Source organism: Rhodococcus sp. NPDC060090, assembly GCF_042729855.1.
GTDB lineage: Bacteria > Actinomycetota > Actinomycetes > Mycobacteriales > Mycobacteriaceae > Rhodococcus.
Window position 1 is genome coordinate 69,832 of record NZ_JBHWXB010000017.1, and the last position, 50,406, is coordinate 120,237.

Consider the following 50,406-nt stretch of genomic DNA (forward strand, 5'->3'; position numbering starts at 1 on the left):
GGGGCGTTTAAATTTGGTATGTTGTGGTCTGTTTGGGCGGGGGCCGCCCCACCCCCCCTGGGGGGTTTCCCACCTGCGGGGGGGGCCTGGGGTGGTGATCGCGCGCCCCGCCGTCGGGATGGACCGGGAGTCTCTGCAGCCCTCAGGACTCCGGCGCGGTCCGGTGTTGCACGTCTTCCACTATAGGGAAGGCTGACCTAATCCCACAAGACCTCGGACCGGATGTCCTGCCGCCACGAAGGCGTCGAGCAACTGTTGGCCACGCCGCGCCGCGGTGCGACGGGAGGCGCCGCCGAGTACGGGTAGCTGCGATGCGCCGGTGACGACCGCGCGCCCGACCATCGCCCAGAACCGGGCGCCGTCGAGCGGAGCGCATCGCTGCACCGCCTCGTGCACCGCGGCCAGGGCGGTCACGGCGCGGTGTGCGGTCCACACCGCCATAGCCTCCTCGCACGGCAGCACCACGACCTCACGACCGGCGGCGGCGCGGTCGCCGGGAAGCACGCGCAGGGTGTCGTCGGCGACGCCGGCCCAGTCGATGCATCCGTCGCTGTCCTGATGCAGCCAGAGGTTGTCGAGGCCGGGATCCCACACGCGCCCCTCGAGGGCGAGGGGGGCGAGCACCCGGCCGACGACGGCATGGATGAGCGCGGCGGCGACCTGCTCGGCGGCGATACGTGGTTCGTCGACGTCTTCGAGGGAGCGTCGATAGAGCAGTTCGATGCGCTCGGTACGTTCGGGACTGCCGAGGCTCCACCAGCGGCGCTTGGGTTCTTCGTCGATACAGGCCACGGCGTAGACGCGGGGCGATCCCGCGGCGAGTGCCCGCAGTCGAGTGCGGGTGTCTTCGAATGCGCGGACGCTCCGGTCGTCGAACATGGGGACCGGAGCGGTGGTGGTCGGTGGCAGCAGCAGAGTCGTCATCCGACACCTCTCTTGTCGACGGGCACCCAGCGGGTTGCTTAGGTAAGGCTAACCATTACATCTGGGGTGGAGGTCGCGCAACCCGCCACACCGAAACAGCGACCGCCGACCCTCGCCGACAAGCACCACCCGGTGACAGACCGAAATAGGATTCCGTAACCTAACTCCAGACCCACCCGAGAACGCCGTCACGAGGAGCGCCCCACGCACGTGGCCACCATTCGACCCACTTCCACCGAACTCTCGGCCACCGAACCCACGGCCACCGAGTTCACCGGCCCGCCCACCACGGCCCGCCGCCTCCTCGCGGAGCTACTGGACCTCGCCCTCCTCGCCATCCCCCTCGCCATCGGCGCGCTACTCGTCGACACCCTCGCCGACGCCAACGGAGGCGGACAAACCGACCGCGTCGTCTTCGGTGCCGCCGCCCTGGTCGCCACCATCGGGGTGCTGCTGTGGAACCGCGGCCACCGCGAAGGCCGCACCGGCGCGAGCCTCGGCAAGACCTGGACCGACCTGATCACCCGCGACCCGGACACCGGCGCTCCCATCGGCACCCGCCGCGCCCTGCTGCGCCGCCGCACCGAGGTCGTCATGGCCCGCACTGCCGCCGACGACGGCTTCACGCCGCTGCCCGCGGACACCAGCGTCGCCGGAATCCGCCGCAAACGACTCCTCGGGCTCCTCACACTCGCCGTGATACTCGTCCTGGTCCTCCTCGCCAGCGTCGCCATCGGTGCCCGTCCGATGACCTTCCCCGAGGTGTTTCACGCGCTGTTCGTCAACGACGGCTCCGAAACCGATGTGATCATCCACTCCCTGCGCATCCCCCGCACCCTGCTCGGCCTGCTCGTCGGCATCGCCCTCGGTGTCGCCGGTGCCCTCATCCAAGGCCACACCCGCAACCCCCTCGCCGACGCCGGGCTCCTCGGCATCAACGCCGGCGCGGCGCTGTTCGTGGTCCTCTCGATCTACCTGCTGGGCACCAGCAGCCCCGCCGAATACCTGTGGTTCGCGTTCGCGGGATCCCTGTTCGCCAGCGTCGTCGTGTTCGGATTCTCTTCGATCGGCAACGGCAGCTCGAGCCCCCTGAGCCTGGCCCTCGCCGGCGCCGCCGTCGCCTTCTTCCTCCAGGCCATGATCCAAACCGTCGTCCTGCTCGACCAGACCAGCCTCGACGGCTACCGCTTCTGGGTCGTCGGCTCCGTCGCCGGCCGCGGCATGGACGTGCTCTGGCAGGTCCTCCCCTTCATCGTCGTCGGCCTCGTGATCGCCCTCGCCGGCACACCCGGACTCAACGTGCTCAGCCTCGGCGAGGACGTCGCCCGCTCCCTCGGCACCAACGTCGTACTCACCCGCGTCATCGGCATTGCCGTGATCACCATCCTCACCGGCGCCGCCACCGCCGCGTGCGGCCCCATCGCGTTCGTCGGCCTCATCGTCCCGCACATCGCCCGCGCCATCACCGGCCCCGACTATCGCTGGCTCGTTCCCTACGCGGGCCTACTCGGCGGTGTGCTGCTCGTCCTCGCCGACGTCATCGGCCGCATCGTGGTGCGCCCCGGCGAACTGCAGGTCGGCATCGTGCTCGCCCTGGTCGGCGCCCCATTCTTCATTGCCCTCGTCCGCCGCCGGAAGCTGGTGTCGCTGTGACCGACCTGACGAAAATCGACCCGGCGACGACCCCACCCGCCCCGGACGGGGCACCACACCGCCGGCGTATCCCCATCCAAGCCTCCACCGCCGTGCCCGCCCGACCCGCCTTCCGCATCGGCCGCTGCTCGGTCGTGTGGCGCGGCCGCCAAGTACTCGTATGCGTCCTGCTCGCCGTCGCCGCGTTCCTGCTCCTGTGCATCGGACTCGGCCGCGGCGACTACCCGATGTCCGTCCCCCAGGTCATCGAGGTGCTCATCGGCGGCGGCGAACGCCTCGACCGGTTCATCGTGTTCGACCTACGGCTCCCCCGCGGCATCGGCGCGCTCGTGGTCGGCGCCTCCCTCGCCGTCTCCGGCGCCATCACCCAATCCCTCTCCCGCAACGCCCTGGCCAGCCCCGACATCCTCGGCATCACCGCAGGCGCCAGTGCCGCCGCCGTCGCCCTGATCGTCGTCACCAGCGGCGGCACCATCGTCGGGCTCCTCGCCGCACTAGGCCTACCCCTGGCAGCACTCGTCGGTGGCCTGCTCACCGCCTCCGTCCTCTACCTCCTCGCCTGGAAGAACGGCGTCGACGGATTCCGGCTCGTCCTGATCGGCATCGGCGCGAACGCCATGCTGATCGCCCTGACCAACTGGATGCTCGTCACCGCCGACATCAACGACGTCTCCCGCGCCCAGGTCTGGCTCACCGGCTCCCTCAACGGCATCAGCTGGAACCAGGTCATCCCCGCCGGAATCGCCCTCGCCGTCATCGGCACCTGGACGATCATCGCCGCGTTCACCATCGGCGCCCTGCGACTCGGCGACGACACCGCCCGCTCCCTCGGCATTCGACTGCAGTCCCAACAGGGCATGCTGCTCATCGCCGCATGCGCCCTCGCCGCCATCGCCACCGCCGCCGCAGGCCCGATCGGCTTCGTCGCGCTCGCCGCACCCCAAGTCGCGATGAGACTCGTGCGCTCGGCAGGCCCACCGATCATCGCCTCCGCGTTGACCGGCGCCGCACTCGTCGTCGGCGCCGACATCATCGCCCGCACCATCCTGCCGGTCGCCCTCCCGGTCGGTCTGGTGACCTCCGCACTCGGCGGCCCGTTCCTGCTGTATCTGCTCGTGCGATCCAACCGGAAGGTTTCAGTGTGACCGACATCCAGCCCCTCGACACGCACTCAGCCGATGCGGACACCACCACAGCCTCCCGACTCGTCGCCGAACACCTCCGACTCGGCTACGGAGACCGCCTCATCGTCGACGACCTCGACCTCGAAATCCCCACCGGCGTGATCACCACCATCATCGGACCCAACGGCTGCGGAAAATCCACGCTGCTGCGCTCACTGAGCCGGTTGCTCAAACCCCGCGCCGGGCACGTCCTGCTCGATGGCCACCAGATCACCAAAATGCGCACCCGCGACGTCGCCCGCGTCCTCGGCATGCTCCCCCAGGCACCCGTCGCCCCCGAAGGCCTCACCGTCGCCGACCTCGTCGCTCGCGGCCGCCACCCCCACCAGACCTGGATGCGGCAATGGTCCGGCGACGACGAAGACGTCGTCTCCACCGCACTGGCCCGCACCGGCATCGCCGACCTCGCCGACCGCCCCGTCGACGAACTCTCCGGCGGCCAACGTCAACGCGCCTGGATCTCCATGGCCCTCGCGCAGGGCACCGACATCCTGCTGCTCGACGAACCCACCACCTACCTCGACCTCGCACACTCCATCGAAGTACTCGACCTCGTCGACCAACTCCACAGCGAACTCGGCCGCACCGTGGTGATGGTCCTGCACGACCTCAACCTCGCCGTCCGCTACAGCGACCACCTCGTCGTCATGCGCGACGGCAAGGTCATCGCCTCCGGCCCCCCGACCCAGGTCATCTCCGTCGAACTGCTCCGCGACGTCTTCGGACTCGACGCCTCCGTCATCGGCGACCCGGTCTCCGGCCGCCCCCTGATCGTGCCCATCGGCACCCGACACGTCTACGGCACCGTCGGCGGCGACACCCCACCCCAAAACCTACGACCCTAGGTAGTACGCACAAATGTCGGAGACTACGTAGAATCACCCTATGGCAGCACTAGGCGAACTCGAGCGAGCAGTGATGGACCACCTGTGGTCGTCCACCGAACCCCAGACCGTGCGACAGGTCCACGAAGGCCTCTCCACCCGACGCTCCCTCGCATACACCACCGTCATGACCGTCCTTCAACGCCTCGCGAAGAAGAACCTCGTCATCCAGCAACGCGACGACCGCGCCCACCGCTACCTCCCCGTACACGGCCACGACGAGCTCGTCGCCGGCCTCATGGTCGACGCCCTCGACCAGGCCGACGAAACCGCCGGACGCACCGCCGCACTCGTCCACTTCGTCGGCCGCGTCGGCGCCGACGAAGCCGCCGCGCTGCGCGCCGCACTGGCCGAACTCGAAGCCCAACACAGCACCGACCGACCCACCGGAAAAGTGAGCTGACAGACTCGACTCCATGAATGCGACCACAGCGCTCGTATTCGGCACACTTGCGCTTCTCCTCGCCGGCCCCGTGCCCGGGCTCCTCGCCCGCGCCACCTGGCCGCACCGCAACCCACGCGCGGCGCTCGTACTGTGGCAGGCCATCGCACTGGCCGCCGTCCTGTCCGCGTTCAGCTCCGGCCTGGCCATCGCCAGCCGACTGCTGGTCCCCGGCGACGACGGCCGACCCACCACCGGCCCCCTCGAGGAGATCGACGCACTCGGACTGCCCCTGTGGCTGACCTACATCACCGTCTTCATGCTCACCCTGCTCATCGGCGGACGCCTGATCTACTCGATCCTGCACGTCGCTGTCCGCACCCGCCGCCGCCGCTCCCGGCACCGCATGCTCGTCGACCTCCTCGACCGCCGCGACAACATCTCCGCCGTCCGCACCCTCCCCCACGTACGGATCCTCGACAGCACCGACCCCATCGCCTACTGCCTGCCCGGAATCCGGCACCGCGTCGTCCTGTCCGAAGGCACCCTCGACAACCTCACCGACGACGAACTGCGCGCCGTCCTGCGCCACGAACACTCCCACCTGCGCGCCCGCCACGACCTCATCCTCGAAGCATTCACCGCCGTGTACGAAGCCTTCCCCCGCTGGGTCCGCTCCGGGTCGGCACTCGGCTCCGTGCAACTGCTCGTCGAAATGCTCGCCGACGACTCCGCCGCCCGCGTCACCGGCCCCACCCCCCTGGCCCGAGCCCTCATCACCTGCGCCGGCGCCCACGCCCCCACCGGCGCGCTCGCCGTCGGCGGACCCTCCACCCTGCTACGAGTACAGCGCCTCGCAGATCCCGGCCCCGACCTCACCATCTCCGCATGCGCCTACATCGCTGCCGCCGCGATCCTCGTCGTCCCCACCGTCGCCGTCGCCGTCCCCTGGCTGACCGAGCTCACCCGACTCTTCACCCACTGACACGCCCCGTACTTCCATTCGATTTCGATCACGCCCCCTTTCGGGGGAAGCTGTACCCCATGACCGACGAACACACCGAGACCCCCCTCGCCCAGATCGGCGTGACCGGCCTGGCCGTCATGGGGTCCAACATCGCCCGGAACTTCGCCCGCCACGGCTACACCGTCGCCCTGCACAACCGCAGCATCGCCAAAACCGACGCCCTGCTCGCCGAACACAGCAGCGACGGCACCTTCGTGCGCACCGAAACCATCGACGAGTTCGTCGGCGCACTCGAAAAGCCCCGCCGCGTCCTGATCATGGTCAAAGCCGGCGACGCCACCGACGCCGTCATCGACGAACTCGCCGACGCCATGGAACCCGGCGACATCATCATCGACGGCGGCAACGCCCTCTACACCGACACCATCCGCCGCGAAGCCGCCCTGCGCGAACGCGGACTGCACTTCGTCGGCGCCGGCATCTCCGGCGGCGAAGAAGGCGCCCTCAACGGACCTTCCATCATGCCCGGCGGTCCCGCCGAGTCCTACACCGCACTCGGCCCCCTCCTCGAAGCCGTCTCCGCCAAAGTCGACGGCACCCCCTGCTGCACCCACGTCGGCCCCGACGGCGCCGGACACTTCGTCAAGATGGTGCACAACGGCATCGAATACGCCGACATGCAACTCATCGGCGAGGCATACCACCTGCTGCGCGACGCGCTCGGCTACGGCGCCGCCGAAATCGCCGACGTATTCGCCGACTGGAACACCGGCACCCTCGAGTCGTACCTCATCGAAATCACCGCCGAGGTACTGCGCCAAACCGACGCCACCACCGGACAACCCCTCGTCGACGTCATCGTCGACGCCGCCGAACAGAAAGGCACCGGCCGCTGGACCGTCAAGGCCGCCCTCGACCTCGGCATCCCCGTCACCGGCATCGCCGAAGCCGTGTTCGCCCGCGCCCTGTCCGGCTCACGCACCCAACGCGCCGCAGCCCGCGACCTGACCTCCGGTGCCCTCGGTACCACCCCCACCGACGCCGCACAATTCACCGAGGACATCCGCGCCGCCCTCTACGCCTCGAAGATCGTCGCCTACGCCCAGGGCTTCGACCAGATCGCCGCAGGCAGCTCCGAATACGGCTGGAACATCGACCGCGCCGCCATGGCCACCATCTGGCGTGGCGGCTGCATCATCCGCGCCCAGTTCCTCAACCGCATCAAAGAGGCCTACGACGCGGACCCCGAACTGCCCAGCCTGATCCTCGCCCCGTACTTCCGCGACGCCATCGAAGCCGGCATCGACAGCTGGCGGCGCGTCGTGGTCACCGCCACCACCCTCGGCATCCCCATCCCCGCTTTCGGCTCATCCCTGTCGTACTACGACGGGCTGCGCGCCGAACGCCTGCCCGCTGCACTGACACAGGGCCAACGCGACTACTTCGGCGCACACACCTACGAGCGCACCGACAAGCCCGGCAAGTTCCACACCCTGTGGAGCGGCGACCACAGCGAAGTCCAGGCCTGAACGACCCGCCGACCACATGACCGGCACCACGGCAGCATCCGTGGCGTGCGCGCTCGCCGCCGCGGTGCTGGTCGCCGTCAGCATGGTCGCCCAGCAACGCTCCGCCGCCGCCGTCCCCACCACCGGCCCACTCGTGGGCAACCTCGTCCGCAACCCCCGCTGGTGGGCGGCACTGGCCGTGGACGGCGGCGGCTACACCCTGCAGGTCCTCGCGCTCGCGCTCGGCACCGTCCTGATCGTGCAACCCCTGCTCGTCTCGTCTCTAGCTCTTCGCGATCCCCATCTCCGCCTACCTCACCGGACAACGCCCCGACCGACGCACCCTGCTACTCGCCGGGGCACTGTGTATCGCACTGGCGGTGTTCCTGGTCGCCGGCAACCCCACAGCAGGCACCATCGACGCCACCGCCACCCGATGGGCACTGCCACTGTGCATCGTCGGTGCACTCGCCGCTGCCGCAACCGCACTCGGTCTCGCTCCCGGCCCGCCGGTGCGCCGTGCCATGCTGCTCGGCACCGCCGCCGGCATCCTCTACGGAGTCGCCGCCGCATTCACCAAACACGTCACCGACCTGGCCGAACACGGCCTGCCCACCCTGCTCGGCTCGTGGCAGACCTGGGCCGTGATTGCCGCCGGGCTCACCGGCATGTATCTGCAGCAACGCGCCTTCCAGGCCGGCCCACTGACCGCCTCCCTGCCCACCCTGACCATCGCCGAACCCCTCGCCGCCGTCTTCCTCGGCATGACAGTGCTCGGCGAACACCTCGACACCGACGGCATCGGCCTCACCGTCACCATCACCGCAGTCGCGGTGATAGCCGTGACCACCCTCGCGCTCGCCCACACCGTCACTACACCGCCGCCACCCACGGAGACGGCGCAGCCCACGGAGACGGCCCAGCCCTGATCAGGCTCCCGACCGTGACAACACCGCAACCAGGAAATCCGAATCGTCGGTGAACGGACGCACATCCCACGTCGACAACAACAACTCCGGCGTGAGCCCACCGGCGGCAGCATCCGCAAGGAACTCGGCGAAGTCGTAATCGCGACCCGCACCGAACCCGACCACCGCACGCCCCGCAGGCGCCAGATGCCGCGCGAACCCGGCCAACGTCGCCCGCCGCGTCGCCGGCGCCAAAAACGTCATCACATTGCCCGCACACACGATCGCGTCGAACTCCGCCGCCACACCACGACTCGGCAGATCCAACTCGGCGAGATCTCCGACCAGCCAGGTCGGCCCCGGATGATCCTCCTCCGCCGCCGCCACCAGCACCGGATCGACATCGACCCCCACCACCACGTGCCCCACCCCGTGCAGATAGCCACCCAACCGGCCCGGCCCACAGCCCGCATCGAGCACCCGCGCACCCCGCCCCAGCATCGCGTCGATCAACCGGGCTTCACCGACGATGTCCTGCCCCTGCGCCGCCATCGTCCGGAAACGCTCGACATACCAACTCGAATGCGACGGATCCGCCTCGGCGATGTCCTCCCACTGACTTCGGATGCGCTCGGACAAAGTCCCACCTCCTCGATCGGGCCCACCGATGTGCGCCGCGTACAGCCCACCCTAAGCACCTCGAGGCACCACAATCGACAACCCGCCCCACCACACCAGACGACAACCTGCGACCCGCCGAATTAGAATGGACACTTTCACCACCGTCCGGGAGGACTCACGCCCGCCCCGGATTCGACGAGAGGAACTCGGTGCCCGCGGCACCCACCAGCATGCACCCGGCCGACGACGGCGCAACCACCACACAGGAGCGACCCTGATGTCCGTCGCTCTGTCCGTCCTCAGCCTCCTCGGCTTCGTCGCACTCACCGCAGGCACCGCCCTGTTCGTCGCCGCCGAATTCTCCCTGACCGCCCTCGAACGCAGCACCGTCGACGCACACGCCCGTACCGGTGACCGCCGCGCCCGCCAGGTACAGCACGCCCACAGCACCCTGTCGTTCCAACTCTCCGGCGCCCAACTCGGCATCACCATCACCACCCTGATCACCGGCTACCTCGCCGAACCGGTCCTCGCCCGCTTCATCCACCCCCTGCTCGACAGGCTCGGACTGTCCGAGACCACCGCGAGCACCGTGTCCCTGATCGTCGCGCTCGTCATCGCCACCTCGTTCTCCATGATCTTCGGTGAACTCGTCCCGAAGAACATCGCCATCTCCCGGCCTCTGGCCACCGCCCGCGCTACCGCCGGACTCCAAGCCGGCTTCTCCCTGGTCTTCCGCTGGGCCATCCACGGCCTCAACAACGCCGCCAACCACATTGTGCGGCGCGTCGGCATCGAACCCGCCGAGGAACTCCGCTCGGCGCGCTCTCCACAAGAACTCGGCTCCCTCGTGCGCGCCTCCGCCCAAAGCGGAGTTCTCGACGAATCCACCGCCCGACTCGTCGACCGTTCCCTCCGCTTCGGTGCACGCACCGCCGAAGACCTCATGACCCCGCGCATGACCATCGAATCCCTCGACCGCCGGGACACGGTCCTCGACCTGATCGAACTGTCCTCCCGCACCGGATACTCCCGGTTCCCGGTCATCGACTCCGACCTCGACTCCACCCTCGGCGTCGTCCACGTCAAACACGCGTTCACCGTCGCCGCCGACCGGCGCGGCACCACCGCGGTCCAGAACCTCGTCCGGAAAGTGCCGGTCGTGCCGTCGACCCTCGACGGTGACACCGTCATGGAGCGGGTCCGCGCCGACGGAATGCAGGTCGCCCTCGTCGCCGACGAATACGGCGGTACCGCCGGGATCGTCACGATGGAAGACCTCATCGAGGAAATCATCGGCGACGTCCACGACGAACACGACCAACCACAACCCGAGGCACACCCACTCGACAACGGCTGGTCGTGCTCCGGGCTCCTGCGCATCGACGAGGTCGAACGCCTCACCGGCTACCACGCGCCCGACGGCGACTACGAGACGATCGGCGGGCTCATCCTCACCGAACTCGGTCGCATCCCCGAGATCCACGACGAGATCCCGCTCCCGGCCCGCGACACCGCCCCGTGGCGCGCCCGGGTCCTCGAGATGGACGGTCACCGCATCGATCGGCTCCTGTTGACGCCCACCGAGCCCGAACGAAACAGTCCCGACCACGATCATGAGCACACCGAACAGGAGCAGCCGTGAACGACCTGTTCGGGGCCGCTCTGACCGTATTGCTCCTCGCCGGCAACGCTTTCTTCGTCGGCGCCGAATTCTCACTCATCACCGCCCGCCGCGACCGACTCGAAGCGCTCGACACCCAAGGCAAGAAACGGGCCCGCACCGTCATCGCCGCCGGTGAACACCTCTCGCTGATGCTCGCCGGCTCCCAACTCGGCATCACGATCTGCTCGATCCTGCTCGGCCGGGTCGGCGAACCTGCCATCGCGCATCTCATCGAGGCGCCGCTCCACCTCATCGGCCTACCCGACCAGCTGCTGCACCCCATCGCGTTCACCATCTCGATCGCGCTCGTGGTGACCCTGCACATCCTGCTCGGCGAGATGGTGCCCAAGAACATCGCCATCGCCGGTCCCGAACGCACCGCTATGCTCCTCGTCCCCGTCCACCTGCTGTTCATGCGACCGGCCCGCCCCCTGATCGCCTTCTACAACTGGTGCGCCAACATCACATTGCGCGTGATGCGCGTCGAACCCAAGGACGAACTCGACGTCACCGTCACCGCCGTCGAACTGACCGAGATGATCGGCGAATCCCGCTCCGAAGGCCTGATCGACGAAGAAGAACACCGCCGTCTCACCCAGGCACTGAACACCGGTGGACGCACCATCACCGACGTCCTGATCGCGATCAGCGACGTGCGCACCGTGCCCGTCACCGCAACCGGCGTCACGCTCGGTGCCATCGAACACGCCGTCACCTCGACCGGGTTCTCGCGCTACCCCACCCGCACCTCCACCGGCGACTACACCGGATACCTCCATGTCAAGGACGTCCTCGACCTCGTCCACGACCAGGCCGCGGGCCCCGGCACGGTGATCCCACCCGACACCATCCGCCCCCTTCCCTCACTCTCCGTCGACACCCCGCTCGACGACGCCCTGTCCCGATTGCGACGCACCCGCTCCCATCTCGGTGGCATCGTCGACAACACCGGAGCGACGCTGGGCATCGTCGCGCTCGAAGACCTCGTCGAAGAATTCGTCGGCACTGTCCGCGATGCCACCCACCGCATCACCGACCCCACCCCCGGACACCGCACAGGAGAACCACCCCAGTGACCGAGGCCCCGACCGCGCGCCGCGACGTGATCCTCACCGCACACGAATGGACCGCGCGCCGCGACCACCACCGCCACCAGGCCGACGAACTGCTCGCCGGCCACCTGCGACGGCGCGCGGCGCAGCAGAAGCACCCGGTCCACGACTTCCTGTTCACCTACTACAGCCACCGGCCGGCACAGCTGCGCCGGTGGCACCCCGGATTCGGCACCGTTCTGCTGGGCGCCGGTCGCGAGTATCGCGACAATCCCGCGTACGAGCGGGTCGTCGTCGACGGCACGCCCGGGGTTCGCGTGAGCTCCGACACCCTCGACCGCCGGATCGCGATGGTCGAGTTCGTGGCCGAACTCCTGACGCGCACCCGAGCGCGACCTGCCCAGCTCGGCTGTTTCGGACTGCACGAATGGGCCATGGTGTACCGCACGAGCAGCGACGATGTCCGGCATTCGGCGGTGCCGCTGCGGCTCGGCCATGCCGGAACCGATGCAGTGGTGGAATCAATGCAGTTGCGCTGCAGCCATTACGACGCCTATCGGTTCTTCACGCCGGCGGCAGCACCTCGCAATATCGAACCGCTGACCCGCGACGACCAACTCGACCGCGAGCAGCCCGGATGCCTGCACGCAGGCATGGACCTCTACAAGTGGTGCTACAAGCTCTCACCCCTGGTCGATTCGGAACTGCTGCTGCGCTGCTTCCAGCACGCGGCCGCGACGCGCGAACTCGACATGCGAGCGAGCCCGTATGATCTGATCGACTACGGCTACTCGCCCATCACGATCGAGACTGCCGCCGGACGCGCACAGTACGTCCGCGAGCAGTCGGCGCTCACCTCTCGCGCCGCGGACCTGAGACAGGACCTGCTCGAACGATGCTCCGCCCTGCGCGCGCGCCCAACCGAGGTACGCCCCTAGCTACCGGCGGGTAACATAATTGGTGAATTTTCGTGCGGCTCCCGGAACGCAACACCACCGGGCGCACAGCAACCGGAAAGAGTGAGGGTAATGACTGAACGCGTGACCGTCGGCGGACTGCAGATCGCCAAGGTGCTCTACGACTTCGTCAACAATGAGGCGCTTCCCGGCACCGGACTGGACGCGGCCGCGTTCTGGGCCGGCGCCGACAAGATCGTCGAAGAGCTCGCACCCAAAAACCGTGCGCTGCTCGCCAAGCGCGACGGCCTCCAGACCCAGATCGACACCTGGCACCGCGACCGCGCCGGAGCGCCGCACGACGCGGCCTCCTACAAGGCGTTCCTCGAGGAAATCGGCTACCTCGTCCCCGTCCCCGCCCCCTTCCAGGTCACCACCTCCGGTGTCGACACCGAGATCACCTCCACCCCGGGCCCGCAGCTCGTCGTGCCGATCCTCAACGCCCGCTTCGCGCTCAACGCTTCCAACGCCCGCTGGGGCTCGCTCTACGACGCCCTGTACGGCACCGACGCCATCTCCGAAGACGGCGGCGCCGAGAAGACCGGCGACTACAACAAGGTCCGCGGCGACAAGGTCATCGCCTGGGCCCGCGACTTCCTCGACAAAGCCGCGCCCCTGCAGTCCGGCAGCCACGCCGACTCGACGAACTACGCCATCGACGGCACCGAACTGAAGGTCACGCTCGCCGACGGCACCGTCACCGGTCTCGCCGACGCCGACGAGCTCGTCGGCTACCTCGGCGACAAGAACGCCCCCACCTCCGTGCTGCTGCGCAACAACGGCCTGCATATCGAGATCCAGATCGACGCCGCCTCCCCCATCGGTAGCACCGACGCCGCCGGAGTCAAGGACGTCGTCCTCGAATCCGCCGTCACCACGATCATGGACTTCGAGGACTCCGTCGCCGCAGTCGACGCCGACGACAAGACCCTCGGATACCGCAACTGGCTCGGCCTCAACCGCGGCGACCTGACCGAGTCGTTCGACAAGGGCGGTAAGACCCTGACCCGTACGCTCAACGACAACCGGGTCTACACCGCACTCGACGGCAGCGAACTCGAACTGCACGGCCGGTCCCTGTTGTTCGTCCGCAACGTCGGTCACCTCATGACCACCCCCGCCATCCTCGACGCCGACGGCAACGAGATCCCCGAGGGCATCCTCGACGCGCTGATCACCAGCCTGTGTGCCGTCCACGGTCTGCACACCGACGACGCACACGGCGCCCTCGCCAACAGCCGCACCGGCTCGATCTACATCGTCAAGCCCAAGCAGCACGGCCCCGAGGAATCCGCCTTCACCACCGAGCTGTTCGGCCGCGTCGAAGAGATCCTCGACCTGCCTGCCAACACCATCAAGGTCGGCATCATGGACGAGGAACGACGCACCACCGTCAACCTCGCCGCCTGCATCGAAGCCGCCTCCGAACGTGTGGTGTTCATCAACACCGGCTTCCTCGACCGCACCGGCGACGAAATCCACACCTCCATGGAAGCCGGCGCCGTTGTGCGCAAGGCAGCCATGAAGCAGCAGAAATGGATCAGCGCCTACGAAGACTGGAACGTCGACACCGGGCTCGCCACCGGCTTGCAGGGCAAGGCCCAGATCGGCAAGGGCATGTGGGCAATGACCGACCTCATGGCGGACATGCTCGTGCAGAAGATCGGCCAGCCCAAGGCAGGCGCCAACACCGCGTGGGTGCCGTCCCCCACCGGCGCGACGCTGCACGCCACCCACTATCACGAGGTCGACGTCGTCGCGGTCCAGGAAGAACTGAAGGGTAAGACCCGCGCCACCGTCGACGACATCCTCACCATCCCGCTTGCCGAGAACACCGACTGGTCCGACGCCGAGAAGCGTGAAGAACTCGACAACAACTGCCAGTCCATCCTCGGTTACGTTGTCCGCTGGATCGATGCGGGTGTCGGCTGCTCCAAGGTGCCCGACATCCACGACATCGCGCTCATGGAAGACCGCGCCACCCTGCGGATCTCGAGCCAGCTCCTCGCGAACTGGATCCGCCACGGCATCGTCACGGCCGACGACGTCGTCGCGTCCCTCGAACGCATGGCCCCGGTCGTCGACCGCCAGAACGAAGGCGACGCCACCTACCGGAACATGGCACCGGACTTCGACACCAATATCGCCTTCCAGGCCGCCAAGGAACTGATCCTCGAAGGCACCACGCAGCCCAGCGGCTACACCGAGCCGATCCTGCACCGCCGCCGCCGCGAGTACAAGGCCGCCAACGCCTGACCTCCGACAACAAGCTGCACCTGAGACGATGGGCCCCGATCCACTGGATCGGGGCCCATCGCCGCACCACCCGAGACCGCACCGCACCGCCATACATCGCGCAGTCACTAGACTGCTGAGGCCCGACCACAACGAAACGAGGCGAAAAACAAAGTGGCTCGACATCGCGGATCCGGCGGAACACGTGGCGTCAGCACAACCCTCATCGTTGCCCTGGTCGTCGTCGTCCTGTTGGTCCTCGGCGTCCTCGGCTGGCTTCAACTCCGCGACCGAATCGACGACCAGGCCACCGAAGCCGCAGGCACCTGCGTCGAAGGCGACGCCGAACTCCACATCGCCGCCGACCCACTCATCGCCCCCACCCTCACCGACCTCGCCGCCACATGGAACACCGACGTAACGCCCGTGATCCGCGACTACTGCATCACAGCGCACGTCACCGCCACCGAATCCACACCCACAGCGACCGCTCTCGGCGCCGAGAGCACCTGGAACCCCGAACTCGGCCCCGAACCCGCCCTCTGGGTGCCCGTCGACACCCGCGCCGCCGACCGCGCGGGAACGAGCGCGAGCGGACAACGTCGATCCCTCGCCACTTCCCCGATCGTTCTCGCCGCACCGACCGCTCTCCGCAACGGACTCAGCGCTGCCGGGGTCGAATGGCGCGACCTACCGTCCCTGCAAGCCACTCCCGGATCCCTCAGCACCCTCGGCCTCATGCCCTGGGAATCTCTGCGTATGGCCCTACCCACCGGAGCGCGCAGCGACGCCACCGTGCCCGCACTCGAAGCACTCGCCGCCGTCTCGACCACCGGCACAGGACCACTGACCCTGGACGAAGCCCACTCCCCCGACGCCGTGACCGCCACGACCGAACTAGCGCTCGGCGCCGACTCACTCGATATCGCCGCCGGCCCTGCCACAGCCGACGCACTCACGGCCCTGGCCGCGAACTCCACCCCCGAGTCCCCGATCCACGCGGTCCCCGTGACAGAGAAGCAACTGTACGACGCCGTCACCGACGGAACCGCCGACGGCATCGCCGGGTTCCTTCCCGCAGGAGCCACACCGATTGCAGATTTTCCCGCGGTGGTCCTCAGCACGCCCTGGGTGGACGAAACCTTGTCTCGAGCAGCCGGCCAGTTCATCGACTACGTGCGCAACCCCGACCAGGCGCAGAATTTCCTCGACGACGGATTCCGCAGCGAAGACGGCGATTCCCCCGATACCTCGGACTCCGATACCTCGGACTCCGATGCCGCCACCTTCACATACCCCCCGGTCACGAGCGTCCTCGCCGCTGCCGAACCCTCGGTCGGCGACACGCTCCTCGACATCCGGCTCAACCCCCGGTCGCCCACCAAGACCACCGTGCTCGTGGACACCACCGCCTCCATGGCCGCAGTAGACGGAGACAGCACCCGACTCGACGACACCGCATCCGCCATCGACAGTGTCCTCCGCCGCGCCCCGAACTCGTCGATCGTCGGGATGTACGTCTTCGACGACACCTCGTCCTACCGAACCGCCGTCGCCCGCGACGCGCTCACCCTCGCACAGCGCGCGGCACTGACCTCCGCACTCGACACGGTCACCCCCACCGAAACCGCACCGGTATACGAATCGATCCTCGCCGCATACGCCGACGCCGTCGACAACTACGATCCGTCCAGACCGAACTCGATGCTCGTGATCCTCGACAGTGACGACACGAGCCTGGACGACGACAGCACCAGCACCAGCACCAGCACAGCCGACGAGTTCCTCGACCGACTCGATGAACTCACCGACAATTCTGCGCCGGTCCGGATAGACATCGTCGCCCTCGGCGACGACGTCACCGATTCCGGGACATTGCAAGACCTCACCGACCGCACCGGTGGGTCGTACTCCACGCTCGCCTCCACGGCGAACGACGACCTGACCGGCCTGATCCGAAAGCTCATCTCCTGATCGTGATCCGACTGCTCGTCGCGGGGACGTTCCTCGCCCTCATCACCTTCTGGCTTCACCGCCGCCTCGTGCGAGCCCCGGGCCTCACCGGAAGAAGCGCCTTCGTCGCTGATCTCGTGCTCGTGCTGTTACTCGTCGTCGCCTTGGCCGCGTCGGTCACCGGCACCGTCCTCGACCCCGCATGGGCGCGCCCACTCGGCTTCGTCGGCTACAGCTGGTTTGCTGCCGGGCTCTACCTGATCCTCGGAATCCTCGTCATCGGAGTGTTCTGCCTCGGGGCAAGGCTCGTGCGCAGGTTCCGAACCGGCGATGCCCCCGAACTCGACACCCCCGAACTCGACACCCCCGAACTCGACACCTCCGAACGACCACCACGGCGTGCCCTGCGCATCGCGACGGGCACGCTGGTCACCGCCACCCTCGTCACGATCTGCTACGGAAGCCTGATCGAAGCCGCCAATCCCAGACTCGTCCACTCCACCATCGCACTACCCGGGCTTCCGGACGGGTTCGACGGACTTCGCGTCGCTCTGATCACGGATCTGCACGTCGGGCCTGCAAGGGGCGCCGGGTTCGTGCAGGGAGTCGTCGATCAGGTCAACGAACAGCAACCCGACCTCATCGTTCTCGGCGGAGATCTCGCCGACGGCACCATCGAGTTCGTCGGCGACGACCTCGCTCCTCTCGCGGAGCTTCGTGCTCCGCTCGGCGTCTACGGAGTCAGCGGTAACCACGAGTACTACTCCGACGACGTGCTGTCCTGGCTCGACCACTGGGAAGCCCTCGGTGTACAGACCTTGCGAAACGAACACCTCATCGTGGCGCGTAACGGCGACGAGATCGCCGTTGCAGGTGTGCACGACTACACCGCGCCGGCACCGGATGCGGCGGATCTCCCCCAAGCAATTGACGGACTGTCACCCGAGACCTTCGTCCTCCTCGCCGCACATCAGCCGAAACACGTCCTCGAAGCACAGGACCTCGGGGTGGATCTTCAACTGTCCGGGCATACTCACGGCGGCCAGATGTGGCCCCTCGGATACATCGTGTCCGCCGCAAACCCCACCGTCACCGGGTTGGATCACTTCGGTGATACCGCCATCTACACCTCGCAGGGAGCCGGCGCCTGGGGTCCGCCGGTGCGCATTGCCGCGCCTCCTGAGATTTCTATACTCGAGCTCGTCACAGAAAAATAGAAAGCGAAAGCTTTCGCTTCTTACTCTTCTCGCCTCAAACCTCGGGATCGATGCGGGGTTTGAGGCGAGCGGCGTTCGTTGTATTGACTATATTCGGTATTTATATGTATTCCGTCCTGTTCAGAATACAATTGCGAGAATGTGGGGCTGCGGGCAACAGCCCGCAGCCCCACACGTCCTCAGTTGCTGTACGCCTCCAGCGGAGGGCACGAGCACACCAAATTGCGGTCGCCGTGTGCGCCGTCGATTCGTCGTACCGAGGGCCACACCTTCGCGCGCCCCTTCCCCCGCGGGTACACCGCAATCTCACGCGAATACGGATGGGTCCACTCCCCGACCAGGCACTCCGCCGTGTGCGGTGCGCCTCTCAGCGGGTTGTCGTCGACCGCCCACTCCCCGACCCCCACCCTGTCGATCTCCCTGCGGATCGAGATCATGGCATCGATGAACTCATCGATCTCGCTCAGATCCTCACTCTCGGTGGGTTCGACCATGAGCGTCCCAGCCACGGGGAAGCTCATCGTCGGCGCATGGAATCCGTAGTCCGCGAGGCGCTTGGCCACATCGTCGACTGTCACACCGGTGTCCTTGGTCAACTGCCGCAGGTCGAGGATGCACTCGTGCGCAACCATCCCGTTCGCTCCCGTGTACAAGACCGGGAAGTACTCGTCGAGGCGTCGGGCGATGTAGTTCGCCGAAGCGATCGCCGTGAGCGACGCCTGCCGCAGACCGCGTGCGCCCATGAGCTTGATGTACGCCCACGTGATCGGAAGGATCGACGCCGACCCGTACGGCGCAGCCGACACCGGCCCCACGCCACCGAGTTCAGGCGCGGCCGGATGCCCCGGAAGGAACGGTGTGAGGTGCGAACGCACACCGATCGGACCAACACCCGGACCGCCACCGCCGTGTGGAATACAGAAGGTCTTGTGCAGATTCAGGTGACTGACGTCGCCGCCGAACTTGCCCGGCCGGGCGAGCCCCACGAGTGCGTTGAGATTCGCACCGTCGATGTACACCTGCCCGCCGGCGTCGTGGACAGCACCGCAGATGTCTTCGATCTCGTGTTCGTACACGCCGTGGGTCGACGGGTAAGTGATCATGATCGCGGCGAGGCGCTCGGCATGGTCGGCGATCTTCGCCCGTAGGTCGTCGAGGTCGACATCACCATTCGGGCGGCATGCAACAACCTCTACGCGCATCCCGGCCATGACGGCCGACGCGGCGTTGGTGCCGTGTGCACTCGACGGAATCAGGCACGTGTCGCGGTGGTCGTCATCGCGGCTCAGATGGTAGTGCCGAATCGCAAGTAGACCTGCATATTCGCCCTGACTGCCTGCGTTCGGCTGCAGTGTGACGGCGTCGTACCCCGTGACCGCCGCGAGCCAGCGTTCGAGGTCCGAGATGAGTGCGCGGATCCCCTCGGTCTGATGTGCAGGCGCGAACGGATGCAGACCCGCGAACTCCGGCCACGTGATAGCTTCCATCTCCGCCGCGGCGTTGAGCTTCATGGTGCACGACCCGAGCGGAATCATCGTGCGGTCGAGAGCGAGGTCCTTGTCGGACAACCGTCGCAGGTACCGCATCATCGCGGTTTCCGTCCGGTACTTCGTGAACGCCTCATGCTGCAGAAAGTCGCTGGCTCGGCCGAGTTCCTCCGGGATGGACACGGGTAAATCGCCGGCCGCCCCGTCCTCGGTGATCCCGAATGCGGACAGCACGGCGGCCACGTGCGCAGCCATCGTCGCTTCGTCACACGAGATCGACACATGGTCCGCATCGACGAAGTACAGGTTGACGGAGCGCTCGACCGCTGCGGCCACCACCTCGGCCGCGCGACCCGGCACACGGGCGAGAACGGTGTCGAAGAACTCGTCGTGAACGACCTCGACACCACCGCTGCGCAGCGAGGCCGCGATATGCGATGCGTGGGCACCCACTCGACGTGCAATCCCGGTCAGCCCCTCCGCCCCGTGGTACGACGCGTACATCGCGGCGAGCACCGCCAGCAGCACCTGCGCGGTACAGATGTTGCTGGTCGCCTTCTCCCGCCGAATGTGCTGTTCACGTGTCTGCAGCGCCAGCCGGTATGCAGGAGCACCGTCCGCGTCGACCGAGACGCCCACGAGCCGGCCCGGAAGGTTCCGGGTGTGTGCACTGTTCACAGCCAGGTATCCGGCATGTGGACCGCCGAAGCCCATCGGGACACCGAAACGCTGAGTGGTGCCGAAACAGGCGTCGGCGCCCTTCTCTCCGGGCGGAGCCATCAACGTCAATGCAAGGAGATCGGCGCCCACCGCGACCAACGCGCCACGCTCGTGCGCAGCGTGGATCAGCGGAGCGACGTCGAACACGCGGCCCGACGCGCCCGGCACCTGTAGAAGCACTCCGAAGAAGTCGCCCTCCGGCAGTCCGTCGTCGACGAGGTTTGTGGTGACGATCTCGATGCCGAGCGGCTCGGCGCGTGTTGCGAGCACCGCGGCGGTCTGAGTGAACAGGTCGGCGTCGATGACGAACCGGGGGCTTTTCGACTTACGATTCGCGCGGCGCAGCAACGTCATGGCCTCGGCCGCTGCGGTGGCCTCGTCGAGCATCGACGAGTTCGCGACCTCCATGCCGGTCAGGTCGGCGACCATCGTCTGGAAGTTGAGCAAGGCTTCGAGACGGCCCTGGCTGATCTCCGGCTGATACGGCGTGTACGCCGTGTACCAGGCGGGATTCTCGATGATGTTGCGGAGCAACACCGGCGGCGTGAGTGTGTCGTAGTATCCGTGTCCGATCATGGACGTGGCGACGGTGTTGCGAGACGCCAGCGCTTTCAGACCGGCGAGCACCTCGTGTTCACTGAGCGGTGCATCGAGGACATCCAGTCCGTCGGCGACATCACCGTCACGGCTGTCGAGGATGCCGGCGGGTAGCGCCTTCGCGGCGAGCTCCTCGAGCGAACCGACTCCGACGACGTCGAGGATCCGGCGCATTCCCTGCGCGTCGGGTCCGATGTGACGATCGGCGAAATTCCAAGTGACGGCATCTGTCATCGCAGCTCCCAGGCTGGTCGGCGAGGCTCACACCGTGCTCGGTCGGCACGGGTGCTTCCTCCCCCTCTGTCCTGAGCTCGCGGGGCGAGCGCCTGAGAGATTCGGTCCCGGTCGACGGACCTTTCCCCGTGGGCGGGTGGGTACTCCCACCGCTTTCCAGAGACGTCGTAGCTCACGCGGTCCTGGGTGCCTGAGAGATTGACGGGGAGGTGCTGCTCCTTCGGCGCCCGGACGTGTTGGTCCGGGACTCTCCCGCGAGACGGCGACGCACATCGATTCTAGAGCACGAATGCTGCGATCCGGGTCGGCCTTCCGGGAGCGTGACCTAGACCCTATCCGATCCGGCGATTGATGCGGTTGCGTCGGCGGGACGCCAGTTCGTCCTCTGGCCTCTCCTCGACGTCGTATCCGTCGGCACGCTCGGCCGGGAAGTCGGCGATACTGCCGGTCAGTTCCCGGACTGCGCCACTGACTGCGATGCCGAACACGCCTTGTCCGCCCTGCAGCAGATCGACGACCTCTTCCGGCGATGTGCATTCGTACACAGTGGTGCCATCGGAGAAGAGTGTGATCTTCGCGAGATCCCGTACGCCACGGCTGCGAAGATGATCGACGGCGACGCGGATATTCTGCAGCGAGACACCGGTATCGAGGAGTCGCTTGACGATCTTCAGAACCAGAATGTCCTTGAACGAGTACAGTCGCTGGCTTCCGGAACCCGCCGCGCTCCTGATCGAGGGCACCACCAGGTTCGTTCGTGCCCAGTAGTCCAGTTGGCGGTAACTGATGCCTGCAATCTGACATGCGATCGGCACCCGATAGCCGACGAGCTCATCGGGCACCGAGTTGTCAGGAAACAGCCCCGGCTGGAAATCCTCGGAGGTGTCCGATACCGGTACCGGCGCTACGCGGTCGCCGGTGTCGGCACCGAGTTGCTGTCCTTGCGGCCGATCTCGCACTTTGTGACTTCCTCTCGCGCGCCCCGTTGTCCCTCGCCACCACCGACCAGGCGGATCCCCACCGCATCCGATCCTGTGCATCCTCCGGTTCACCCGACTTGATTCCGTAACGGATCAACTCAGCGTACGCCCCAGTGATTGACGTCGGGCAGCAACACGCCGACACGGAAAGCAACGTCCGACATTACACCGGTTCGTTATCAGGCGTCGGCAAACAACTTCCACTCGATCGGCCGGCGTTCCGAATGCCGTTTCAACCGTCGGTCGCCTTGAAGTCGTCGGGTGAGACCGATTCGAGAAATTCTTTGAACTTCTCGACCTCGTCCTCCTTCTCCTCGGGCATCGCGAGGCCCGCTTCAGCCAGCACCGATTCCTCCGCGAACACCGGTGCACCGGTGCGCAGGGCGACCGCAACCGCGTCCGAGGGTCGGCACGAGACCCGCATTTCGCCGTCGAAGACGAGGTCGGCGTAGAAGGTGCCCTCCTGAAGATCCACGATCCGGACCTCGAGAAGGGCATGGCCGAAGGCGTCGAGAAGATTCTTGATCAAGTCGTGGGTGAGGGGCCGCGCCGGCTCCACGCCCTGTTGTTCGAGCGCGATCGCGGTCGCTTCCATCTGACCGATCCAGATCGGCAGGTATCGCTCACCATCCGCTTCACGCAACAGTAGGACCGGCTGGTTCTGCGGTTGCTCGACTCGGATTCCCACTATCCTCATCTCGCTCATTGCGGCGCCTCCGTCCCGCTGCCTGTCAGTCGACATGATCGCTGACACGTTCTGCCTGGATTCTAGTGTGCTCCTCCGTGTACGTCAGGTGCCCGATGCCGGAAGATGTCACCCCGCGTGCGGACGATGGCCGCAGCAGGGTGATCTCAACGATCGAGTGAGCCCTGCACGGCGGCCTTGACGAGACACGTATGCAACGTCAGTGACAGTGCAGCCAACTCACGAACCATCTCTTCTGCGCGTTCCCGTGCCCCTGCATCGCGCCCCTTGGCGATCGGTCCCGCGATCTGAGCGACGAGGCCCGCCTCACGGTCTGCTGCCAACTTGAATGCGCGCAGGTGCCGGACTTCGAGGCCGAACTGGGACATCGCCTTCGCCGTCCGGGCCAACAGCACCGCGTCGTCGTCGAAGAATCCTGCAGCACCCGGCGTGAGAAGCCCTGCGCCCACCAGTTCTGTGAGAAACGTGGTATCGATACCCGCTCGTTCACAGAGGTCGTCTCGGCCGACTCGTATCTGACGGTCGGTACGAAGGTCCTCCGGCGAAACTTCGCCCCGTGCGACCGCGAGCTGACGCGGCCGCTTGGGGCGAGTCTCGACGGTCCCCACCGTTGCGGCGCCACGGTCGATCGCCTCGAGCTGTTCCTTGATCACCTTCAGCGGGAGGTACTGATCACGCTGCGCGGTGAGCACGTAACGGAGTCGTTCACAATCCGCGATGGAGAACCGCCGGTAACCCGACGGAGTACGCTCCGGGCTGATCAACCCTTCGGCTTCGAGAAATCGGATCTTCGAGATCGTCACGTCCGGGAATTCCGGGCGGAGCCGATCGAGCACGGACCCGATCGACATACCTGCCGGCGCCGGCTGGTGGGCAGCGGTCATCAGCTACCTGCGCCCTGAGTGCCCCGCGGGCCGGTCAGAAACACGAGGCGGAACTTGCCGATCTGTACCTCGTCCCCGTTCGCGAGCACCGCCGAGTCGACGGGCTCACGGTTGACATAGGTGCCGTTGAGGCTTCCGACGTCGACAACCTGGAACTCACCGTCGTCCTGACGGAACTCCGCGTGGCGCCGACTGACCGTGACATCGTCGAGGAAGATGTCGCTGTCGGGATGCCGCCCGGCGGATGTGGTGGGCTGGTCGAGCAGGAAGCGTGAACCCGCGTTGGGTCCACGCTTGACGACGAGCAGAGCCGCCCCGGCCGGAAGGCCTTCGACACCCGAGACCGGTGCTTCGGTAGTTGCAGCGGCGCCGGTGTTCTCCAATTCGTTCAGGAAGTCGGCACGAAACACCGAAGTGGTTTCCGCTGGGGTCTCTTCGTAGCCCGCGTTGCCGTTCTCGCTCACCGTTTCTCCTTATCCGTTCGATCATCCGAGTAATCCCGGCTGATCGTCATTCGTTCGCCACCACCACGATCGGACACGGCACACGCCATACCCGACCGTACCCTGCGCACGCCCCTGGTGCAGGTAGTCGCGGTTACGTCATCCAGGGAGTCTCAACCTTCTGTGATCGCTTTGTATCCGGCGGCGTCGAGGGTCGGTTCGAGGGCTGCGTCGAGCTCCGCTTCACTATCCGCCTCGACATCGATGAGCCACCCTTTCCCGTAGGGCGCGCTGTTGACCAGTTCCGGGTTCGCCTCGAGGTCGCCGTTCACTGCCGCAACCGTTGCAGTGAAAGGCACATACACATCCGACACACTCTTCGTGGACTCGACCTCACCGAACGAATCACCGGCAGTGAGCGCGGATCCGGCGTCCGGCAACTGCACGAACACCACGTCGCCGAGCTGGGACTGAGCGTAATCGGTGATGCCGATCCGGGCGGTGGTCGCCCCCGTCCGCTCTACCCACTCGTGCTCCGCCGTGTATCGCAGATCAGCGGGTGTCTCGAACTCACTCACGGCAGTTCCTTTCGGAGGCGACGATTCGGCACGAACGTCTGGTTCAGTTTCCTGGCTGAGCGTATTGGCGCGGCTCGATTTCTCGCAAGGCGAGCACCTCGACCTGCGGCAATTGCTCCACGGTCAGTGTTCCACCGCGTCGAGCGACCGTGTCCACCACCCCGCCGGGAATGTTCAGTGCCGCCGCGAGGGTCGGACCGTCCCCGATCGCTGTAACCGTATAGGGCGCCGCGAGCTTTCGATCGTCGACCGTCAGATCTCCTCCCTGCCCTGTGACCCACGAGTCGGCGCCGATACGCACCGAGGTTCCGTCGGCGCCAGTGATCTGCATGGTGTCTGCGCCGGCCGCCCGTAGTTCCTGGATCGTGTCGAGGACAACTTCCGATCCGATCCCTTCGAGCGGGTCGCTGATGGTCAGGACGACGCCAGGTCCGGTGGCCGAGACCGTACCGAGCTGAACCGACAGGTTCTGTAGACGAGCACGGGCCTCCGCAAGGGCAGCATCCGAACCGTTCTGCTCGAAACCTTCGAGGGTGCGTTCGAGGCCGGTGATCTCTTGCCGCAGCGCCGCCTCGCGTCGATTGAGGTTGTCGAGAAGCACCAGTAGGTCTGCGGGTCGGGCGGAGTCGAGAGTGTCGCCCGTGCCGGTGTTCTTCACCTGCGTGGCGATGGCCGTCCCGAGCAGAACGACCAGCAGCGCCGCGAGCAACGCGTACACACGGCGCTCGCGCCGCGGGCCGGTGTCAGGCGGATGGGCACCGGATTCGGGTGGCTCGGGCCGATCGCGTTCGGCGGGATCGTCGGTCATCGCTCACGCCCCGAAGAGTCTGCGACGCAGGGCCGACGCGTTGCCGAAGATGCGGATGCCGAGGACCACGATGACCGCGGTGGAGAGCTGCGTGCCGACGCCGAGTTGGTCCCCGAGCCACACGATGAGTGCAGCGACGAGAACGTTGAAGACGAACGAGACGACGAAGACCTTCGCGTCGAAGATGTCGTCGAGGTAGGCACGCAGACCGCCGAACACGGTGTCGAGGGCTGCGACGACCGCGATCGGTAAGTAGGGCTGCACCACGTCGGGCACCTGCGGGCTGAATACGATCCCGGCAACGATGCCGATCACGAGTGCCAGCACCGCATACAGCGCCTGACCGTGCCGAAGGTGCTTCACCGATTCCCCACTTCCCTAGCCGATTCGACAGTACGCACTGTGGCCGCCGGCAGTTCGAGCTCGTCGGACTCGGCGATCGTGAAACCTACCCCGTAGAGCTGCTTGATGCCCGAGAGCCTCAGGTATGCGTCACTCACCACGAAATCTGTCTGCATCCGAGACCGAGGTCCGACGGCGGAGACGACGTACGGCGAGAACACCGGCCGGTTGTCGACGAGCATCGCTCCCCCGGCCTGCCGGATGGTCACACCGGGGCCGATACGGACGTCGCCGACCGATACAGCTTCGGCACCGCCCGCCCACAGCGCATTGACCACGGCTTGCAGGTCTCGGTCGAGGACGGTCGCGGTAGTGCCGGTGTCGTCGCGCACCGACGAATCCGACAGGTTCGGTCGAGCGGACGGATCCGAGAGGGTGACAGTGATCCCGGGACCGTCGACAGGTACGGCCGCGGCAGCGAGCTGCGCGGCGCGCAGCTCGTCGAGGGTTGCCGCACCCCGGGCATCGTGAGCGACCAGTTCGGCGCTGCGCTGTTCGACGGTGCCTGCCAGTTCATCGCGGCGGGTCACGAGGGTGGCGATACGTTCGTCACTGGTGCGCATCGAATCGAGGATCTCGGCGCGGGCTTGATCGGCGCCCGGTTCACGATCCGCATTTTCGGCATACGCAACACCGAGAACGAGACCGGCGAGGACGCTACCTATGACGAGCCAGACCCTGGTGCGTGTCGGGGATGACGCAGTGCGTCCGGCTGCCCGATCGGCCGCCGCAGCAGCATATCCGGGGTCGAGGTGGTCCTCGAGCAGTGATTTGAGCAGCGACGGAACCGGGTTTCGGGGGATCTGTTCCCAGCGGCGACTCACTCGGTGCGCTGCCCCTCGCGCGAGGGCACGACACGGGCGATCCATCCGGCCTGAACGAGGTAGAGCAGTCCGGTCCATACGTAGAGCGCCGAGCCCCAGATCAGCGCGGCCCAACCGAGTGGATGCGCGACAGCGGACGTTGCGGGCGCCGCCAGGTCGAGCAGGAGCAGCGGAAGCGCGCACATGAGGAGGAACGTCGCGCCCTTACCCAGGTAGAGAACATCGGGTGGGGGCATCCCGCGGCGCCGGTACACGGCGAGGGTCGGGGCGAGAACGAGTTCACGTCCGATCAGGATCGCGGCCATCCACCAGGGGATGACGTCCCGCGCCACGAAAGCAATGAGAGTGGTGACGATGTAGAGACGATCGACCATGGGGTCGAGCAGCGCGCCGAGTCGGGAAGTCTGATCGAGCAGTCGGGCGAGCTTGCCGTCGGCCCAGTCCGTGAAGCCACTGAGGAAGAGGATGGCAAGCGCCCACCCGTCGGCGTGGACGACAAGGATCAGATAGAGGAAAAGCGGGATTCCGAGCAACCGGACGAAGCTGAGGAGGTTCGGGATGGTGAGGATGCGGTCGGCACCGGGAGTGGTGTCGTCCGGTGTCGTCACGTCACCCATCGTGCCCCCTTCGTGTCTGCCCGGTCGCGCCGGTCAAGCCTTCCATATCCGCCGCGGGCAACTTCAGGTGGTGGTCAACGCCATGCGAACACAGGTTGTTCGAGACCGTCGACTCGCGTATGCCGACGGTGGAGGGCAACCTCACGGAACTGATAGACCACTGCGGCGGTGGGTGCGTGGATGAGGTGACCACGGAACGGCCACTGGATCACGGGTTTGTCGGATTCGGGAATGTCGACGAATCGGGGTTCACTGTCCAACTCGGCTTCGGTAACGGAGAAAAGGACATCGACCTCGTCCGGACTCGGTTTCAGGTCCGCGATCGCGGCGTCGGACCACACGACGAACGGTGACATCACATATCCGGATCGGGTGATGTAGTCGTCGAGGCGCCCGACGATGGCGTCCGGCGCGGCATCGAGTCCGAGTTCTTCGTGCAGTTCCCGCAACGCCGCCACTTCTGGGGTCTCCCCCGGGTCGAGACGTCCGCCTGGGAGCGCGAACTGGCCTGGGTGTGCGCGCAGCTTCGTCGGTCGTCTCGTCAAGGGCATGACGGGCTTGCCGGTCCCGTCGTCGAGTACGGCTATGACGACAGCGGCGTGACGGCGCCCCTCGAGCGGAATCCGACGCGAGTCGAAGCCTGCAAGGGAGTCCTGGAGTGCAGCGTGCGTCAGTGCGCTCGGTGTGGGCATGGCTCGAGATTATCCCACCTGAATTCGGATTATTTAGGTATTCCGTCCTGTCCGAAATCGGGTGATCCGAATTGGAGACAGGGATATCCGGTCCGACTACGCTCCCCTCAGGTGTGACTTCGCCGTCCCTCATCGAGCCAGGAAGGCACCCGTGACCGCCGATCCCCCAGGGCTGGACCCCGCCGGCCTGAACACTGCACTCCTCCACACTTTCCTGGAGTCCGCTGCACCCGACCTCTTCGACGGGCCACTGACCGCCCGCTTGATCAGCGGTGGGCGATCGAACCTGACCTACGGGGTGAGCGACGGCAGGCGGGAGCTGGTCCTGCGTCGACCACCGCTCGGACACGTGCTGAAGACCGCGCATGACATGACGCGCGAACACCGCGTGATCACCGCACTCGCAGGAACCGATGTGCCGGTACCGCGCACCTACCTTCTGTGCGACGACTCCGAGATCATCGGAGCACCGTTCTACATCATGGATCTGGTCGAGGGCACACCGTTCCGTACCGCAGAGGAGCTCGCACCCCTGGGCGCGGATCGGGTGCGGGCGATCTCCGAGCGGATGGTCGACACCCTGGCAACACTGCACGCGGTGGATCCGAAGACCGTGGGCCTCGAAGATTTCGGCCGCGCCGAGGGGTTCCTCGAACGTCAGGTTCGACGCTGGCAGACCCAACTCGATGCGTCCCGGAGCCGCGCGCTCGCCGGCGCCGACGAACTTCACCGGCTACTGGTCGAGCATCTGCCCGCGTCGAGCGGGACGACGATCGTGCACGGCGACTACCGCCTCGACAACGTACTCATCGACGAGCTCGATCACGTTGCGGCGGTGCTGGATTGGGAGATGGCAACCCTCGGTGATCCACTCACCGACGTCGCGCTGCTCATGGTCTACCAGCAGCTTGCCCGCATGGACGGGCCCGTTCCGGTGTCGACGGTGTCGCGCGCCCCCGGTTTTCTCGACGACGACGCACTACTGTCCCGTTATGCCGACGCGAACGGACGTGACCTGTCGGGCATGGCCTTCCACTTGGGGCTGGCATATTTCAAGCTCGCGGTGATCGTCGAGGGGATCCATTTCCGGTTCCTGCAGGGGCAGACCGTGGGCGAGGGTTTCAGCGCGTTCGGCGACGCCGTGGAACCCCTCCTCCACGAGGGGATCTCCGCACTCCAGCGGTAAGATTCCTCCATGCCACATCCGATCATGTTCGACGACACGGATCCGTTGCTGGCACGGCTTCGCACCCTTGTGCTGGCATATCCCGGCGCTCAGGAGAAGATCTCGCACGGCCGGCCGTTCTTCTTCACGAAGACGTCGTTCGCGGTATACGGCGGCGCCGAGAAGGACACGCGCACGCCGTTCCCTCGATCGTTGATCGTCAAGCCCGACGCCGACGAACGCCTCGCCCTGCTCAATGAACCCCACACGTATCTGCCTATGTACCTGGGTCCGGCGGGGTGGGTCGGCTACGACCTCGACCGCGATGAGCTGGACTGGGACGAAGTCGCCGAATTGGTCGACATGTCCTTTCGTGAGACGGCTCCCGTCACCCTGGTACGCGAACTGGACACGCGCCTCGGTTGAGTCGCGTCCCAGCGTCGTGTGCGGGTGCCGGCTCGATCAGCCGGGGCTACCGCTGATGTTGACCATCCACTGCACACCGAACTTGTCGATGCACATTCCGAAGCTGTCGCCCCAGGGCGCCTTCTCGAGCGGCATCGCGATAGTGCCGCCCTCGACGAGTGCGTCCCAGTAGCCGCGGAGCTCGGATTCGTCGTCGCCGCTGAGGGAGATGGAGAAGTTGGTTCCCGGGGTGTTGTCCATTCCCGGGGGCGTGTCCGAGGCCATGAGCACGAAACCGCTGTCGGTCGTGAGCATCGCGTGCATGATCTTGCTGTCCACGGCGGCGTCGCCGGTGGGTTGCCCCTCACCGAAGGTACTGATGTCGAGTTCTCCGCCGAAGACGGATCGGTAGAACGCCATCGCGTCGCGCGCAGTGTCGCGGAAACTGATGTACGGGTTGAGTCGAGAGGTCACGGTCTGCTCCTGATCTGTGGGGATGGAGGAATCGCAGCTACACAGATGGACTCTGTGCGTCGCCGTTTCTCATCGTGGTCCGATCACGCTCGATCGAGGAGACTTTCGGCCGGTTCCGGTTCACGACACCGAAATCGTTCGCCTCACGTACTCCTCGTGGTCCACAGCCGAAGCGAGCGCCCGGCCGACCTTGGTGCGAGCGACGTGCCAGCCCGCGAGTTCCCCGGCGACCGAGGTGAACGGTGCTCCGTCGTCGGTAGCGTCGGTGAGATTGACCGGTTGCACGAGTGTCCAATCGAGAATGCTCTCGTGAACGACACCGTCCTGGATCACGGTGTCGGCGATCTGAGGCCCGAGAAGAAGCGAGAACATGAGCTTGTACCGGAGTGGCAGTCTGCCGTCGGTGTCGCCCACGCCGTAGGTGGTCTGGACGACGAGGCGCCGCACGCCGTGACGTCGCATCGCGTCGATGGCGTTACGGGTCCCGGTCGAGCGCACATCGATCGACGTGTGAGCGGGGCCGCGCAGCCGCACGCGTACAGGGTTCTCGGTGATTCCGAGGGTGACGATGACGGCATCGTGACCGCGGACGGCCCGATCCACGTCGTCCGGCCGGGTGGCATCGCCGATCACGGCGCTGGGCCCGTCACCGAAGGTGCGCTGGGCGGCGGGAATACGCACCATGACGGTGACGTCATGGCCGCGGTCGAGGAGTGCGGTGACGGCAGCGCGGCCGGAGCCGCCTGTTGCACCGATGACGAGCACTTTCATGACACTCTCCTGAAGTTGTCCGGATGATGTGTCCACCGTATGAAGCGCCCTCAGGACGTTCTATGACCATTGGTCCGCACTACATGCTCTTTCGTCCACTGGCGCTGGACGATGAGGCATGCAGCAGCGAGGGTGGACACATGACGGTCGAGAGCGTGAGGGGCACCGAGGACGTGCTCTACCCGTGGACGCCGATCGATCCGCTCGCGGAAGCTCTGCACCTGCTGCGGATGCGCGGGGGCTTCTATTGCCGGTCGGAATTGAGTGCGCCGTGGGGATTGGAGATGCCCCCGATCGCCGACAGTGTGAGCTTCCACCTGGTCGTCTCGGGCGAGATGTGGCTCGAGGTGCCCGATTCGGCACCTCAACGGCTCCTGCCCGGGGATTTCGTCGTCGTTCCGCACGGTGCGGGACACGTGATGCGCAGCGCCCCGAGTGCACCGAACGCTGGGCGTGTCGACCTACTCCCCCAGACCATGATCGGCGATCACTATTCGGTTCTGCGCCACGGCGGGGGCGGTGCACGCTCCACCCTGGTGTGCGGGGTCGTCGAGTTCGATCATCCGACCGCGCGTCGCCTGGTGGCGCTGCTGCCACCCATCCTGCGGATGGACGCGGCGGGGTCGGCGACACGCAGCACGACGACGCAGGTGTTGTCGTTGATGGCCGAGGAAGCCCGGCACGCGCAACCGGGCGGGGAAGCGGTGCTCACACGATTGGCGGACATTCTTGTGATCCTGGCCATCCGGAGTTGGATCGATTCCGCGCCTGCTGCGCAGAACGGATGGGTGGGCGCCCTTCAGGATCCACAGGTCGGCCGTGCACTCGCCGCAGTGCACCGCGCCCCCGATCGTCCATGGACAGTCGAGTCCCTGGCGAGGGAAGCGGCGATGTCGCGGTCGGCGTTCGCGGCGCGGTTCACCGATCTGGTCGGCGAACCGGCGATGCGATACGTCGGTCGGTGGCGGATGGAATCGGCGACCGTCGCGTTGATGGACGGTGCGACGGTCGCCGAACTCGCGTCGAGGTCGGGCTACGAGTCCGAGGCCGCCTTCTCGAAGGCGTTCAAGAGGATCACGGGCGCATCGCCGGGGTCGGTTCGCCACCGCACCGATGGCACATTCCCCACTCGTCGGTAACGCGTGGGGATCCGCGTCAGGACAGTGGCTTGTGCACTCTATGGGCCGGTGGGTACGCCGACATGCTCTCGACGTTCGGCCTTGATCACCTCGAACAGACTTGTCCAGTTGTCTCTGCCGTGTCCGGCGGCGGTCGCTGCGTCGTACAGGTTCTTGACGGCCTCCATGGAAACTTCGGACTGAACCGATACCGCGGAGTTGCCGAGACAAACGAAAAAGCTCCGGTGAGATCAGATCTCACCGGAGCTTTTCGGTCGGGCTGACAGGATTTGAACCTGCGACCACTTGACCCCCAGTCAAGTGCGCTACCAAGCTGCGCCACAGCCCGTCCGCGCTCTCGTCGAGCGCTCGTTGAGATTACAACAGGTACGGACTGAAACGCGAATCGGCTGGTCAGCGCCGTTTCGGGGGTTCGTGGCTACTTGCGGCGGTCGCGCTTCTCACGCACCCGCACGGAGATCCGAACAGGGCTGCCGTCGAAGTTGAATTCCTCACGCAGCTTCCGCTCGAGGAAGCGGCGGTAACCGGCCTCGAGGAAGCCGGTGGTGAACAACACGAACGTCGGCGGACGGGTCGCAGCCTGGGTTGCGAACATCACACGGGGCAGACGCCCACCTCGCATCGGTGGCGGTGTCGCGGCCACCACTTCCTTGAGCCAGTTGTTGAGCCTGCCCGTGGAGATGCGCTTGTCCCACGAGTCGAGTGCCGTGTCCATGGCGGGCACGAGCTTCTGCACTGCGCGGCCGGTCTTGGCGGAAATGTTGACCCGTGCGGCCCACGGGATCCGCATGAGATCGCGTTCGATCTCGCGCCCGAGTTCGTGGCGTCGGTCCTCGTCGACGAGGTCCCACTTGTTGAACGCGATCACCAATGCCCGACCCGATTCGACGATCATGGTGATCACCCGCTGGTCCTGCTCGGTGATCGGCTGCGACGCGTCGATGAGCAGAACCGCGACCTCCGCCGCGTCGATGGCAGCCCGGGTGCGCAGCGAGGCGTAGAACTCGGCCCCCGACGCGTGTGTGACGCGCTTGCGGAGACCGGCGGTGTCGACGAACCGCCAGGGCTTACCGGCGAGTTCGACCAGGGAGTCGACCGGATCGACAGTGGTACCCGCGACATCGTGCACCACCGAGCGTTCGTCGCCCGACAACTTGTTGATCAGACTCGACTTGCCGACATTCGGCTTACCGACAAGGGCAACACGGCGCGGTCCTCCCCCACCGGTGCCCTCACGCGGCGTGGGCGGCATCTTCTCGAGCAGATCGTCGAGCAGATCGCCGGTGCCACGACCATGCGTCGCGGACACCGAATACGGCTGGCCGAGCCCCATCGACCACAACGCGGCCGCCTCGGCCTCGACGCGGTCGTCGTCGACCTTGTTGGCGACGAGCAGCACTGGCGTCTTCGACCGGCGCAGCACCTTGGCGACGGCCTCGTCGACGGAGGTCGCGCCGACGGTGGCGTCGACCACGACCAGGATCGCGTCGGCGGTGCGCATGGCGATTTCGGCCTGGCGCGCCACCGACTGCTGCATGCCCTTGGCATCGGGTTCCCAGCCGCCGGTGTCCTGGACCATGAAACGTCGGCCGTTCCAGTTGGCCTCGTACGACACCCGGTCGCGGGTGACCCCGGGGACGTCCTCGACGACAGCTTCACGTCGGCCGATGATGCGGTTGACGAGGGTTGATTTTCCGACATTGGGGCGGCCGACCACCGCCACGGTCGGAACGGGGACGAACTCTTCGAGATCGACTCCGCTCTCGAGGTCGAGGTCCCAATCCGATTCCTCCGACCATGTGCCGTCGAAGCCTTCGTTGGTGTATTCCGTTGTGACGTCGTCGCTCACAGCGCCGCTCCCGTCTGCTCGGTGACCACAGCGGTCAACGCCGCAGTCACCTCATCGATGTTCATGTCGCTGGTGTCCACGACGACAGCGTCGTCCGCGGCGCGCAGAGGCGACACTGCGCGCGTGGAATCGAGATGGTCGCGACGCCGCACCGACGCGAGCACCGCGTCATAGTTGTCGCCGCGCCCTTCCGCAATGTTCTGCGCATTGCGTCGCTGTGCGCGTGCTTCCGCCGATGCGGTGAGGAAGATCTTCACATCCGCTTCGGGGAACACCGCCGTGCCGATGTCGCGTCCCTCGACGACGACGCGGTGAGCCGCGAGGCCGAGGCGCTGCTGCGCCGCGACCAGCAGTTCCCGCACCTCGGGGACGGCGGAGACAGCAGAGACCGCCGCGGTCACCTCCGCGCCGCGGATCTCCTCACGCACGTCCTGCCCGCCGAGTCGGATGTCCTCGACCTCGGGGTCGGTACCGATCGACCACGGGAGGTCGGCGACGGTCGCGGCAATCGCGTCGGCGTCGGCCGGGTCGGTGCCGCGGCGCAGAACATGCAGCGTCGCGATTCGGTACATGGCACCGGTGTCGAGGTAGGCCGCACCGAGATGCCGTGCGAGCCGCTTGGACACGCTGGACTTGCCCGTGCCCGACGGTCCGTCCATCGCGATGATCAATGCGCCTTCCGGGGTGGCGGTCACAGTCCCACCGCCTGGTAGAGACCGCCGACCTCGTTGCGTCCGAGGACGCGGAGGGTTCCGGGACGCTGGTCGCCGAGCGCAACGGGACCGATGTTGGTGCGCACGAGCCGGACCACGGGATGGCCGACGAAGTCGAGCAGTCGGCGCACGATGTGCTTGCGGCCCTCATGCAGGTCCAGACGTACGAGGGACTGTCCTTCGTACGCCTCGACCAGCGCGAACTTGTCGACCTTGGCGGGACCGTCCTCGAGTTCGACACCGGCCTTGAGCTGCTTGCTGATCCCGCGTGGGAGCACACCCTTGACCGTCGCGAGATAGGTCTTGTTGACCTCGAAGGACGGATGCATGAGCCGATGCGCGAGTTCACCGTCGTTGGTGAGCAACAGCAACCCTTCGGTGTCGGCGTCGAGTCGGCCGACGTGGAACAGGCGCTGCCCCGCGGCGACACGTTCGGAGACGATGTCGCCGACGCAAGGGCGGCCCAGGTCGTCGGACATCGTGGACTGCCATCCGCGGGGTTTGTTGAGGACGAGATGGACTAGGTCCTTCTTGACGACCACGCGAACACCGTCGACACGGATCACGGCGTTCTCGGGGTCGACACGCAACCCCTGCTCACGAACGATGGCTCCGTCGACCTCGACGCGGCCGCGGTCGATCATGTCCTCTGCGGCGCGCCGCGAGGCCACGCCTGCCTGGGCCAGGACCTTCTGCAGTCGCACGCCCTCGCCTGCCGGCAGCTTCGTCGGTGCGGCGGTGCTGTGCTGGTGGCGGGCGGGCTTGGCATTGCTGATGGTCGGCGTCGACGAGGTCCGGCGGGCCTGAGGCTTCGACGCGGCGGGCCGGCCTCGCTTGTTCAGCGGGGCTCCCCCCTGACCACGATGGGGTTTCTTACCTGCAGCGGTATTCCCTGCAGTGGGGTTCCCGGCATCCTGAGAGCGGGGGTCCGACCGGCGGGCGGAGGAAGTGGATCTGCCGGTGCCCTGCCCCTTCGCGGGGCGGGCGGTACGTTTCTGGTCCGGTGTGCCATCACGGCGAGCGGGCTTTTTCACTTTGTTCCTGTCAGTTTTCTGGATCGAACTCCGCGCGTGAGAGTGTCTCGGCGCGCGCGTTCTTGCCTATTCTCTCAAACCTCGGGTCCGCTTCGAGGCTGTCGCTGATGTCATCGATCACATCTACGTCGGGCAACAGGGGTCCGACGGGCGGAAGATCGCTCAGCGACGCGAGGCCCAGACGTTCGAGAAACAGCTCGGTGGTGGTGTAGAGGGTGCCTCCGGTGTCGGAATCCGTGCCGAATTCGGCGATCAGATCACGCGCGAGCAACGTGCGCATCACCCCGTCGACGTTGACACCGCGCACCGCACTGACGCGGCTGCGGGTAACCGGTTGCCGGTAGGCGACGACGGCGAGGGTTTCCAAAGCTGCACGGGTGAGCTTGGTGCGGGCCCCGCCCTGGAGGAGCTTCTCGACGTAGGGGGCGTAGTCACGGCGAGTGTAGAACCTCCAGCCGTCCCCCGCGAAACGCAGATCGATGCCGGAGCCGCGCGCATCCAGATCGGTCGCGAGCGCGCGGAGAGCACGCTCGGCTCGGTCGGCGGTGACACCGATCGCGGCGGCGAGCTGATCTGCGGATGCGGGTGTGTCGACCACCAGGAGCAACGCTTCGAGCGCGGCGGTGAGTTCGTCGTCGGCCATGTCGAGCAGTTCGCCGTCCCACGAACGCTCGTCACCGGCCGGGTCCTGCGTTTCCTGCTCGGGCAGTGCGGGGCCCGGGATGTCGGCGCTCACCCGTAGTCCTCCTCGAAGTCGATGGCGTTCTCGTCGTTCTCACCGGTCCAGGCCACCTGGAGTGGCCCGAGCGGGTCGGGCTGGTCGAAGGTGACGACGCGTTCGCGGTAGAGCTCGAGCAGCGCGAGGAACCGCGCGACCACAAGCAGTCCGTGCTCACAGTCGGCTGTGAGGACCTCGAAGCCGACCCACTGCCCGGCACCCTTGTCCTTCAGCAGAGCAAGGATGTGTGCGGCCTGCTCGGGGACCGACACCGTCGAGACGTGCAGGTGGTCGAGCCCGACGGTGGGGATCGGCTTGGGGCGGAATGCCGCGGCGGCGATCTCGGCGAAGCGCTGCGCGTCGACTCCGAGGACGACTTCCGGCACGAGGTTCTCGAAGCATTCTTCGAGCGACACCGCACGCGGGTAGCGGCGGAGCGCAGCGCTCTCGAGTTCGGCGAAGTGCTCGGCGATCTGCTTGTACGCCCGGTACTGCAGCAATCGCGCGAACAGCAGGTCGCGGGCCTCGAGCAACGCGAGATCCTCGAGGTCGTGGACGTCGCCGGAGGGCAGCAGACGGGCCGCTTTGAGGTCGAGCAAGGTCGCGGCGACGACGAGGAACTCGGTGGTCTGGTCGAGTCCGAGTTGGGGACCGAGTTTCCGGGTGTAGGCGATGAATTCGTCGGTGACCTCATGCAACGCGACTTCGGTGACATCGAGGCGGCGCTGCGAGATCAGGGTGAGGAGCAGATCGAAGGGGCCCTCGAAGTTGCGGAGCCGGACCCGGAATCCGCCGTTGTCAGCATCCTCGGATTCCGGAGGCCGGCCGGTGTTCTCGTCGACGACAGCAACAGCGGAGTCCGCAGCGGCGGAATCCTGTGTGAGAGCGGACACGGATCAGCGGCCGGCCCGGTGGATCACTTCGCGGGCGAGCGACCGGAACGACTCGGCACCACCTGATTTCGGCGCCCAGGTGATGATCGGTTCGCCGGCAACACTGGTCTCGGGAAATTTGACGGTGCGGGCGATGACGCTGTCGTAGACGAGGTCACCGAAGACCTCGACTACCCGGGACATCACTTCGCGGCCGTGCAACGTCCGCGAGTCGTACATGGTCACGAGGATGCCCGCGACGGCGAGGCGCGGGTTGAGCCGATCACGCACCTTGGCGACGGTGTCGTTGAGCAGAGCGAGACCGCGAAGGCTGAAGAATTCGCACTCCATCGGAATCAGTACGGAGTCTGCGCAGGCCAGCGCGTTGACGGTGAGCAGGCCGAGCGACGGCTGGCAATCGACGAGGATGTAGTCGTACCGTTCGAGAACCGGATACAGGGCACGGCCGAGTGCCTGTTCGCGCCCCACCTCGGACACGAGCTGGATCTCGGCGGCAGACAGGTCGATGTTGCTCGGCAGCAGGTCGAGGTTCTCGATGTGAGTGTGGATCAGTACGTCGTCGGTATCGGCTCGGGGTTCGACCAGCAGATTGTGGACCGTCAGCTCGAGATCGTGGTGGGCGACCCCGAGTCCGGCGGACAATGCACCCTGAGGGTCGAGGTCTACGAGCAGCACGCGGCGGCCGCATTCGGCGAGAGCGGCACCCAGGTTGATGGTGGAGGTGGTCTTGCCCACCCCGCCCTTCTGGTTGCACATGGCGATGATCTTGGCGGGGCCGTGCGACGCCAGCGGTGGCGGATCGGGGATGTGTCGGCGTGGCCTGCCTGTGGGGCCGAGGTCGGTCCCGTCGGTCGGCGCAGCCTCGATATCGCCGATCGGCGGAGCCTGGGTGATGTCCACCGTCGATTCGTCGCCGGGTCCGTCGTCAGGTGATTCCGGTTCGGCCGGCGAACGGTACTCGGCAACGGAACGGACCGGTGCCGGCCAACCCTGCATGGCCGCGTGTGCAATGTTCAGATGTGTGCTGTCTGTGGCAGATGGCCGAGGTGTGCCCACGAGCGGTGCTCCCCCTGTTCTGCGTCCTACTGTGCATCTAGCGAGCTGTGCATCCAGCGATGCGAAAACCGTTGTCGTCGAGTTGCCGAACGGTTGCTGTTCCGTATCCGGAACGCTACCGCGTCCTCGCCCCTTGAACGCTACCGCCTGGGTGCGTGTCGCGCGTACGGACACGCATTTCGGGGACACTCCGATCAGCGTGCGCGGGGATGCGCACCGGCCCAGACCTCTCGCAACGCGCCGACAGTGACCAACGTGTAGATCTGCGTCGTCGTCACAGAAGCATGCCCGAGCAACTCCTGCACCACGCGTACGTCGGCGCCTCCGTCGAGCAGGTGGGTCGCGAACGAATGTCGGAGTGTGTGCGGTGAGACCCCCGTCCCGATAGCTGCGCGCTCGGCTGCGGTCTGCAGTACCTGCCACGCGCTCTGCCGCGACAAGCGCCCGCCCCGTGCGTTGAGGAACAACGCGGCGGTGTGGCCGGCGGCGAGGACGGGCCGACCCCTCACGAGATAGGCGTCGAGCGCCGCGAGCGCCGGTCGGCCGACGGGCACGAGTCGTTGCTTACCGCCTTTTCCGTGCAGGAGCACCGCCCTGGAGTCGGTGTCCACGTCGTCGACATCGAGCCCGACCGCCTCGGAGATGCGGGCACCGGTCGAATACAGCAGTTCCAACAGAGCCCGGTCGCGGAGGCCACGGGGCCCGTCCGCCTCGCCGCCGACCGCATCGAGAATTGCCGTCACCTGGTCGACGGTCAGCGACTTCGGGAGACGCCGCCCCGCGGTGGGGGGCTTGACGGCACGCGCAACGTCGCTCGGCGTCCGACCTTCGGCCGCAGCGAACCGGTGTAGTCCACGTACCGCGATCAAGGCGCGCGCGACCGAGCTGGCAGCGAGCGCTGGGCGATCCCGGTCGGGGTCACCGCGACGCAACACCGCCACGAACTCGGCGACGTGCTCCTCACGGACTTCCGCGAGATCACTGATCCCACAGTCCGTGAGGTAGTCCCGATAGCGGGCCAGATCTCGTCGGTAGGACGACAGGGTGTTGGCGGCGGCACCGCGTTCGACAGTGAGGTGGTCGAGATAGGTGTCGAGTTGTCCCGCCAGCACCGACGTCACTCCCCCGCGCGGGTGCGGGAGAACGCGCCGGGCCGGTCCGGCCACGGCGCGTCGGGAGGTCGCAGCTCGACCCCGGCGGTGTGTGCGGCAGCCGATGCGAGGATGCCCGACACCGCGGTGGCGTTGACGATCTCGCCGCACAATGCCATGGACACGGCCTCGCCGAGAGGCACCCGGTGGATCTCCAGGTCGGCTTCCTCGTGTTCCGGTTCGGGCCGATCCACCTCGGTCAGGCCGCGGGCTACGAAGACCCGGACCGCTTCGTCGGTGAAGCCGGGCGACAGCGCGACGTCGACGAGCGTCTCCCAGTGTTCCGCCACGAGCCCGGTCTCTTCCGCGAGTTCACGTTTCGCAGCGTCGAGCGGTGACTCGCCTGCCTCGTCGAGGAGACCGGCGGGCAACTCCCACAGTCGCCGGCCGAGTGGGTGCCGGTACTGGTGGATCAGGACCAGTCTGTCCTGATCGTCGATAGCGACGACCGCTACCGCACCGAAGTGTTCGACCACCTCCCGGTGGGCGGTGTGCCCGTCCGGCATCGCGACCTCGTCGACGCGCAGCGACACGATGGCACCGGTGTAGATGCGCTGCGTGGACAGGGTCCGGAATTCGTGTCGCTGCGCCACGCGCTAGTCCGCGTCGGTGCTGCTGGACGTGGACGCCACGGCCTCGACGGAGTCGACGGCGAGGTCGTCGACGGTGCGCTTGCCGTCGTCCCCGTGAACGTCGACCGGAAGTCGTTCGGCCGCTTTGTACTTCAACGCAGCGGAGACCAGCCCGGCGAACAGGGGGTGCGGCCGGGTGGGCCGGCTCTTGAGCTCCGGATGAGCTTGGGTGGCGACGAAGAACGGATGTACGGCCGCCGGGTACTCGACGAACTCGACGAGTCGCCCGTCCGGTGAGGTACCGGAGAACAGGAGCCCGGACTTCGCGATCCGCTCGCGGTAGGCGTTGTTGACCTCGAAGCGGTGTCGGTGCCGCTCGGATACCTCGTCGGTGCCGTACGCCTTCGCGACGACCGATCCCTTGGCCAGGACCGCCGGGTAGGCACCGAGACGCATGGTGCCACCGAGGTCGGCTTCACCGGCCACGGCCTGTTCCTGATCCGCCATCGTCGAGATCACCGGCGCGGTGGTGTCGGGGTCGAACTCGGTGGACGAAGCATCCGAGATACCGATCGAACGTGCCGCTTCGATGACGACGCACTGCAGACCGAGGCACAATCCGAGCAGCGGAATCTTGCGGGACCGCGCGAAACGGATCGCGCCGAGTTTGCCCTCGATACCGCGGATACCGAAGCCGCCCGGAATCAGGACCGCGTCGACGTCGCCGAGGTGCGCCTGCGCGCCGGTCTCGGTTTCACATTCGTCGGACGCGACCCAGCGGATCTTCACCTTGGCGCGGTGCGCGAATCCACCTGCACGCAGCGCTTCGGTAACCGACAGGTACGCGTCGGGCAGGTCGATGTACTTGCCGACGAGTGCCACCTCGACGGTTTCCCGAGGCTTGTGGACGCGGTCGAGCAGATCTCCCCACACCGTCCAGTCGACGTCGCGGAACGGGAGTCCGAGCTGACGCACGACGTAGGCGTCGAGGCCTTCGCTGTGCAGCACCTTGGGGATGTCGTAGATGCTCGGTGCGTCGGGGCACGAGATGCAGCCCGCGACGTCGACGTCGCACATCAGCGAGATCTTGGCCTTGAGGGACGCGGGGACGTCGCGATCACATCGCAGCACGAGCGCGTCGGGCTGGATGCCGATGTTGCGCAACGCCGCTACCGAGTGCTGCGTGGGCTTCGTCTTCAGCTCACCGGACGGGCCGAGGTACGGCACCAGCGACACGTGCAGGAAGAAGCAGTTGTCGCGGCCGACTTCATGGCGGACCTGACGGGCCGCCTCGAGGAACGGCTGGGATTCGATGTCGCCGACGGTGCCACCGATCTCGGTGATCACGACATCCGGCGTGTAACCCTCGGTATCGGGTGCGGACATCGCGAGGACGCGACGCTTGATCTCGTCGGTGATGTGCGGAATCACCTGGACGGTGTCGCCGAGGTACTCGCCGCGACGTTCCTTCGCGATCACGGTCGAGTACACCTGACCGGTGGTGACGTTCGCGTCGGCGTTGAGGTTACGGTCGAGGAAACGCTCGTAGTGACCCACGTCGAGATCGGTTTCGGCACCGTCCTCGGTGACGAACACCTCACCATGTTGGAACGGATTCATGGTGCCCGGATCGACATTGAGATACGGATCGAGTTTCTGCATGGTCACGCGCATTCCGCGCGCGGTGAGCAGCGCACCGAGACTCGATGCGGTGAGTCCCTTGCCCAGCGAGGATGCGACGCCCCCACTGACGAAAATGTGCTTGGTAGGGGTACGCGATTGGCGTGACTGTGGCAACGAAGCTCCCGTGACGTCAGGTGCAGGACTTTTGGACTTCAGACGATACAGCTGGGGCCTGCCGACCCACGGAACTTCACGGTAACACCTGTGGAGGCCGGTGCGTACCCGAGTCGCGATTGTGGGGCATCGATGCTGCGGACATCACAGCGCGAGAAGAAACCGGGTCCGGTCACCGCGCGGTGGATCCCACGGTGACCGCGGCCGCACCGGGCCCGGTTCCGTAGCGGCCGGCGCCGCCGTCGAACTGCTCGCGCAGGGCCAGCACCGCAGTGCTCCGCCCTGCCTCGCGGTCCAGATTGTCGACGGTGGACAGCCCTGCCGACAGAGCCGCGTCGGCGCGGACCACCGCGAGCGGGCCGTTGCCGGTCGCCGATTCGGGCCGTCCGGCAAGGACGGCGCCCGCGCCACGGGTGTCGACGGCTGCCGCGAAACGGGCGATGAGTGCACCGCGGTTGCCGCCGTCGAGATCCTCGACGCCACTGCCGGTGAGTACCAGTGCGGACTGGGCAGGCTCGACGACTCCGTCGTAGGAGATGAACCCGCCGCTGCGCAACGCGGACAATGCAAGCTCGCGTTCCTCCGGGGTGCTACGAGGCGCTCCGGAAGCGGGATCCACCAGGAGTGCGGCACCGAGCAGGTCGCCGGCGAGACTGCCGGGATCGACCGCGCCGGTCTGCAGTTGCACGCCCGCCGGGATGATGTTGGTGACCGTGGTGCGGAGCATGTCGGCGCCGGCCGCATCGAGGAACGAGTCGGTCAGCGACAGTCGTCCCGTCACGGTGCCACCCGCGGAGGCCACAGCACGTATGACCGCGTCGAGATCGGCAGGATCGGCATCGGGGGTCGTCACCACGAGCACGGTGCGATCGACGAGTTCATCGCGGACCACGCGCGGCGCGACAGTGGCCTCGAATTCGTCGGCGGCACGCAGCTCCGAGTCGAGTCGATTGGCTCGGTCGTGTTCGGCTTGCAGTTCGCGGCCCATGTCCGCCTTGTCGTCACGCAGGCCGGCTACGAGGCTGTTCGACAACAACCCTGAGCCGAGGACGACACCGAGACCGAGTGCCAAGAACACTGCGATCAGGGAGACCGCGTGCTGGCGCATCGAGATCACTCGAACTGACCCCGAACCCACTCGACGGAGTCGGCAGACCAGGTCGTGACCCAGTCGACGACGTCGCCGCCCAGGTTGGACACGACCAACGCGGCGATCACGGCGATGAGCGCTGCGAAGACGAGCAGCGCGATGATGCCACCGGAAACGCGGCTGCGGTACAGGGTGGCGACGGCTTTCGAATCGACCAGTTTCGGACCGACCTTGAGGCGCGTCATGACCGCCGACGGGTTGGTGTCGCGGCGACCCTGATCGAAGAATTCATCGAGGGAGACGGTGCTTCCGACGGTCACGACGAGTGCCGCGCCGTGATGGTCGACGAGGAGCAGCGCGAGGTCGGTGGAGGTGCCTGCCGCGGGGAACGTCATCGCACCGATCCCGAGATCCTGGATGCGTTCGAGTCCGGGCGCGTGTCCGTCCGGATCGGCGGGCAGGACGACCTCGGCGCCGGACTGGAGAGTGGAGGTGCCGATGCCGTCCGGGTCGCCGATGATCAGGTCCGGCCGATAGCCGGCTTTGGTCAGGGCATCGGCACCGGAGTCGACGCCCACCAGGATCGGTGAGTATTCCTTGATGAAGGGCCGAAGGTTTTTCAGGTCCTGCGCGTGGTCGGGTCCGCCGGTGACCACCACGACGTGCCGATCCTGCAGGTCGAGATCGATATCGGGGATGCCCACCCCGTCGATGAGCAGCGGGCTCTCCGAGCGGATGAACTCGATGGTGTTGCCCGAGAACGCCTCGAGATGGTCGACCAGGCCGGTCTTCGCCTCGATCATGCGATCGGAGATCTCGGCTTCGGTCTGTTCCTCACCTTCGACGAGCAGACGTTCCCCGGCGTAGACACCGCCGTCGTGGAGCCGGACCTTGGCGCCGTCCTTGATCTTCTTGAACAGATCCGACCCGACACTGTCGATCAGGATGATGTCGTTGGCGACGAGGACTTCCGGGCCGAGGTTGGGATAGCGACCGGAAATCGACGCCGATGCATTGACGACCGCGGTGACCCCCGCTTCGACGAGAGCGTCGGCGGTGACCCGATCGAGGTCGACGGCGTCGAGGATGACGATGTCGCCGGGACCGACCCGGCGGACCAGTTTTGCGGTGTTCTTGTCGACCCGGGCGATACCGCTCACTCCGGGCAGCGTTTCATTGTTGCGGGACAGCAGCGCCGGCATCTTCATGGTGAGAATGATGCTCCTGAGGTGCGATGCGGTTGTGGAGGCGCGCCGGACGACGCGGGAGTTCACCTCGCTTCACCTCGCGGCCATCGCGGCCGAGCTCAGCCCTCCCGTTCGGCGTGCGCCATGGCGAGCAGTTCCTCGGCATGTGCCCGGCCGGTCTCGGTGTCGTCGAGCCCGGCAAGCATCCGCGCCAGTTCGGTGACCCGCTCGGTATCGGTCAAGGTGCGCACGCCGCTACTCACCACACCGGCCGCGTCGTCGACCTTGTCGACCACCAGATGAGTGTCGGCGAATGCGGCGACCTGTGGCAGGTGGGTGACGACGATGACCTGGTGCGTGCGCGAGAGTCGGGCCAGACGGCGACCGATCTCGACCGCGGCACGGCCACCGACGCCGGCATCCACCTCGTCGAACACCATGGTGGCGCCGCGCTCGGAGGCGGCGAGGACCACCTCGAGTGCCAGCATGACCCGCGACATCTCACCGCCCGACGCGCTGCGAGCGATGGGCAGGGCCGGCGCGCCGGCGTGGGCGGCGAGACGGAACTCGACGTCGTCGACCCCCGATTCGCCTGCGTGCACCGTTCGGTCCCCCACGGGAAGGGGCGCAGAATCTCCCGCGCCTGCTTCACGGTCACGGACGTGTACGTCGAGCACGGCACGACCCATCGCGAGTCCGGCGAGCTCCTTGCTCACCGCCTTCGCAAGTCTGGTTGCGGCTTTGCTCCGCGCCGCCGTCAACGCACCGGCGGCTTCCGCGGTCGCGGTGGCTTCGCTGTCCACTTCGGCGGCGAGCTTCTCGAGTGCCTCGGAGGACACGTCGAGCCGCGACAGCCGCTCGCGCGCATCGTCGGCCCAGTCGAGCACCCCGTCGATGTCGGCGGCGTACTTGCGGGTGAGGGTCTTCAGTTCGGCCTGGCGGGTCAGCAGCGATTCGAGTGCGCCAGGATCGGACGGGAGACCGCCCAAATAGCCGGAGAGATCTGCGGTGACATCGGTGACCACCGTGATTGCCTCGGCGAGCCGCGGACCGAGTTCGCACAGCGCCGGATCGTCGCTGCCCTCGACACGGGACCGGGCTTCGCCGAGCAGGTCGAGCGCGGACGCGGACTCCCCTGCGTCGGCGCTGTCGTATCCGGCAAGGACGCCGTGTGCGGCCGCAGCCGCTTCGCGCAGTGAATCGAGATCCGACAGACGCAGGACATCGGCGACGATCCGTGCATCTTCGCCTCGTTCGGGGGCCACCCTGTCGATCTCGTCCAGTCCGAACTGCAGCCGGTCCGCTTCCTGGGCCAACTCTCGCGCCCTGTTCGTGCGGTCGAGGAGTTCGGAGCGGGCATCGAGCCACCGTCGCCGGTGCGTGCGGTAACGCTCCCGGAGCGACGTGATGGCCTTTCCGCCGAATCGATCGAGGGCAGCGCGCTGCTGGTCGGGACGGAGCAGGCGGAGCTGGTCATTCTGCCCGTGCACTGTCAGCAGCGGGTCGGTGAATTCGGAAAGCAAGCCGACCGGGATGCTGCGGCCCCCGAGGTGTGCCCGGGATCCTCCGTCGCTGTTGACGGTCCGCACCGCGATGATGCTGCCGTCGTCGTCGCGTTGCGCACCTGCCGATTCGAGTAGCCGCGCCACTTCCTTCTCGACGTGACTGTTGCCCCCGTCGACACTGAAGCGGCCTTCGACCACCGCACGCGACGCTCCCACCCGTACCCGTGCAGAGTCGGCGCGCACGCCGGACAGCAGGTGCAGGCTGGTCACGACCATGGTCTTGCCGGCACCGGTTTCACCGGTCAGCACCGTCAAGCCTCCGTCGAACCGGGCACTTGCCTCGGTGATCACACCGAGGTTGTCTATCCGGATCTCTGCGAGCACCTAGAGTTTCCTTCCCCGCCAGCCCTTCACCGGAAGATCGAACTTGCGCACCATCCGATCCGCAAACGGTGCCGAATCCAGCCGTACCCATCTCACGGAATGCTTCCCCCGGACGACCTCGAGGCGGCCTCCGGCAGGAAGTTCGAGCGTGCGGCGCCCATCGCAGAACACGAGGCCGGCATGGCTTCCCGCGAGGGTCTCGACCGCAATGATCGATTTCGGACTGGTGACCAGCGGACGCGCGAACAACGCGTGGGCATTGCTCGGGATCACAAGAAGCGCTTCGAGTTCCGGCCACACGATCGGGCCACCCGCGGAGAACGCGTAGGCCGTCGACCCGGTCGGGGTGGCGATCAGCACACCGTCGCCACCGAAGGACGACACCGGACGTCCGTCCACTTCGAGAACCACCTCGAGGACGCCGAGTCGCGATTGGTTCTCGAGACTCGCCTCGTTGAGCGCCCACCCGCGGTCGACGATGACATCGTCCACGCGGATCGTCACGTCGAGGGTCATCCGGTTCTCGACCGAGTACTGCTTGCGCACCACCTGGTGCAGGGCCTCTTCGAGATGGTCTGCTTCGGCTTCGGCCAGGAAGCCGATCCGGCCGAGGTTGATGCCGAGTACCGGCACCGATACGTGTTGTGCGAGCTCTGCAGCACGCAGGAAGCTCCCGTCACCGCCGAGGACGATGACCATCTCGCAACCGGCCGCTGCATCGGGACCCGATTCGACGATCCGGATCCTGCCGCCGGGAACCTCCAGCGCTCCGAGGCCGGTGCTGACCGCTTCGTCCTCGAGGACACGCAGGACGATCCCGGCGTCGCCGAAGAGTTTCGCGACCCGCTGAGCGGTGGTGGCAATCTCTTCCCTACCCGAATGCGACACGAGCAGGACCTCGCGGCCCTGCGTCCCGGACGTCGATTCGCCCGACCCTGTTGTCACTGAGGTCCTTCCTGCACCGCTTGCTCGATGAGTTCGACCACCCTCGTGTCGGGGTCGGCCGTATCCGGTTCTCCGGCCCGAAGCCACAGGAAGTACTCCACGTTCCCCGACGGGCCTGGTAGCGGGCTGGCGACCGCCCCCAACGTGCGAAGCCCGAGTGTCCGGGCGTCGCGTGCTACGTCGAGTACCGCCTCCGTCCGCAGCGCGGGGTCGCGCACGACACCGCCGCTACCGACGCGGTCCTTCCCCACTTCGAACTGTGGCTTGACCATCGGGAGCAGGTCGGCGCCCGGCGCGGCGCACCGGACGAATGCTGGGAGCACCAGGCGCAGCGAGATGAACGACAGGTCCGCCACGACGACGTCGGCCGGTCCTCCGATCGTCTCGGCGTCGATATTACGCACGTTTGTTCGATCGATCACGTGGACACGTTCATCCGACTGCAGTCGCCACACCAGTTGCCCGTATCCGACGTCGACCGCGACGACCTCGGACGCACCCTCATGGAGCAACACATCGGTGAAGCCACCGGTCGACGCGCCGGCGTCGAGGCAGCGTCGGCCCGAGATCTGCAGGCCGGATGGGGTGAACGTCTCGAGTGCACCGAGCAGTTTGTGCGCACCCCTCGACGCCCATGACACTTCGTCGGTGACGTCGTTGACGATGAGCGGGGTGTTCGCTTCCACTGCGGTCGCCGGCTTCGTCGCGACGGCGCCGGCAATCAGCACTCGTCCGGCTGCGATCAGTTCACTGGCGTGCTCACGGGAACGTGCCAAACCGCGGCGCACCAATTCTGCATCGACACGTGCTCTGCGCGCCATGTCAGATCTTGTCCACGGTCGACAGCGCCTGGACAAGCACGTCGTGCGCCTGCTCGAGCAGCTGCGCCTGCCTTCCGATCGAGGCGGCGGTATCACCGACCTGGCCTTCCTCCTGCACACGCGCAAGCAGGCGGTCGACCTCGACATGCACAGCATCGGGGTCGACACCGGGGCCGGCGCCGGGAAGGTGTTCTCCTGGACGTGGAATCGACATGCTCATCGTCGACTACGCTAGTCGATGATCGACACGGCGGACACATCGCACGACTGCTGTCAGGACTCCGGGACCCACTGTGCGACCACGCGGCGGGCTGCCTCATCCGAACCCACGATCGCACCGAAACCCGGGTGTGCCCACGCCACGTCGAGGACGCCCCTCAGCGCTGCCATGGATGCGTCTGCGGAACCGGCCGTGTCGGCCCCGTTCACCGTCGACGTGAGGTGCAGGTCGCCGTCGTCCACGGCGACCGTCCACCCGTTTCCGGGCTCCACACGTAGCACCGATGCAGCGGTGTCCAGGCATTCGAGGGACGAAGCGACATAAGTGGGTCGCTGGTGGGCGGGTGCACGCAACAGATCCTCGATGGTGCTCACCCCGGTCAGGACCAGCAGCGAGTCGACGCCGACTGCGTTCGCGCCCTGGATATCGGTGTCGAGCCGGTCACCGATGACGAGGGGGCGATCCGCCGAGGCACGGCGGATCGCATCGTCGAGCAGTGGTGCGGCAGGCTTGCCGGCGACGATCGGCGTGCTCCCCGTTGCCGATACCAGCGCCGCCACCATCGAGCCGTTGCCGAGAACGAGCCCGCGTTCGGTCGGCAGCGTGGAGTCGACGTTGGTCGCCACCCACAGGGCGCCGGCCCGGATTGCGAGGGTCGCCTCGGCGAGGATGCGCCATCCGGTGTCGGGAGAATGCCCCTGTACGACGGCTACCGGTTGCGCGTCCGCGGTCCGGACCGGTTCGAGCGACACCGCGGAGATCTCCTCCGCAAGCGCGTCCGTACCCACCACCAGAATCTTCGATCCCGTGGGGAGGCGTTCGGCCAAGAGGCGAGCAGCGGACTGCGAACTCGTCACCACCGAATCGGTATCGGCGACGAACCCGAGTTCCTGCAGATGCTGCGCGACTTCGATCGGACGTCGGCTGGCGTTGTTCGTCACATACAACATGCGATCGCCGCCGCTGAGGGCCTCACGCGCCCCGGGAACCGCTTCCGCTCCCCGATAGACGGTGCCGTCGAGGTCGAGCAGCAGGACGTCGTACCGGGACCGCAGTGTCTCCGAACTCACAGATTGTCTCCGGTGAGCTCGTCCACCCGCTCTTCTGCGTCGGTGACGCCCTCGAGATCCGCTGCCGAAGAATGCAGGAACCACTGCAGGCCTTCATCGGTGCGCCCGGCCGCTACCAGCGCATCTGCGTATGCGTAGAACAGGCGTGCCGCGGAGGTGCCGGTCCGCTCGGGATCCAGATCTGGCGTCTGCAGGGTGACCACGGCCTGATCGATCTGGCCGAGGTCCATACGCGCACCCGCGACGACGATGCGCAGCTCCGATGCCTCGTCACCGGTCAGCTTGCGCGCTTCCTCACTGCGACCGAGCTCGACGGCCTTCTCGGGACGACCCAGACCGCGCTCGCAGTCGGCCATGACGGCCAGCAGGCCGGTTCCCCCGGACATCCGGCGGGCAGCCCGCAGCTCGGACAGGGCTTCGGCCCACTCCCCGGCGTGATACGCCGTGATCCCCGCTGCTTCACGCACCACTGCGATACGACCGGCGCGCTGTCGAGCGGCACGGGCGTGGGACAGCGCGGTGCGGATATCGTCGTCGATCAGACGCCCGGCCATGACCAGGTGTCGCGCCACAGCGTTCGCGTTCGCCTTGTCCAGGCTCAGCAGATCACGGCGTATGGTCGGATCGAGTTCCGATGCTTCGAGGTCGTCGGGCAGATCCGGTTCATCCGGACGTGCCTCGCGGCGCTGCGGCCGGACTCCTTCGCGGCCCTTGGGATCGAATCCGCCTTCGCCGCCTCGCCGACGGGGTGCTCCCCGATCCGGGCCGCTTCCACGATGGCCCCCGCCGCTACCGCGGCGGTCGTCGGAGGTACGGCGGTCGCCGGACGGGGTACTCGGGCGCCCCGAGTAGCCGGGGCGGTCGCCACGTCGGTCTTCGCCCCGCTGCCGGTCGTCGCTGCGACCGAAGCCGGATCCCTGCCGTCCCCGGTCTCCGCTGCCACGCTCGCCACCGGAGCGGTCCTGGCGCGGACGGTCGCCGTACGGACGATCACCACTGCGGGAGTCGCTGCTTCGGCGATCGTCACCGCGGCGATCGTCACCGCGGCGGTCGTCGCGGCCACGAGTGGGTCGCCCCTCTCCGCCATGGGACTGTCCGCGGTCGTCTTTTCGTTCTTCACCGCGGTCGTTCCGGCGGTCGTCGCCGCTCCGGCCCGACCACGGAGTGGACCCTCCGCTTCGGAAGGACCTACGTTCACCGTTGCTGTCGGACACAGCAAAATCCTTTCATGAAAAACACGAAAGGGGACCCATACGAGTGGGTCCCCTTTCGGAACGGGTGTTCGGCGGTGTCCTACTCTCCCACACCCTGTCGAGTGCAGTACCATCGGCGCAGACAGGCTTAGCTTCCGGGTTCGGAATGGGA

The 50,406-nt window shown here is 66.8% G+C and carries 48 protein-coding genes, 1 tRNA gene, 1 rRNA gene, 1 pseudogene and 1 riboswitch; of the genes and pseudogenes, 16 read left to right on the forward strand and 35 right to left on the reverse strand.

Annotated features, from left to right (window positions below; genetic code table 11):
• Positions 1–180 precede the first annotated feature (180 nt).
• Complete coding sequence (locus tag ACFWCF_RS21600) at positions 181–924, reverse strand: hypothetical protein (RefSeq protein ID WP_378565790.1); 744 nt, start codon at positions 922–924, stop codon at positions 181–183.
• 219 nt (positions 925–1,143) lie between these two features.
• Here ACFWCF_RS21600 and ACFWCF_RS21605 point away from each other — a divergent pair, with 219 nt between their 5' ends.
• From ACFWCF_RS21605 to ACFWCF_RS21635, 7 genes and pseudogenes are all read left to right on the forward strand, one after another.
• The gene (locus tag ACFWCF_RS21605) at positions 1,144–2,577 is read left to right on the forward strand and encodes a FecCD family ABC transporter permease (RefSeq protein ID WP_378565904.1); all 1,434 of its coding nucleotides are present in this window, start codon (positions 1,144–1,146) and stop codon (positions 2,575–2,577) included.
• 68 nt (positions 2,578–2,645) lie between these two features.
• A complete protein-coding gene (locus tag ACFWCF_RS21610; protein WP_378565907.1) occupies positions 2,646–3,722 on the forward strand; it encodes a FecCD family ABC transporter permease in 1,077 nt (358 codons plus the stop codon).
• Positions 3,719–4,606 (forward strand): ABC transporter ATP-binding protein, encoded by an 888-nt coding sequence (locus ACFWCF_RS21615; protein ID WP_378565793.1) that lies wholly within the window; start codon positions 3,719–3,721, stop codon positions 4,604–4,606. The genes ACFWCF_RS21610 and ACFWCF_RS21615 overlap by 4 nt, the downstream gene beginning before the upstream one ends.
• A 40-nt stretch (positions 4,607–4,646) precedes the next feature.
• The gene (locus tag ACFWCF_RS21620; protein ID WP_378492970.1) at positions 4,647–5,048 is read left to right on the forward strand and encodes a BlaI/MecI/CopY family transcriptional regulator; all 402 of its coding nucleotides are present in this window, start codon (positions 4,647–4,649) and stop codon (positions 5,046–5,048) included.
• Positions 5,049–5,061: 13 nt separating this feature from the next.
• Complete coding sequence (locus ACFWCF_RS21625; protein WP_378492969.1) at positions 5,062–6,012, forward strand: M56 family metallopeptidase; 951 nt, start codon at positions 5,062–5,064, stop codon at positions 6,010–6,012.
• 59 nt (positions 6,013–6,071) lie between these two features.
• Positions 6,072–7,523 carry an NADP-dependent phosphogluconate dehydrogenase gene (gndA, locus tag ACFWCF_RS21630; protein ID WP_378565800.1) on the forward strand — a complete coding sequence of 484 codons (1,452 nt, stop codon included), beginning with the start codon at positions 6,072–6,074 and terminating at the stop codon, positions 7,521–7,523.
• A 16-nt stretch (positions 7,524–7,539) separates the two neighbouring features.
• Positions 7,540–8,431 (forward strand): annotated as a pseudogene (locus ACFWCF_RS21635) (DMT family transporter).
• Here the strand turns inward: ACFWCF_RS21635 and ACFWCF_RS21640 are convergent.
• Positions 8,432–9,094 carry a class I SAM-dependent methyltransferase gene (locus ACFWCF_RS21640; RefSeq protein ID WP_378492972.1) on the reverse strand — a complete coding sequence of 221 codons (663 nt, stop codon included), beginning with the start codon at positions 9,092–9,094 and terminating at the stop codon, positions 8,432–8,434.
• Between the two features lie 214 nt (positions 9,095–9,308).
• Here ACFWCF_RS21640 and ACFWCF_RS21645 point away from each other — a divergent pair, with 214 nt between their 5' ends.
• The 6 genes from ACFWCF_RS21645 to ACFWCF_RS21670 all read left to right on the forward strand — a co-directional run bounded on the left by ACFWCF_RS21645 (position 9,309) and on the right by ACFWCF_RS21670 (position 18,110).
• Complete coding sequence (locus ACFWCF_RS21645; protein WP_378565803.1) at positions 9,309–10,676, forward strand: hemolysin family protein; 1,368 nt, start codon at positions 9,309–9,311, stop codon at positions 10,674–10,676.
• The gene (locus tag ACFWCF_RS21650; RefSeq protein ID WP_378565806.1) at positions 10,673–11,773 is read left to right on the forward strand and encodes a hemolysin family protein; all 1,101 of its coding nucleotides are present in this window, start codon (positions 10,673–10,675) and stop codon (positions 11,771–11,773) included. The genes ACFWCF_RS21645 and ACFWCF_RS21650 overlap by 4 nt, the downstream gene beginning before the upstream one ends.
• Positions 11,770–12,687 carry a 3-methyladenine DNA glycosylase gene (locus ACFWCF_RS21655; RefSeq protein ID WP_378565809.1) on the forward strand — a complete coding sequence of 306 codons (918 nt, stop codon included), beginning with the start codon at positions 11,770–11,772 and terminating at the stop codon, positions 12,685–12,687. The genes ACFWCF_RS21650 and ACFWCF_RS21655 overlap by 4 nt, the downstream gene beginning before the upstream one ends.
• A 90-nt stretch (positions 12,688–12,777) precedes the next feature.
• Positions 12,778–14,961 carry a malate synthase G gene (locus tag ACFWCF_RS21660; RefSeq protein ID WP_378565812.1) on the forward strand — a complete coding sequence of 728 codons (2,184 nt, stop codon included), beginning with the start codon at positions 12,778–12,780 and terminating at the stop codon, positions 14,959–14,961.
• Between the two features lie 153 nt (positions 14,962–15,114).
• Complete coding sequence (locus ACFWCF_RS21665) at positions 15,115–16,914, forward strand: substrate-binding domain-containing protein (RefSeq protein ID WP_378565815.1); 1,800 nt, start codon at positions 15,115–15,117, stop codon at positions 16,912–16,914.
• A 2-nt stretch (positions 16,915–16,916) separates the two neighbouring features.
• Positions 16,917–18,110, forward strand: coding sequence for a metallophosphoesterase (locus ACFWCF_RS21670; protein WP_378565817.1), 1,194 nt, complete (start codon positions 16,917–16,919; stop codon positions 18,108–18,110).
• A gap of 179 nt (positions 18,111–18,289) precedes the next feature.
• On the opposite strand, the gene gcvP is transcribed toward ACFWCF_RS21670, so the two are convergent.
• The 11 genes from gcvP to ACFWCF_RS21725 form a co-directional block, all read right to left on the reverse strand.
• Entirely contained in the window at positions 18,290–21,148 is a 2,859-nt protein-coding gene (gcvP, locus tag ACFWCF_RS21675) for an aminomethyl-transferring glycine dehydrogenase (RefSeq protein WP_378565820.1), read from the reverse strand.
• A gap of 167 nt (positions 21,149–21,315) precedes the next feature.
• Positions 21,316–21,413, reverse strand: a riboswitch (glycine riboswitch).
• Between the two features lie 67 nt (positions 21,414–21,480).
• Positions 21,481–22,107 carry a MerR family transcriptional regulator gene (locus tag ACFWCF_RS21680; protein ID WP_378565822.1) on the reverse strand — a complete coding sequence of 209 codons (627 nt, stop codon included), beginning with the start codon at positions 22,105–22,107 and terminating at the stop codon, positions 21,481–21,483.
• Between the two features lie 253 nt (positions 22,108–22,360).
• Entirely contained in the window at positions 22,361–22,834 is a 474-nt protein-coding gene (locus tag ACFWCF_RS21685; RefSeq protein ID WP_378492473.1) for a bifunctional nuclease family protein, read from the reverse strand.
• A gap of 146 nt (positions 22,835–22,980) precedes the next feature.
• The gene (locus tag ACFWCF_RS21690; RefSeq protein ID WP_378492474.1) at positions 22,981–23,718 is read right to left on the reverse strand and encodes a MerR family transcriptional regulator; all 738 of its coding nucleotides are present in this window, start codon (positions 23,716–23,718) and stop codon (positions 22,981–22,983) included.
• Positions 23,718–24,182 carry a glycogen accumulation regulator GarA gene (gene garA / locus ACFWCF_RS21695; protein ID WP_169690162.1) on the reverse strand — a complete coding sequence of 155 codons (465 nt, stop codon included), beginning with the start codon at positions 24,180–24,182 and terminating at the stop codon, positions 23,718–23,720. Before garA ends, ACFWCF_RS21690 begins: the two co-directional genes overlap by 1 nt.
• A 152-nt stretch (positions 24,183–24,334) precedes the next feature.
• A complete protein-coding gene (gene gcvH / locus ACFWCF_RS21700) occupies positions 24,335–24,739 on the reverse strand; it encodes a glycine cleavage system protein GcvH (RefSeq protein ID WP_378565826.1) in 405 nt (134 codons plus the stop codon).
• Positions 24,740–24,782: 43 nt separating this feature from the next.
• Positions 24,783–25,547 carry a DUF881 domain-containing protein gene (locus ACFWCF_RS21705; RefSeq protein WP_378565829.1) on the reverse strand — a complete coding sequence of 255 codons (765 nt, stop codon included), beginning with the start codon at positions 25,545–25,547 and terminating at the stop codon, positions 24,783–24,785.
• Between the two features lie 3 nt (positions 25,548–25,550).
• Complete coding sequence (locus ACFWCF_RS21710; RefSeq protein ID WP_378565832.1) at positions 25,551–25,910, reverse strand: small basic family protein; 360 nt, start codon at positions 25,908–25,910, stop codon at positions 25,551–25,553.
• On the reverse strand, positions 25,907–26,773 hold the full coding sequence (locus ACFWCF_RS21715; RefSeq protein WP_378565835.1) for a DUF881 domain-containing protein: 867 nt from the start codon (positions 26,771–26,773) through the stop codon (positions 25,907–25,909). Before ACFWCF_RS21715 ends, ACFWCF_RS21710 begins: the two co-directional genes overlap by 4 nt.
• Positions 26,770–27,390 (reverse strand): CDP-alcohol phosphatidyltransferase family protein, encoded by a 621-nt coding sequence (locus ACFWCF_RS21720; protein ID WP_378565838.1) that lies wholly within the window; start codon positions 27,388–27,390, stop codon positions 26,770–26,772. The genes ACFWCF_RS21715 and ACFWCF_RS21720 overlap by 4 nt, the downstream gene beginning before the upstream one ends.
• A 74-nt stretch (positions 27,391–27,464) precedes the next feature.
• Positions 27,465–28,082, reverse strand: a complete 618-nt coding sequence (locus ACFWCF_RS21725) for an NUDIX hydrolase (protein ID WP_378565841.1) — start codon at positions 28,080–28,082, stop codon at positions 27,465–27,467.
• Positions 28,083–28,233: 151 nt separating this feature from the next.
• Between ACFWCF_RS21725 and ACFWCF_RS21730 the strand changes: the two genes are divergently transcribed.
• Positions 28,234–29,268 carry a phosphotransferase family protein gene (locus ACFWCF_RS21730; RefSeq protein WP_378565844.1) on the forward strand — a complete coding sequence of 345 codons (1,035 nt, stop codon included), beginning with the start codon at positions 28,234–28,236 and terminating at the stop codon, positions 29,266–29,268.
• A 9-nt stretch (positions 29,269–29,277) separates the two neighbouring features.
• Positions 29,278–29,673, forward strand: a complete 396-nt coding sequence (locus ACFWCF_RS21735) for an MmcQ/YjbR family DNA-binding protein (RefSeq protein WP_378565847.1) — start codon at positions 29,278–29,280, stop codon at positions 29,671–29,673.
• 36 nt (positions 29,674–29,709) lie between these two features.
• Here the strand turns inward: ACFWCF_RS21735 and ACFWCF_RS21740 are convergent, their stop codons facing one another.
• Both ACFWCF_RS21740 and ACFWCF_RS21745 read right to left on the reverse strand, forming a co-directional pair.
• Entirely contained in the window at positions 29,710–30,126 is a 417-nt protein-coding gene (locus tag ACFWCF_RS21740) for a VOC family protein (protein WP_378492482.1), read from the reverse strand.
• Between the two features lie 120 nt (positions 30,127–30,246).
• Positions 30,247–30,897 (reverse strand): NAD(P)-dependent oxidoreductase, encoded by a 651-nt coding sequence (locus tag ACFWCF_RS21745; protein ID WP_378565850.1) that lies wholly within the window; start codon positions 30,895–30,897, stop codon positions 30,247–30,249.
• Positions 30,898–30,959: 62 nt separating this feature from the next.
• Between ACFWCF_RS21745 and ACFWCF_RS21750 the strand changes: the two genes are divergently transcribed.
• Positions 30,960–32,036 (forward strand): AraC family transcriptional regulator, encoded by a 1,077-nt coding sequence (locus tag ACFWCF_RS21750; protein ID WP_378565853.1) that lies wholly within the window; start codon positions 30,960–30,962, stop codon positions 32,034–32,036.
• Positions 32,037–32,074: 38 nt separating this feature from the next.
• Here the strand turns inward: ACFWCF_RS21750 and ACFWCF_RS21755 are convergent, their stop codons facing one another.
• The 20 genes from ACFWCF_RS21755 to rrf form a co-directional block, all read right to left on the reverse strand.
• Complete coding sequence (locus ACFWCF_RS21755) at positions 32,075–32,203, reverse strand: hypothetical protein (RefSeq protein WP_378565856.1); 129 nt, start codon at positions 32,201–32,203, stop codon at positions 32,075–32,077.
• 87 nt (positions 32,204–32,290) lie between these two features.
• Positions 32,291–32,364 (reverse strand) — tRNA-Pro (locus ACFWCF_RS21760).
• 90 nt (positions 32,365–32,454) lie between these two features.
• On the reverse strand, positions 32,455–33,885 hold the full coding sequence (gene der / locus ACFWCF_RS21765) for a ribosome biogenesis GTPase Der (RefSeq protein ID WP_378492487.1): 1,431 nt from the start codon (positions 33,883–33,885) through the stop codon (positions 32,455–32,457).
• The gene (gene cmk, locus ACFWCF_RS21770) at positions 33,882–34,544 is read right to left on the reverse strand and encodes a (d)CMP kinase (protein ID WP_378565910.1); all 663 of its coding nucleotides are present in this window, start codon (positions 34,542–34,544) and stop codon (positions 33,882–33,884) included. Before cmk ends, der begins: the two co-directional genes overlap by 4 nt.
• Before the next feature lie 32 nt (positions 34,545–34,576).
• Positions 34,577–35,632: a pseudouridine synthase gene (locus ACFWCF_RS21775; protein WP_378565859.1), complete on the reverse strand. Its 1,056-nt coding sequence runs from the start codon at positions 35,630–35,632 to the stop codon at positions 34,577–34,579.
• A gap of 10 nt (positions 35,633–35,642) precedes the next feature.
• Entirely contained in the window at positions 35,643–36,275 is a 633-nt protein-coding gene (scpB, locus tag ACFWCF_RS21780) for an SMC-Scp complex subunit ScpB (protein ID WP_378492503.1), read from the reverse strand.
• Between the two features lie 89 nt (positions 36,276–36,364).
• Positions 36,365–37,243 (reverse strand): segregation and condensation protein A, encoded by an 879-nt coding sequence (locus ACFWCF_RS21785; protein ID WP_378565862.1) that lies wholly within the window; start codon positions 37,241–37,243, stop codon positions 36,365–36,367.
• A gap of 3 nt (positions 37,244–37,246) precedes the next feature.
• Positions 37,247–38,239, reverse strand: a complete 993-nt coding sequence (locus ACFWCF_RS21790; protein WP_378565865.1) for a ParA family protein — start codon at positions 38,237–38,239, stop codon at positions 37,247–37,249.
• A 254-nt stretch (positions 38,240–38,493) separates the two neighbouring features.
• Positions 38,494–39,411 (reverse strand): site-specific tyrosine recombinase XerD, encoded by a 918-nt coding sequence (gene xerD / locus ACFWCF_RS21795; protein WP_378492491.1) that lies wholly within the window; start codon positions 39,409–39,411, stop codon positions 38,494–38,496.
• A gap of 5 nt (positions 39,412–39,416) precedes the next feature.
• Positions 39,417–40,043, reverse strand: coding sequence for an NUDIX domain-containing protein (locus ACFWCF_RS21800; protein WP_378565868.1), 627 nt, complete (start codon positions 40,041–40,043; stop codon positions 39,417–39,419).
• A 3-nt stretch (positions 40,044–40,046) separates the two neighbouring features.
• Positions 40,047–41,819, reverse strand: coding sequence for a CTP synthase (locus ACFWCF_RS21805; protein WP_378565871.1), 1,773 nt, complete (start codon positions 41,817–41,819; stop codon positions 40,047–40,049).
• 172 nt (positions 41,820–41,991) lie between these two features.
• Positions 41,992–42,936 carry a copper transporter gene (locus ACFWCF_RS21810; RefSeq protein ID WP_378565874.1) on the reverse strand — a complete coding sequence of 315 codons (945 nt, stop codon included), beginning with the start codon at positions 42,934–42,936 and terminating at the stop codon, positions 41,992–41,994.
• Positions 42,933–44,117: a putative cytokinetic ring protein SteA gene (gene steA, locus ACFWCF_RS21815; RefSeq protein WP_378565877.1), complete on the reverse strand. Its 1,185-nt coding sequence runs from the start codon at positions 44,115–44,117 to the stop codon at positions 42,933–42,935. The genes ACFWCF_RS21810 and steA overlap by 4 nt, the downstream gene beginning before the upstream one ends.
• Before the next feature lie 98 nt (positions 44,118–44,215).
• A complete protein-coding gene (recN, locus tag ACFWCF_RS21820) occupies positions 44,216–45,985 on the reverse strand; it encodes a DNA repair protein RecN (protein ID WP_378565880.1) in 1,770 nt (589 codons plus the stop codon).
• Complete coding sequence (locus ACFWCF_RS21825; protein ID WP_378565883.1) at positions 45,986–46,930, reverse strand: NAD kinase; 945 nt, start codon at positions 46,928–46,930, stop codon at positions 45,986–45,988.
• Positions 46,927–47,751, reverse strand: a complete 825-nt coding sequence (locus ACFWCF_RS21830; RefSeq protein ID WP_378565886.1) for a TlyA family RNA methyltransferase — start codon at positions 47,749–47,751, stop codon at positions 46,927–46,929. Before ACFWCF_RS21830 ends, ACFWCF_RS21825 begins: the two co-directional genes overlap by 4 nt.
• Position 47,752: 1 nt before the next feature.
• Positions 47,753–47,971 carry a hypothetical protein gene (locus ACFWCF_RS21835; protein ID WP_378565889.1) on the reverse strand — a complete coding sequence of 73 codons (219 nt, stop codon included), beginning with the start codon at positions 47,969–47,971 and terminating at the stop codon, positions 47,753–47,755.
• A gap of 53 nt (positions 47,972–48,024) precedes the next feature.
• Positions 48,025–49,041, reverse strand: a complete 1,017-nt coding sequence (locus tag ACFWCF_RS21840; protein WP_378565892.1) for an HAD-IIA family hydrolase — start codon at positions 49,039–49,041, stop codon at positions 48,025–48,027.
• The gene (locus ACFWCF_RS21845) at positions 49,038–50,255 is read right to left on the reverse strand and encodes a hypothetical protein (RefSeq protein ID WP_378565895.1); all 1,218 of its coding nucleotides are present in this window, start codon (positions 50,253–50,255) and stop codon (positions 49,038–49,040) included. The genes ACFWCF_RS21840 and ACFWCF_RS21845 overlap by 4 nt, the downstream gene beginning before the upstream one ends.
• A gap of 66 nt (positions 50,256–50,321) precedes the next feature.
• Positions 50,322–50,406 (reverse strand): 5S ribosomal RNA (gene rrf / locus ACFWCF_RS21850); the annotation flags it as partial.

Bases quoted from the DNA above. Each gene is read 5' to 3' on its own strand.
- gcvP (WP_378565820.1), bottom strand. From the start codon at position 21,148: ATGACAGATGCCGTCACTTGGAATTTCGCCGATCGTCACATCGGACCC.
- ACFWCF_RS21600 (WP_378565790.1), bottom strand. From the start codon at position 924: ATGACGACTCTGCTGCTGCCACCGACCACCACCGCTCCGGTCCCCATG.
- ACFWCF_RS21750 (WP_378565853.1), top strand. From the start codon at position 30,960: ATGACCATTGGTCCGCACTACATGCTCTTTCGTCCACTGGCGCTGGAC.
- ACFWCF_RS21705 (WP_378565829.1), bottom strand. From the start codon at position 25,547: ATGACCGACGATCCCGCCGAACGCGATCGGCCCGAGCCACCCGAATCC.
- ACFWCF_RS21625 (WP_378492969.1), top strand. From the start codon at position 5,062: ATGAATGCGACCACAGCGCTCGTATTCGGCACACTTGCGCTTCTCCTC.
- ACFWCF_RS21745 (WP_378565850.1), bottom strand. From the start codon at position 30,897: ATGAAAGTGCTCGTCATCGGTGCAACAGGCGGCTCCGGCCGCGCTGCC.
- ACFWCF_RS21720 (WP_378565838.1), bottom strand. From the start codon at position 27,390: ATGGGTGACGTGACGACACCGGACGACACCACTCCCGGTGCCGACCGC.
- ACFWCF_RS21725 (WP_378565841.1), bottom strand. From the start codon at position 28,082: ATGCCCACACCGAGCGCACTGACGCACGCTGCACTCCAGGACTCCCTT.
- scpB (WP_378492503.1), bottom strand. From the start codon at position 36,275: ATGGCCGACGACGAACTCACCGCCGCGCTCGAAGCGTTGCTCCTGGTG.
- ACFWCF_RS21790 (WP_378565865.1), bottom strand. From the start codon at position 38,239: ATGCAGGGTTGGCCGGCACCGGTCCGTTCCGTTGCCGAGTACCGTTCG.
- ACFWCF_RS21835 (WP_378565889.1), bottom strand. From the start codon at position 47,971: ATGAGCATGTCGATTCCACGTCCAGGAGAACACCTTCCCGGCGCCGGC.
- ACFWCF_RS21830 (WP_378565886.1), bottom strand. From the start codon at position 47,751: ATGGCGCGCAGAGCACGTGTCGATGCAGAATTGGTGCGCCGCGGTTTG.
- ACFWCF_RS21755 (WP_378565856.1), bottom strand. From the start codon at position 32,203: ATGGAGGCCGTCAAGAACCTGTACGACGCAGCGACCGCCGCCGGACAC.
- ACFWCF_RS21660 (WP_378565812.1), top strand. From the start codon at position 12,778: ATGACTGAACGCGTGACCGTCGGCGGACTGCAGATCGCCAAGGTGCTC.
- ACFWCF_RS21620 (WP_378492970.1), top strand. From the start codon at position 4,647: ATGGCAGCACTAGGCGAACTCGAGCGAGCAGTGATGGACCACCTGTGG.
- ACFWCF_RS21690 (WP_378492474.1), bottom strand. From the start codon at position 23,718: ATGACCGCTGCCCACCAGCCGGCGCCGGCAGGTATGTCGATCGGGTCC.
- cmk (WP_378565910.1), bottom strand. From the start codon at position 34,544: ATGGACGGACCGTCGGGCACGGGCAAGTCCAGCGTGTCCAAGCGGCTC.
- gndA (WP_378565800.1), top strand. From the start codon at position 6,072: ATGACCGACGAACACACCGAGACCCCCCTCGCCCAGATCGGCGTGACC.
- steA (WP_378565877.1), bottom strand. From the start codon at position 44,117: ATGAAGATGCCGGCGCTGCTGTCCCGCAACAATGAAACGCTGCCCGGA.
- ACFWCF_RS21735 (WP_378565847.1), top strand. From the start codon at position 29,278: ATGCCACATCCGATCATGTTCGACGACACGGATCCGTTGCTGGCACGG.
- ACFWCF_RS21685 (WP_378492473.1), bottom strand. From the start codon at position 22,834: ATGAGCGAGATGAGGATAGTGGGAATCCGAGTCGAGCAACCGCAGAAC.
- ACFWCF_RS21645 (WP_378565803.1), top strand. From the start codon at position 9,309: ATGTCCGTCGCTCTGTCCGTCCTCAGCCTCCTCGGCTTCGTCGCACTC.